The 55,488-nt window shown below is 62.6% G+C and carries 54 protein-coding genes, 1 tRNA gene and 1 pseudogene; 36 read left to right on the top strand and 20 right to left on the bottom strand.

Features of this window, described 5'->3' with window-relative positions:
• The first annotated feature begins 123 nt into the window (after positions 1 to 123).
• Entirely contained in the window at positions 124 to 1,302 is a 1,179-nt protein-coding gene (locus LB566_RS05775) for an MFS transporter (RefSeq protein WP_224623691.1), read from the top strand.
• Between the two features lie 41 nt (positions 1,303 to 1,343).
• Here LB566_RS05775 and LB566_RS05770 read toward each other — a convergent pair whose 3' ends face one another.
• Positions 1,344 to 1,808, bottom strand: coding sequence for a MarR family winged helix-turn-helix transcriptional regulator (locus LB566_RS05770; protein ID WP_224623690.1), 465 nt, complete (start codon positions 1,806 to 1,808; stop codon positions 1,344 to 1,346).
• A gap of 193 nt (positions 1,809 to 2,001) precedes the next feature.
• On the opposite strand from LB566_RS05770, the gene LB566_RS05765 reads away from it, so the two are divergent.
• Positions 2,002 to 2,796 carry an SDR family NAD(P)-dependent oxidoreductase gene (locus LB566_RS05765; RefSeq protein ID WP_224623689.1) on the top strand — a complete coding sequence of 265 codons (795 nt, stop codon included), beginning with the start codon at positions 2,002 to 2,004 and terminating at the stop codon, positions 2,794 to 2,796.
• A gap of 72 nt (positions 2,797 to 2,868) precedes the next feature.
• Here LB566_RS05765 and LB566_RS05760 read toward each other — a convergent pair whose 3' ends face one another.
• Positions 2,869 to 3,468, bottom strand: a complete 600-nt coding sequence (locus tag LB566_RS05760; RefSeq protein WP_224623688.1) for a LysE family translocator — start codon at positions 3,466 to 3,468, stop codon at positions 2,869 to 2,871.
• 96 nt (positions 3,469 to 3,564) lie between these two features.
• Between LB566_RS05760 and LB566_RS05755 the strand changes: the two genes are divergently transcribed.
• Positions 3,565 to 4,434: a LysR substrate-binding domain-containing protein gene (locus LB566_RS05755; protein WP_224624103.1), complete on the top strand. Its 870-nt coding sequence runs from the start codon at positions 3,565 to 3,567 to the stop codon at positions 4,432 to 4,434.
• A 59-nt stretch (positions 4,435 to 4,493) separates the two neighbouring features.
• Here LB566_RS05755 and LB566_RS05750 read toward each other — a convergent pair whose 3' ends face one another.
• The 3 genes from LB566_RS05750 to LB566_RS05740 form a co-directional block, all read right to left on the bottom strand.
• A complete protein-coding gene (locus LB566_RS05750) occupies positions 4,494 to 5,144 on the bottom strand; it encodes a dihydrofolate reductase family protein (protein ID WP_224623687.1) in 651 nt (216 codons plus the stop codon).
• 103 nt (positions 5,145 to 5,247) lie between these two features.
• The gene (locus LB566_RS05745) at positions 5,248 to 6,090 is read right to left on the bottom strand and encodes a protein-L-isoaspartate O-methyltransferase family protein (protein ID WP_224623686.1); all 843 of its coding nucleotides are present in this window, start codon (positions 6,088 to 6,090) and stop codon (positions 5,248 to 5,250) included.
• Between the two features lie 46 nt (positions 6,091 to 6,136).
• Entirely contained in the window at positions 6,137 to 7,501 is a 1,365-nt protein-coding gene (locus LB566_RS05740; protein ID WP_224623685.1) for an Nramp family divalent metal transporter, read from the bottom strand.
• A 227-nt stretch (positions 7,502 to 7,728) separates the two neighbouring features.
• Here LB566_RS05740 and mntR point away from each other — a divergent pair, with 227 nt between their 5' ends.
• From mntR to LB566_RS05725, 3 genes are all read left to right on the top strand, one after another.
• Positions 7,729 to 8,178 carry a manganese-binding transcriptional regulator MntR gene (gene mntR, locus LB566_RS05735; RefSeq protein WP_181165236.1) on the top strand — a complete coding sequence of 150 codons (450 nt, stop codon included), beginning with the start codon at positions 7,729 to 7,731 and terminating at the stop codon, positions 8,176 to 8,178.
• A 203-nt stretch (positions 8,179 to 8,381) separates the two neighbouring features.
• Entirely contained in the window at positions 8,382 to 9,314 is a 933-nt protein-coding gene (locus tag LB566_RS05730; protein ID WP_224623684.1) for a neutral zinc metallopeptidase, read from the top strand.
• Positions 9,315 to 9,473: 159 nt separating this feature from the next.
• Positions 9,474 to 10,739, top strand: coding sequence for a TCR/Tet family MFS transporter (locus tag LB566_RS05725; RefSeq protein WP_224623683.1), 1,266 nt, complete (start codon positions 9,474 to 9,476; stop codon positions 10,737 to 10,739).
• A gap of 13 nt (positions 10,740 to 10,752) precedes the next feature.
• Here LB566_RS05725 and carA read toward each other — a convergent pair whose 3' ends face one another.
• Positions 10,753 to 11,964: a glutamine-hydrolyzing carbamoyl-phosphate synthase small subunit gene (carA, locus tag LB566_RS05720; RefSeq protein ID WP_224623682.1), complete on the bottom strand. Its 1,212-nt coding sequence runs from the start codon at positions 11,962 to 11,964 to the stop codon at positions 10,753 to 10,755.
• A 278-nt stretch (positions 11,965 to 12,242) separates the two neighbouring features.
• On the opposite strand from carA, the gene LB566_RS05715 reads away from it, so the two are divergent.
• Entirely contained in the window at positions 12,243 to 12,692 is a 450-nt protein-coding gene (locus tag LB566_RS05715; RefSeq protein ID WP_224623681.1) for a GatB/YqeY domain-containing protein, read from the top strand.
• Between the two features lie 53 nt (positions 12,693 to 12,745).
• On the opposite strand, the gene LB566_RS05710 is transcribed toward LB566_RS05715, so the two are convergent.
• Positions 12,746 to 13,735: a murein L,D-transpeptidase catalytic domain family protein gene (locus LB566_RS05710; RefSeq protein ID WP_224624102.1), complete on the bottom strand. Its 990-nt coding sequence runs from the start codon at positions 13,733 to 13,735 to the stop codon at positions 12,746 to 12,748.
• A gap of 232 nt (positions 13,736 to 13,967) precedes the next feature.
• Between LB566_RS05710 and LB566_RS05705 the strand changes: the two are divergent.
• A pseudogene (locus LB566_RS05705) lies at positions 13,968 to 14,171 on the top strand (DNA helicase); the annotation flags it as partial.
• Positions 14,172 to 14,223: 52 nt separating this feature from the next.
• Complete coding sequence (locus LB566_RS05700; RefSeq protein WP_224623680.1) at positions 14,224 to 14,781, top strand: GNAT family N-acetyltransferase; 558 nt, start codon at positions 14,224 to 14,226, stop codon at positions 14,779 to 14,781.
• Between the two features lie 109 nt (positions 14,782 to 14,890).
• On the opposite strand, the gene LB566_RS05695 is transcribed toward LB566_RS05700, so the two are convergent.
• From LB566_RS05695 to LB566_RS05685, 3 genes are all read right to left on the bottom strand, one after another.
• A complete protein-coding gene (locus LB566_RS05695; RefSeq protein ID WP_224623679.1) occupies positions 14,891 to 16,075 on the bottom strand; it encodes an MFS transporter in 1,185 nt (394 codons plus the stop codon).
• A 102-nt stretch (positions 16,076 to 16,177) separates the two neighbouring features.
• Positions 16,178 to 16,387, bottom strand: a complete 210-nt coding sequence (locus LB566_RS05690; RefSeq protein ID WP_224623678.1) for a DUF2061 domain-containing protein — start codon at positions 16,385 to 16,387, stop codon at positions 16,178 to 16,180.
• 208 nt (positions 16,388 to 16,595) lie between these two features.
• Positions 16,596 to 18,257, bottom strand: a complete 1,662-nt coding sequence (locus LB566_RS05685; protein WP_224623677.1) for a Na/Pi cotransporter family protein — start codon at positions 18,255 to 18,257, stop codon at positions 16,596 to 16,598.
• Between the two features lie 390 nt (positions 18,258 to 18,647).
• Between LB566_RS05685 and LB566_RS05680 the strand changes: the two genes are divergently transcribed.
• The 7 genes from LB566_RS05680 (at position 18,648) to LB566_RS05650 (ending at position 25,944) form a co-directional block, all read left to right on the top strand.
• A complete protein-coding gene (locus LB566_RS05680) occupies positions 18,648 to 19,043 on the top strand; it encodes an RcnB family protein (protein WP_224623676.1) in 396 nt (131 codons plus the stop codon).
• Positions 19,044 to 19,183: 140 nt separating this feature from the next.
• A complete protein-coding gene (gene dnaG / locus LB566_RS05675) occupies positions 19,184 to 21,118 on the top strand; it encodes a DNA primase (RefSeq protein ID WP_224623675.1) in 1,935 nt (644 codons plus the stop codon).
• Positions 21,119 to 21,638: 520 nt separating this feature from the next.
• Positions 21,639 to 23,663: an RNA polymerase sigma factor RpoD gene (gene rpoD / locus LB566_RS05670; RefSeq protein ID WP_224623674.1), complete on the top strand. Its 2,025-nt coding sequence runs from the start codon at positions 21,639 to 21,641 to the stop codon at positions 23,661 to 23,663.
• 206 nt (positions 23,664 to 23,869) lie between these two features.
• Positions 23,870 to 24,163 carry a GYD domain-containing protein gene (locus LB566_RS05665; RefSeq protein WP_224623673.1) on the top strand — a complete coding sequence of 98 codons (294 nt, stop codon included), beginning with the start codon at positions 23,870 to 23,872 and terminating at the stop codon, positions 24,161 to 24,163.
• 160 nt (positions 24,164 to 24,323) lie between these two features.
• On the top strand, positions 24,324 to 24,692 hold the full coding sequence (locus tag LB566_RS05660; RefSeq protein WP_224623672.1) for a thiol-disulfide oxidoreductase DCC family protein: 369 nt from the start codon (positions 24,324 to 24,326) through the stop codon (positions 24,690 to 24,692).
• Between the two features lie 170 nt (positions 24,693 to 24,862).
• Positions 24,863 to 25,534, top strand: coding sequence for a PadR family transcriptional regulator (locus LB566_RS05655; protein WP_224623671.1), 672 nt, complete (start codon positions 24,863 to 24,865; stop codon positions 25,532 to 25,534).
• 113 nt (positions 25,535 to 25,647) lie between these two features.
• Positions 25,648 to 25,944: an HlyU family transcriptional regulator gene (locus LB566_RS05650; protein ID WP_140549970.1), complete on the top strand. Its 297-nt coding sequence runs from the start codon at positions 25,648 to 25,650 to the stop codon at positions 25,942 to 25,944.
• Positions 25,945 to 26,022: 78 nt separating this feature from the next.
• Here LB566_RS05650 and LB566_RS05645 read toward each other — a convergent pair whose 3' ends face one another.
• Entirely contained in the window at positions 26,023 to 27,225 is a 1,203-nt protein-coding gene (locus LB566_RS05645) for an MFS transporter (protein WP_140549971.1), read from the bottom strand.
• A 146-nt stretch (positions 27,226 to 27,371) separates the two neighbouring features.
• Positions 27,372 to 27,830 (bottom strand): Lrp/AsnC family transcriptional regulator, encoded by a 459-nt coding sequence (locus LB566_RS05640; RefSeq protein ID WP_224623670.1) that lies wholly within the window; start codon positions 27,828 to 27,830, stop codon positions 27,372 to 27,374.
• A gap of 166 nt (positions 27,831 to 27,996) precedes the next feature.
• Here LB566_RS05640 and LB566_RS05635 point away from each other — a divergent pair, with 166 nt between their 5' ends.
• Both LB566_RS05635 and LB566_RS05630 read left to right on the top strand, forming a co-directional pair.
• Positions 27,997 to 28,731, top strand: a complete 735-nt coding sequence (locus LB566_RS05635) for an AzlC family ABC transporter permease (protein ID WP_224623669.1) — start codon at positions 27,997 to 27,999, stop codon at positions 28,729 to 28,731.
• Positions 28,728 to 29,027, top strand: coding sequence for an AzlD family protein (locus tag LB566_RS05630; RefSeq protein ID WP_140549974.1), 300 nt, complete (start codon positions 28,728 to 28,730; stop codon positions 29,025 to 29,027). Before LB566_RS05635 ends, LB566_RS05630 begins: the two co-directional genes overlap by 4 nt.
• A gap of 53 nt (positions 29,028 to 29,080) precedes the next feature.
• Here LB566_RS05630 and LB566_RS05625 read toward each other — a convergent pair whose 3' ends face one another.
• Entirely contained in the window at positions 29,081 to 29,716 is a 636-nt protein-coding gene (locus tag LB566_RS05625; RefSeq protein WP_224623668.1) for an FMN-dependent NADH-azoreductase, read from the bottom strand.
• A gap of 108 nt (positions 29,717 to 29,824) precedes the next feature.
• Between LB566_RS05625 and LB566_RS05620 the strand changes: the two genes are divergently transcribed.
• Positions 29,825 to 30,778, top strand: a complete 954-nt coding sequence (locus tag LB566_RS05620; RefSeq protein ID WP_224624101.1) for a LysR family transcriptional regulator — start codon at positions 29,825 to 29,827, stop codon at positions 30,776 to 30,778.
• 43 nt (positions 30,779 to 30,821) lie between these two features.
• Here the strand turns inward: LB566_RS05620 and LB566_RS05615 are convergent, their stop codons facing one another.
• On the bottom strand, positions 30,822 to 31,415 hold the full coding sequence (locus LB566_RS05615; RefSeq protein ID WP_224623667.1) for a TetR/AcrR family transcriptional regulator: 594 nt from the start codon (positions 31,413 to 31,415) through the stop codon (positions 30,822 to 30,824).
• Between the two features lie 66 nt (positions 31,416 to 31,481).
• Here LB566_RS05615 and LB566_RS05610 point away from each other — a divergent pair, with 66 nt between their 5' ends.
• Positions 31,482 to 31,907, top strand: coding sequence for a VOC family protein (locus LB566_RS05610; protein WP_224623666.1), 426 nt, complete (start codon positions 31,482 to 31,484; stop codon positions 31,905 to 31,907).
• Between the two features lie 10 nt (positions 31,908 to 31,917).
• On the opposite strand, the gene LB566_RS05605 is transcribed toward LB566_RS05610, so the two are convergent.
• Positions 31,918 to 32,868: a S1C family serine protease gene (locus tag LB566_RS05605; RefSeq protein ID WP_224623665.1), complete on the bottom strand. Its 951-nt coding sequence runs from the start codon at positions 32,866 to 32,868 to the stop codon at positions 31,918 to 31,920.
• A gap of 168 nt (positions 32,869 to 33,036) precedes the next feature.
• Between LB566_RS05605 and LB566_RS05600 the strand changes: the two genes are divergently transcribed.
• From LB566_RS05600 to LB566_RS05590, 3 genes are all read left to right on the top strand, one after another.
• Positions 33,037 to 33,909: a S1C family serine protease gene (locus tag LB566_RS05600; protein WP_224623664.1), complete on the top strand. Its 873-nt coding sequence runs from the start codon at positions 33,037 to 33,039 to the stop codon at positions 33,907 to 33,909.
• Between the two features lie 8 nt (positions 33,910 to 33,917).
• On the top strand, positions 33,918 to 34,598 hold the full coding sequence (locus tag LB566_RS05595; protein WP_224623663.1) for a helix-turn-helix transcriptional regulator: 681 nt from the start codon (positions 33,918 to 33,920) through the stop codon (positions 34,596 to 34,598).
• Positions 34,599 to 34,832: 234 nt separating this feature from the next.
• Entirely contained in the window at positions 34,833 to 35,699 is an 867-nt protein-coding gene (locus tag LB566_RS05590; RefSeq protein ID WP_224623662.1) for an SDR family oxidoreductase, read from the top strand.
• Positions 35,700 to 36,065: 366 nt separating this feature from the next.
• Here LB566_RS05590 and LB566_RS30475 read toward each other — a convergent pair whose 3' ends face one another.
• Complete coding sequence (locus LB566_RS30475; protein WP_411910459.1) at positions 36,066 to 38,210, bottom strand: OmpA family protein; 2,145 nt, start codon at positions 38,208 to 38,210, stop codon at positions 36,066 to 36,068.
• Between the two features lie 198 nt (positions 38,211 to 38,408).
• Between LB566_RS30475 and LB566_RS05575 the strand changes: the two genes are divergently transcribed.
• Together LB566_RS05575 and LB566_RS05570 are read left to right on the top strand one after the other, a co-directional pair.
• A complete protein-coding gene (locus LB566_RS05575; RefSeq protein WP_140550023.1) occupies positions 38,409 to 38,855 on the top strand; it encodes a YcgN family cysteine cluster protein in 447 nt (148 codons plus the stop codon).
• Between the two features lie 230 nt (positions 38,856 to 39,085).
• Entirely contained in the window at positions 39,086 to 39,439 is a 354-nt protein-coding gene (locus tag LB566_RS05570; protein WP_224623659.1) for a hypothetical protein, read from the top strand.
• Positions 39,440 to 39,661: 222 nt separating this feature from the next.
• Here LB566_RS05570 and LB566_RS05565 read toward each other — a convergent pair whose 3' ends face one another.
• The gene (locus LB566_RS05565) at positions 39,662 to 40,372 is read right to left on the bottom strand and encodes an SIMPL domain-containing protein (RefSeq protein WP_140549984.1); all 711 of its coding nucleotides are present in this window, start codon (positions 40,370 to 40,372) and stop codon (positions 39,662 to 39,664) included.
• A gap of 147 nt (positions 40,373 to 40,519) precedes the next feature.
• Here LB566_RS05565 and LB566_RS05560 point away from each other — a divergent pair.
• The 10 genes from LB566_RS05560 (at position 40,520) to LB566_RS05515 (ending at position 50,955) form a co-directional block, all read left to right on the top strand.
• Positions 40,520 to 40,595, top strand: a tRNA-Ile gene (locus LB566_RS05560).
• A 677-nt stretch (positions 40,596 to 41,272) separates the two neighbouring features.
• Positions 41,273 to 42,418, top strand: a complete 1,146-nt coding sequence (locus LB566_RS05555) for a glycosyltransferase family 2 protein (protein ID WP_224623658.1) — start codon at positions 41,273 to 41,275, stop codon at positions 42,416 to 42,418.
• A complete protein-coding gene (locus LB566_RS05550) occupies positions 42,415 to 43,431 on the top strand; it encodes a glycosyltransferase family 2 protein (protein ID WP_224623657.1) in 1,017 nt (338 codons plus the stop codon). Before LB566_RS05555 ends, LB566_RS05550 begins: the two co-directional genes overlap by 4 nt.
• Positions 43,428 to 44,420 carry a glycosyltransferase family 2 protein gene (locus LB566_RS05545; RefSeq protein WP_224623656.1) on the top strand — a complete coding sequence of 331 codons (993 nt, stop codon included), beginning with the start codon at positions 43,428 to 43,430 and terminating at the stop codon, positions 44,418 to 44,420. The genes LB566_RS05550 and LB566_RS05545 overlap by 4 nt, the downstream gene beginning before the upstream one ends.
• Complete coding sequence (locus LB566_RS05540) at positions 44,404 to 45,507, top strand: Gfo/Idh/MocA family protein (protein ID WP_224623655.1); 1,104 nt, start codon at positions 44,404 to 44,406, stop codon at positions 45,505 to 45,507. Before LB566_RS05545 ends, LB566_RS05540 begins: the two co-directional genes overlap by 17 nt.
• Positions 45,504 to 46,595, top strand: a complete 1,092-nt coding sequence (locus LB566_RS05535) for an NAD-dependent epimerase/dehydratase family protein (protein WP_224623654.1) — start codon at positions 45,504 to 45,506, stop codon at positions 46,593 to 46,595. The genes LB566_RS05540 and LB566_RS05535 overlap by 4 nt, the downstream gene beginning before the upstream one ends.
• On the top strand, positions 46,592 to 48,154 hold the full coding sequence (locus LB566_RS05530; protein ID WP_224623653.1) for a glycosyltransferase: 1,563 nt from the start codon (positions 46,592 to 46,594) through the stop codon (positions 48,152 to 48,154). Before LB566_RS05535 ends, LB566_RS05530 begins: the two co-directional genes overlap by 4 nt.
• Entirely contained in the window at positions 48,151 to 49,149 is a 999-nt protein-coding gene (locus LB566_RS05525; protein ID WP_224623652.1) for a polysaccharide deacetylase family protein, read from the top strand. The genes LB566_RS05530 and LB566_RS05525 overlap by 4 nt, the downstream gene beginning before the upstream one ends.
• Positions 49,142 to 50,020: a glycosyltransferase family 2 protein gene (locus LB566_RS05520; protein ID WP_224623651.1), complete on the top strand. Its 879-nt coding sequence runs from the start codon at positions 49,142 to 49,144 to the stop codon at positions 50,018 to 50,020. The genes LB566_RS05525 and LB566_RS05520 overlap by 8 nt, the downstream gene beginning before the upstream one ends.
• Complete coding sequence (locus LB566_RS05515) at positions 50,017 to 50,955, top strand: glycosyltransferase (protein ID WP_224623650.1); 939 nt, start codon at positions 50,017 to 50,019, stop codon at positions 50,953 to 50,955. The genes LB566_RS05520 and LB566_RS05515 overlap by 4 nt, the downstream gene beginning before the upstream one ends.
• 9 nt (positions 50,956 to 50,964) lie before the next feature.
• Here the strand turns inward: LB566_RS05515 and LB566_RS05510 are convergent, their stop codons facing one another.
• Together LB566_RS05510 and LB566_RS05505 are read right to left on the bottom strand one after the other, a co-directional pair.
• The gene (locus tag LB566_RS05510) at positions 50,965 to 52,194 is read right to left on the bottom strand and encodes an ABC transporter ATP-binding protein (protein ID WP_224623649.1); all 1,230 of its coding nucleotides are present in this window, start codon (positions 52,192 to 52,194) and stop codon (positions 50,965 to 50,967) included.
• 3 nt (positions 52,195 to 52,197) lie between these two features.
• Positions 52,198 to 53,073: an ABC transporter permease gene (locus LB566_RS05505; RefSeq protein WP_140517471.1), complete on the bottom strand. Its 876-nt coding sequence runs from the start codon at positions 53,071 to 53,073 to the stop codon at positions 52,198 to 52,200.
• A gap of 565 nt (positions 53,074 to 53,638) precedes the next feature.
• Between LB566_RS05505 and LB566_RS05500 the strand changes: the two genes are divergently transcribed.
• Entirely contained in the window at positions 53,639 to 54,628 is a 990-nt protein-coding gene (locus tag LB566_RS05500) for an NAD-dependent epimerase/dehydratase family protein (RefSeq protein ID WP_224623648.1), read from the top strand.
• A gap of 559 nt (positions 54,629 to 55,187) precedes the next feature.
• Here the strand turns inward: LB566_RS05500 and LB566_RS05495 are convergent.
• On the bottom strand, positions 55,188 to 55,488 hold a 301-nt coding region (locus LB566_RS05495), incomplete at its 5' end, for a c-type cytochrome (protein ID WP_224623647.1).

Genomic DNA, 55,488 nt, shown 5'->3' with positions numbered 1-55,488 from the left:
CTTTTCACGACCGTGCTGACACAGGGCTGTCAGGATGGTCGTGCTATTTTTCCCTGGCTTCATTGACATCCTGCCGGGTTATGTCCAATTGTTCAATAACTTTTGAACTAAGGACACATCGCCATGGACAAGCGGATCTTCTGGCTTGCGCTCGGATCGTTTGCGATCTCGACCGAAGGCTTCGTCATCTCCAGCCTTCTGCCCGACATCGCCAGGGATGCCGGCATCTCCGTTCCGCTCGCGGGCACGCTGATCACCGCCTTCGCGCTCGCCTATGCGGTCGGCGCGCCCATCCTGGCGACGCTGACCGGCGAATGGGACCGGCGCCGCGTCATCCTGTGGACGCTGGTGTTCTTCGTCATCGGCAACGTTGTCGCGGCGATGAGCTCCTCCTTCGAAGTGCTGCTCGCCGCGCGCATCATCATGGCGCTGTCGTCGGGCCTGTTCGCGGCGACCGCGCAAGGCACGGCGGTGGCGCTGGTCGATGACCATCACCGGGCCCGCGCCATTGCCGTCGTCGTCGGCGGCACCACGGTGGCGGTGGCGGTGGGCGCCCCGCTCGGCGCGCTGGTCGCGGCGATCGCCGGCTGGCGCGGCACGTTCTATGCCATCGCAGGCCTCGGCGCGCTCGCCGGCGCCATCCTCTGGTATAGGCTACCGCGCGACATCATCGGCACCAAGCTGCCGCTGAAGCGCCGGCTGGCGGCGGCAATGCGTCCCGGCGTGATGCCGATCCTGGTCACGACCACGCTTGCTCTCATCGGCGCCTTCACCGTCTTCAGCTTCATCGCGCCGCTGGCCATCGAAGCCAGCGGGCTCTCCCCGATAGCGCTGCCCGGCATGCTGCTCGCCTTCGGCGTCGGCGCCGTCATCGGCAATATCGCCGGCGGCCAGGCTGCGGATCGGTTCGGCGCCACGCGTACCGTCGGCTGGTCGCTGGCGCTGAGCGCTGCCACGCTCGTCACCTTCTCGCTGATCCCGGCCTTTCTGCCGCATCATCTCGCCGGGCCGGCGCTGATGGGCATGATGGTGCCATGGGGCATTGTCGGCTGGGCTTTCCCGCCGGCGCAGGCGAGCCGCATCATCAAGCTCGCCCCCGACGCTGCCCCGATCGTGCTGTCGCTCAACGCCTCGGCGCTCTATCTCGGCGTGGCGCTCGGCGCGGTGGTTGGCGGCGCCGTGCTGCGCTATGGCGGGCCGGCCGATCTCGGCCTCATCGCGGCCGTCTTCCCGATCGTCGGGCTCGGCATCGTGCTGGCCGGCCGGATGCTGGCGCGGCCGGTCGCCATGCCGGCGGAGTAGAGGGCGCCGAGCTTTTCGGCACTGGTTCTTTCGCGGCCGCTTCAACTGGAGGGAGCGGCCGCCGGCATTTCGAGGGCCAGAGAGGCCACATCATCCAGCGTCGCACGCAGCTTCGCGGCTTGCTCCGCGCCGATCATCTCCTCGAAGCGCTGCTGGGCGACACTCCACAGCTTGATCGCCTCTTCGAGCTTGGCCCGGCCGTGCGGCGTCAGCCGGACGCGCTTGACGCGGCGGTCGTCCTTGTCGGGAAAGGTTTCGACATAGCCGTCGCGGACCAGCGGCTTCAGCGTGTGGCCGAGCGCGGAGAGATCCATGATCAGCGATTCGGCAACGGTGCCCATCGCCGGTTCGCTGCTGGTGCTGATTTGAAAGAGCAGGCCAAATTGCGTGCCTTTCAACCCGGAAGGCGCAAGTGCGTCGTCGTAGAAGCGGCCGAGCCTGCGCGCGGTGCGTCGCAAGGTGGCATTGTTGCACCGGCTGAATCCCAGCTGCTGAAGGTCGGTCATGTCAACTCCTCGCCGGCAAAGACTGTACCAGCCTGCCGCAGAAATAGTTTTCGCGGCCGCGGTTGACAAGATAGTGGCATATACCTATTTCGCCAAAAGTGGCATATGCCACCAATTGATCCAGAAACCCGGCAGCCGGCGCGTCCGCCGAAGCCGAACCAGAGCGAAGAGCGCGAAAAAGGAACAGGAGACAATGAGCAAGAATGAGAACAAGGGCACGGCCGTCATTACCGGCGCCTCCTCCGGCATCGGTGCTGTCTATGCCGACCGGCTGGCGGGGCAGGGCTATGACCTGGTGCTGGTGGCGCGCCGCGCCGACCGGCTCGAGGAACTGGCTGAAAAGCTGCGCTATGCCTATAGAAGCAAGGTCAGCGTGATCAGTGCCGATCTGGCCGACGACGAGGATGTGCGGCGGGTGGAGCGGGCGGTATCGACGGATGACAGCGTCACTCTGTTGGTCAATAATGCCGGGCTTGGTGGTGCGCAGGTGGTTGCGACGGCGGACGCCGATGCGGCTGAACGCATGATCAAGGTCAATGTCGTCGCTTTGACGCGCCTGACCCGCGCGGTGCTGCCGGGACTTCTGGCGCGCAACCGGGGCGCCATCGTCAACATCGCCTCGGTGCTGGCCTTCGACACCTCGTTCGGCGGCATCTACAGCGGCACCAAGGCCTATGTCGTCAACTTCACCGAAGCCCTGCAGCGCGAGGTCGCCGGCACCCATGTCCAGGTGCAGGTGGTGCTGCCGGGGGCGACCCGGACCGATTTCTGGGAAAGTGCCGGAAGCGATATCAACGCCGTTCCGCAGGAGATCGTCATGGCGGCCGACGATCTGGTCGATGCCGCGCTTGTCGGGCTGGCGAGGGGCGAGGCGGTCACCGTGCCGGGACTTGCCGACCCCGCCAAGCTGGACACTTTCCTCGGCGCGCGGCAAGCCTTTTTTGGCAGCTTGCACGCCGACAAGCCGGCGGCACGCTACGCGGCTTGAGCTAGCAGGACTGGGAGTTCCTCGCCCCCGCTCTGGCGGGGGCGAGGAACCCAAATCTTGCAAGGCTGCGCTCTACGCCTGCCGCCACATCGGAATGATGGATGCCGCCAGCACCAGGCCGAGCAGGATATTGAGCGCGCGCCATTGCCGCTCGGTCTTCAGCAGCCGGGCAAGCAGCATGCCGGCCACACACCATAGCGACAGCGAGAAGGCGGCGGTGAGGCCGAAGGCGGAGCCGAGCAGCAGCGCCAGACGCGCCGGTCCGTCGGCGAGTGCGGCGAAGGATGCCGCGGCCCCAAGCCCCATCGCCCAGCCCTTGGGGTTCATCCACTGAATGCCGGCGCCGCCAAGAAAACTGTTCGGTTTGACCATCGTCACGTCGAGCTTGGGTGCTCCCGCACGGCCGATCTTGAGCGCCAGCCAGACAAGGTAGAGTGAGCCGGCGATCTTCATGGCAAGTTGCAAGGACGGCATGGCGAGAAGCAGGCCGGCCAGCCCGGCGGCCGCCGCCCCGGTGACGGTGGCCAAGCCGGCCGCGCTGCCGACCACCAGCGGGATCGAGCGGCGAAAGCCGAACTGCGCGCCCGACGCCGTCGACAAGGTGGTGGCGATGCCGGGCGTGCTGGTCGCCACCAGGGCGAACAGGATCAAGGGGATGACGGGTTGGAGCATGCGGCGTCCTCAGTCGGAGGCGCCCATGGTAGATGCAGTCGAATATCAGTAAATGCAATATTTGCGATGACGAGCATTAGCATCTATAATGCAGGCATGATCCGGAATCTCGATACCGCTTTGGTGCGCACCTTCGTCACCGTCGCGGACAAGGCCAGCATGACGGCGGCGGCCAATGCGCTGCATCTGACCCAAGGCGCCGTCAGCCAGCAGGTCCGGCGACTTGAAGAGGCGCTCGGCCGCAACCTGTTCGAGCGCGACCGGCGCGGCTTGCGGCTGACCTCTTCCGGCGAGCGGCTGTTCGGCAAGGCAAAGCGGCTGCTCAGCCTCAATGACGAGATCTGGGCCGAAATGGCTGCCAATGTCGTGGCCGGCCAGGTGCGGTTCGGCGTGCCTTACGACCTTGTCGGCACGACGCTGGCGCCGGTGCTGAAGACCTATGCGCAAACCTATCCGCAGGTCGAGATATCGCTGGTCTGCGCCTCCTCGCCGGAACTGGCCGCAGCGCTCGCGGCGGGCACGATCGACCTGGCAGTCATCGAGGAACGGGTAGGGCCATCGGATGGCGAATGCCTCGCCATCGATCGGCTGGTGTGGGTCGGCGCCAAGGGCGGTGTCGCGCGCGCCAAGCGCCCCCTGCCGGTCTCGATGGTTGCCGACAGCTGCGCCTTCCGGCCGGTGGTGCTTTCGGCACTCAACGAGCATGGGCTGGAATGGCGCACCGTGTTCGAGAACGGCAATATCGACGCGACGACGGCGACCGTGCGCTCCGACCTGGCCGTCACCACCTGGCTGGCCTCCACGGTGCCGGCCGATCTCGACATATTGCCATCCGAGTCCGGCCTGCCGCCGCTGCCGAATTTCTCGATCAACCTGCATCTGCCGAGGCACGGTGTTGGCCCGGCGGCGCAAGCGTTCGCTCGGCATATACGCGACGGTCTGGTCCGCCGGCCGCAGGCGGCATGAGGAAATTTTCAGAACCTGGTTCCTCTCCTCTACGTTCGTGGAGGAGAGGAAAGAAGCGTTTACTTCCAGGTCCTGCGCCGCTCGAGCTCGGCGTCGGATGGCTCCCCCGTGACAAAGGAACCGGTCTTGATTTCGCCGGCGCGCTCGTAGGTCGCCATGATGACGCCGGTGCTGGAAGTCTGCGAGCGGGTCAGCTTGAAGGCGGCCGGCATCGCGTCATCGCCGAACAGCCGCTTGCCCTTGCCCAGCAACAGCGGGAAGATCATCAACCGAATTTCGTCGATCAGCCCATTGGCGAGCAGGGTCTGGATCAGATTGCCCGATCCCTGGATGAGCAGATCAGGTCCCTCTTCCTGTTTGAGGCGGCGCAACGCCGGGACGATATCAGGCCCAAGCGATCGCGTGTTCTGCCAGGTGAGCGAATCCGGATGATGCGTCGCCACGTATTTGGTCGCAGGGTTGAAGGCATCCGCGATCGGATCTTTCTGATACGGCCAGTACGCGGCGAAGATGTCGTAGGTTCTGCGGCCGAGCAAGAGGGCGAAGGGCTTGGAGAATAGCTCATCCATCGCCGCGCCCGCTACTTCGTCAAAATAATGGAACGTCCAGCCGCCGAACTTGAAGCCGCCGACGGGATCCTCCTCCGGGCCGCCAGGCGCCTGCATGACACCGTCGAGGCTGACGAATGTCGCCGCTTTGATCTTTCTCATAGGATGCTCCTCCTGTTTTCGATCCATGCCGTCAGGGCCGGACTTCAGCCCAAGGACGGATGACTGGCTGGCCGTCCGACAGGGCGTGCCGAATTTCGGTGCGTCAGCCCCGAGGCCGGATATCGAGGCTGCGTGACGAAAACCAGACATGCTCAAAGACCGCGGTGGCGGTGCGGTCCGGCAACTTGTCCGCCGTCAGCCAGATCGAGCGGCTGCGCGCGGCCTGGTCGCGCGTCGGGATTTTTGCCGCGAGACTTGCAACCGACGCGCCGGAGCAAGGGATGAACCAGGAGCGCATGAAAGGGTCGCAGGCAAAACCTTTTTCGGTGCGGGTCACCAGAACGGCCAGGGGAACGCGCTCGGCCGGGCGCCACGGGAAGATCATGCGGCCGTCCGGCTTCAGCGCCTTGAGCCAGCCGGGTGGAGGTGCCGCGACGCCGGCATTGACATAAATGACGTCCGATGGCGGCAAATCCGATGTGACGGCATCGCCAGGAATGACAGTGACGTTCTCGTAGGCCGCAAGATTTGCCTTTGCCCGCAAGGCAAGATCGGCGTCCAGTTCGAAGGCGGCAACGGTGCCGCCAGGTGAAACCAACCTGGCCAGCAAAGCCGTGTAGTAGCCGGTGCCGGCGCCAATGTGCGTGACAGCCTGGCCGGGCCTGGGCGCGAGTTTCCCGATCCACATGGCGTGCAGGAACGGCTCGCCATTGTTGATGCCCTTATCGGCATCGAGCACCACCAGCACGTTCTGGTAGATGAAACGCGGATCGGCGCTCGGCGTCTCGATCGCGCCTTGGCCGGCGACGATCGTCCATGGGCCGGGACCGAGAAACGCCTCGCGCGGCACAGCCGCGAACACCTCTTCGAGACGAGGATCGGCGGAACGTGCCTGGGCGGCCATCAGCTTGGCGTAGAAGCTTCGGGATTGGGCTATCGTGGTCATGACCGACCGAAAAATAGCGCGGGCCGCGTCTTTGTCGCGGCCGATCTCAGCCGATCCCGAACAGCGTGTCGTAGAGCAGCTTGAAATTGAGCACCAGGATGATGGCGGCGACCACCCAGGCCAGCGCTGCAACGCCTCGCGGAATGGCGAGAGCGCCCATCCTCTTCCTGTCGGAGACGAAATGCACCAGCGGGACCACCGCGAAGGGCAGTTGCATCGACAGGATCACCTGGCTGAACACCAGCAACTGGCCGGTGCCCTTTTCGCCGTAGAGCGCGGTGACGACCACCACGGGAATGATGGCGAGGCCGCGCGTCAGCAGGCGCCGCGCCCATTGCGGGATGCGCAGGCGCAGGAAGCCTTCCATGACGATCTGGCCGGCAAGCGTGGCGGTCACCGTCGAGTTCAGGCCGGAGGCGAGCAGCGCCACGGCAAACAGGATCGAGGCAATGCTCAGGCCGAGCAGCGGCGACAACAGCTCGAACGCCTGGCCTATCTCGGCCACGTCCTGGTGGCCTGTGCCGTGGAAGGCAACCGCCGACACGATCAGGATCGAGGCGTTGACGAACAGGGCCAGCATCAGGGCGATGGTCGAGTCCGTCGTTGCCCATTTGATGGCGTCGCGCTTGCCCTTGTCGGTGCGCTCATAGGCGCGGGTCTGCACGATCGAGGAGTGCAGATAGAGATTATGCGGCATGACGGTTGCGCCGATGATGCCGATGGCGATGTAGAGCATCGCCGGATTGGTGACGATCTCGGATGACGGCACGAACATGGCGTGCAGGATCGTCCCGGCCGGCGGCGCGGCGACAAAGATCTGGATGGCGAAGCAGCTGAAGATGATGATCAGAAGCGCGATGACGAAGGCTTCGAGATAGCGGAAGCCCTTGTTCATCAACAAAAGCACCAGGAAGGCGTCGAGCGCGGTGAGCACGGCGCCGCCAATCAGCGGAATGCCGAACAGGAGCTGCAGCGCGATCGCGGTGCCGATCACTTCGGCGAGGTCGCAGGCAATGATGGCGAGCTCGCAGGCGATCCACAGCACGAAGTTGACCGGACGCGGATAGTAGGCGCGGCAGGCCTGGGCGAGGTCGCGCCCGGTGGCGATGCCGAGACGCGCGGCCAACGCCTGCAGCAGGATCGCCATCAGGTTGGACAGCATGATGATGAACAGCAGGGTGTAGCCGAACTGCGCGCCGCCGGCGAGGTCGGTCGCCCAGTTGCCGGGATCCATATAGCCGACTGAGACCATGTAGCCCGGCCCCATGAAAGCAAACAGGCGACGGAACCAGACGCCCGAGTTCGGTACGGCGATCGACGAATTGACCTCGCGCAGGCTCGGCTGCTCGTCGCCTGGCCTGTCGAACCGCCACGCGGGTCTGGCTATGGCGGTGGCGTCGGTCTCGGACATGGGGAATTCCGCTTGATGGATGATGCCCCTTATCTATGCCACGGCTCAACATTATGCAATATGCTATATTTCATTGATCATGCTTTTGTGATGTGATCGATCTTGCGCTGACGGGGCGGCGATGCGGTTGCGCCTGGGTCCGAATGCAAATAAACGCCAGGATTGTCGGGTCCCGTGCTATGAATGCGGGCCGATTCAATCTTCGGGCAGCCAAGGAGGAGCGCATATTGGCGCTGAAGAACAGACCGGTCCCGCGTGAGCCGCTGCCCGATGCCGATGTCCATTCGGAAGGGTTCCGGCAGACGCGCGAAGCGCGCCGCAGCGCGCTGGTCGAGGATTATGTCGAGTTGATCGCCGACCTGATCGAGGATGGCAACGAGGCCCGGCAGGTCGACATCGCTGCCAGGCTGGGGGTCGCCCAACCGACAGTTGCCAAGATGCTGACCAGGCTGTGTGCCGACGGGCTGGTGTCCAGAAAGCCTTATCGCGGCGTGTTCCTCACCGAAGCCGGCCGCAAGGTCGCGGAAGAGAGCCGCATTCGCCACCAGACGGTGGAGGCTTTTTTGCGTTCGCTCGGCGTCAGCGCCGAGACGGCGCGCATCGATGCCGAGGGCATAGAGCACCATGTCAGCGCCGAGACGCTGGAAGCGTTCCGCAAGGCGATGACGGCGGGCTAGGGACTTTGCCAAGCCGTTGGGCTCGTTTCGCCGGCGAAGCCATGGACATACCACAGTCGCGGCCAGAGCTGCGGAGCCAACATGCCAGCACGACCACGGCCGCGAAAAATGCTGTGACTTGGCGCAACCATTGAGATAATTGTTTAGGAGGTGGAGCCGGCCTCGCGCCGGATCGACCAGTAAATTCGCAGCGGGGAGTTGCCATGCTCTGGAGAGGCCGTCGTCAGAGTGACAATGTCGAGGACCAGCGCAGCAGCGGCGACGGCGGATTTGGTGGCGGCGGACCCGGCCAGTTCCGCATTCCGATCGGCGGCAGCAGCGGCGGCGGCATGTCGATCTCGACCATCATCATCCTCGTCGTGCTCTATTTCGGCCTGAAAGCCTTCGGCATCGATCCGATCCAGGTGTTGAGTGGCGGCGGTGGAGGCCTGCTGCCTGGCGGCGGCGAGATAACGGACAACAGCGGCAGCCAGGACGGCGGCACCGGTGCGCCGGCTTCCGACGAGATGAAGCAGTTCGTGGCAACCGTGCTGGCCGAGACCGAGGACACATGGACCGGTATCTTCAAGGCCAACGGACTGACCTATGAGGACCCCAAGCTGGTGCTGTTCAGCGGGCAGATCCGCTCGGCCTGCGGCTTCGCCTCGTCGGCGGCCGGACCGTTCTATTGCCCCGGCGACCACAAGGTCTATCTCGACATGACATTCTTCCAGCAGCTGGACCAGCAGTTCGGCGCCTCGGGCGAGTTCGCGCGGGCCTATGTGATCGCGCATGAGGTCGGCCACCACGTGCAGAATCTGACCGGCATCATGTCCAAATTCAACCAGATGCGGCAAAGCATGGACGAGGCCGAAGCCAACCAGATGTCGGTGCGCGTCGAGCTTCAGGCCGACTGCTTCGCCGGCGTCTGGGCGCATTACACGGCGCAGAAGGGCATATTGGAGCAAGGCGATATGGAAAGCGCTCTGAATGCCGCCAAGCAGATCGGCGACGATACGCTGCAGAAGAAAATGCAGGGCTATGTGGTGCCGGAAAGCTTCAACCACGGCACGTCGGCGCAGCGGCAGACCTGGCTGGCGCGCGGCTACAAGAGCGGCAAGCTTTCCGACTGCGATACGTTCAACAACCCGATCTGAGCATCCCGGTTCTTTCACGGGTGACCTGACGGCAGGGATGCCGTCAGGAGATGTCAGGATGCGAACGTCCTGCTTGTTCCCTCATTGTTCCTGACGGCGGGCTCACCTATAAGTGCCTCCGCCTGCGCGCCAGGCGCCGGGGAAGGAGCAAACGAACCCATGATCGATCCCAAAACCGCCAAGCGGGGTCTTGCGCTCGTCTTCACGACGCTGCTCCTCGACATCATCGGCTTCGGCATCATCATGCCGGTGCTGCCGGCCTACCTGCAAGAGTTGACCGGCGTCGGCGTCTCGGAGGCGGCGATCGAAGGCGGCTGGCTATTCTTCGTCTATGCGGCCATGCAGTTCTTCTTCGCGCCCATCATGGGCGGGCTGAGCGACCGGTTCGGCCGGCGGCCGATCCTTCTCGCCTCCGTGCTGACGTTTTCCATCGACAATCTGATCTGCGCCATAGCCTGGTCCTACCCGATGCTGTTCATCGGGCGCGTGCTGGCCGGCATTTCGGGCGCCAGCTATTCGACCACATCAGCCTTCATCGCCGACATCTCGAACGATGAGAACCGGGCCAAGAATTTCGGCCTGCTCGGCATCGCCTTCGGCGTCGGCTTCGTCATCGGGCCGGTCCTTGGCGGCCTGCTCGGCACCTTCGGGCCGCGCGTGCCGTTCTTTTTCGCCGCGGGGCTTGCTTTTGTGAACTTCCTGATCGCGCTGTTCCTGCTGCCCGAAACGCTGGACGAAAAGCACCGCCGCCGCTTCGAGTGGAAGCGCGCCAACCCGGTCGGCACGCTTCTGCAGATGCGCCAATATCAAGGCATTGGCTGGATCGGACTGGTCTTCTTCCTGATGACGCTCGGCCACATGATGTATCCGGCGGTCTGGTCGTTCGTCTCCAACTATCGCTATGGCTGGAACGAGCAGCAGATCGGTTTTTCGCTCGGCGCTTTCGGCCTGTGCGGTGCCATCGTCATGGCAACGGTGCTGCCACGCATCATTCCCAGGCTTGGCGAGTGGAGGACGGCGGTGATCGGTCTGGCGTTCACGGCGCTCAGCGCTTTCGGCTACGCCTTCGCGACGCAGGGTTGGATGATTTATGCGGTGATCGTCTTCGGCTGCCTGGAAGCTCTGGCCGACCCGCCGCTCAGGAGCCTCGCCGCCGCCAAGGTGCCGCCTTCGGCGCAGGGTGAATTACAAGGCGCGATGACGTCGATCTTCTCGATCACATCGATCATCACGCCGCTGCTCTATACCGCGATCTTTTCCTGGTTCACCGGGCCAGGCGCGCCAGTGACCTTCGGCGGTGCGCCTTACCTGGTTGGCGCGGTTTTCCTAGTGCTGGCGCTCGTTGTCTTCGTTACGAAAGTGGCGAGGCCCGCGGCACTCGGAACGGTCACCAAAGGCGTCGCGGAAGATGGGGCACGAGTATGAGGATCTGTCGGAACTAAGCCCGTTCGGCCAGCAGTTCCTCGCCGCGCTTTTCGCGGATCAGGTTGACGAAGCGGCGGAACAGATAATGCGAATCCTGCGGGCCGGGAGAGGCCTCCGGGTGGTGCTGGACCGAGAATACCGGCCGGCCTGTCAGCGCGATGCCGCAATTCGAGCCGTCGAACAGCGAGACATGGGTTTCCTCGACGCCCGACGGCAGCGAGTCGGCGTCGACGGCAAAGCCGTGGTTCATCGAGACGATCTCGACCTTGCCCGTGGTGTGGTCCTTGACCGGGTGATTGGCGCCGTGATGGCCCTGATGCATCTTGGCGGTCCTGCCGCCCAGCGCCAGCGCCAGCATCTGGTGGCCGAGGCAGATGCCAAACACCGGAATATCGGTCTTCAACAGGTCCTGGATGACGGGCACGGCGTAGTCGCCGGTCGCCTCCGGATCCCCCGGGCCGTTGGACAGAAAGATGCCGTCCGGCTGCATGGCGAGGATCTCCTCGGCGCCGGTCTTGGCCGGAACCACGGTCACCTTGGCACCAAGCCCCGCAAGCAGGCGCAGGATGTTGCGCTTGACGCCATAGTCGATGGCGACGACATGCATGGAGGGCTCGTCCTGTTCGCCAAAGCCCTCGTCCCACACCCAAGGCGTCTCGCGCCACACCGAGGATTGGCCCGACGTGACCTCCTTGGCGAGGTCGAGGCCGATCAGGCCGGACCACGCGGCGGCGCGGCGTTTCAGGTCGTCGAGATCGAAGACGCCGTCGGGCGCATGCGCGATAACGGCGTTGGGCATGCCCTTTTCGCGGATAAGCGCGGTCAGCGCGCGGGTGTCGATGCCCGAGAGTGCGACGATGCCGCGCTTCGTCAGCCATTGATCGAGGTGGCCGGCAGCGCGGTAGTTGGAGGGATTGGTGACGTCGGCCTTGAACACGGCGCCGACGGCGCCGGCGCGGGCGGCAGGATTGAGGTCCTCGATATCTTCGCCGTTGGTGCCGATATTGCCGACATGCGGGAAGGTGAAGGTGACGATCTGGCCGGCATAGGACGGATCGGTCAGGATCTCCTGGTAGCCGGTAAGCGCGGTGTTGAAGCAGACCTCGGCGACGGCCGAACCCGTTGCGCCCAGGCCGCGACCCTCGATGACGGTGCCGTCGGCCAGCACCAGCAATGCGGTCGGTTTCTCGGTTGCCCAAGCGGGGGTGGACGCGGTGTCGGCCATGGCGGCACTCCTATCAGGCCGCGCGCTTCAAACCGGCCCAGCGGCCCATTTGCGCGGCAAACGGCGCGGAGCGGCGAATTCGCGGCCTCCACGCACTCAAGCTTCAGTTCATGCAAGGCCCAGTACATAGGGGAAGGGGGCAGGTCGGTCAATGATGATGGGAAATGCCGCCGCGATTTATTTCATTGAGCAATATCATAGGCTTGCCTCGACATATCAGGGTTTGCGTTGGTCCGCACCGGGCGCTATTGTCCGCGCCGACCGAAGGAGAGAGCACGATGCGCGCAAAAATCGCCGAATCCCTGAAGAGCGCGATGAAGGCGCAGGACAAGCACCGGCTGCCGACATTGCGGCTGATCCAGGCCGCCATCCACGATCGCGACATCGCCAATCGCGGTGCCGGCAAAGAGCCGGCCAGCGATGAGGAGATCCTGCAGATCCTGGCCAAGATGGTGAAGCAGCGCGAAGAATCGGCCAAGGCCTTCGAAGACGGCAAGCGTCCGGAACTGGCCGCGCAGGAGCGCGGCGAGATGGCGATCATCCGCGATTTCCTGCCGACGCAGCTCGACGATGCCGCCATCACCGCCGCGGCGCGCGAGGCGATCGCAGCGACCGGTGCAGCCAGCCAGAAGGACATGGGCAAGGTGATCGCGGCGCTGAAGCAGAAATATGCCGGCCAGATGGATTTCGGCAAGGCAAGCGGCATCGTCAAGGGACTGCTGCAGTAGGGTGCTGTTTCTCTTGGCTTGCAAAGTCCGCAATTCGGCACTGTGGGCGAACCTCACGGCTCCTTGCAGATCGGCACCGGCTGCGGCGGCGGTGGCGGGTGGTCGTTCCTGTATTGGGCAATGATCGGCTCGAGCGTCTTTCGCGGCCAGAATTTCGGAGAGCCGATTTCCTTCAGGCAGGATGCGTTCCAATAGGGCCCAGCGCCCGACAGCGAACGACCCGCCGCCACGATTTGCGCAACGGCGGCGATGTCGCGCGATTCAGGGTAGATGTAGAGCGTCGTCGGATTGTCCTTCACCATCGGGATGATCTGCCGCGCATCCGCCGCCGACCAACTGGTGCAGCCATTGCTGCGGCCGCCGGCATAATCCACCAGCTTGCCGAACGGCACGTAGCCGTCATGGTCGGCATGCGAGCTGGCCGGGTCTTTGCGAAGACACATTCCCTTCAACACTTCCGCCGGATGCCCGCCGATCACGCGCTGCCTGGCGTTCGCGGCCTCGCCCTCGCCATCGAACTGCACGAAGGTACGCATGAAAGCCACGTCCTGCTTCGCCGCGGTGCGATAATAGCCCTTGAACGAGGTTTTGGCCTCGCCGGTCATATAGGCGCCGCCGGCGGTCAGTGACGAATCCAGCGCGTTGCCGAAGTTTTTCGCGCAGCGCTTGCCATTGGCGAAATCGGCGACGCCCTTCAGATTCCGGCCGCTGCCGTGGCCCGCCGAAACCGCGCGAAACGCCTGGCTGGCCTCGCAGATGATGTAATAACGGTGACCCAGTTTGTTGTTGCGCAGATCGCTAGGGCGCGTCGCATCCATGGCGAAGTAGCAGGGATTGTTAACAACTCCTGCGCCGACTTTCTTCAGATAAAGCGCACGGGCCCGCTCCAGGACCACAGCTGAGATCTGGCCATCACCTTCGCCGACATGAGCCTGCAGCCAGGCCGGAATGGCCGAGGGCGCGGCAAAGGACCGTGCCGTCAAGGCAACGATAACGAGGAGGAGGCTGGCGACGACACCCAGCGGGACAGATATCAACCGCACCGGACTCATTCTCCTGTCGAAGCGTTTGTGTTTTGGCGGTGAATCACCCCCGACACGATCATAAATCGGCTTACGCCGGCCGGCGAAACACATCTTGTTCAGCGCTTCCCGCACACATGCGCGTTTTCGTCCCGCCAGCATTGCGGTATCATCTGATTCCGGCGCGCCCACGCCTCCTCCCTCGGTCGGGAAAGCATTGTTCATGCGGGGCAATCCGATCACCGGACCAACTGTGCAGGTGCGCACATTGAAGGTTTTTGCGCGCGACAGGGGCGTGATCCTGGTGTTCATCTCGCAGATCGACAGGTCATACGATCCATCGACGAAGCCGTTTCCCGATATCAGCGACGTCCGGTTGCCGAACCCGCTGGATCTGTCGCTGTTCAGCAAGACGTGTTTCCTCAACAGCGGCGAGATCCGCTTCCAGCCCGCTTGAGCGTTCCGGTGGCCATCGCTATGCCTGCTTGGCCTGCGAGGGAGCATGGATCATGATCGAAATTGTCAAGCCCGGGCTCGAGCATCTGGCGTCCTACAAGGCTGCGCTCGAGCGCGGCTGGTCGCCCGACAATGTACGGCTCATGGAGGCAACGCGCGAGCAGCTTGCGGCAATCGAGAAGGATCCAGCGGCGTTCCTGGCCAGCCTCGATGATCCCGAGGCCAAGGGGCCGCCGATCACCTTGCCCGACGGCAGACAGGTCCCGCGCCTGCCGGGCTTCAGGCGCTGGATGTGGGACGGCGAGGCATCAGGCTCGATCGGGCTGCGCTGGCAGAAGGGCACGTCGGCGCTGCCGCCGCACGTGCTTGGCCATATCGGCTATGCCGTGGTGCCGTGGAAACAGCGACGCGGCTACGCGACGGAAGCGCTGCGGCTGATGCTGGATGAGGCGAGGGCGGTGGGCCTGGCTCATGTCGACATCACCGCAAAACCTGGCAATCCGGCCTCGCACAAGGTGATCCTGGCCAACGGCGGCAGATTGGTCGAACGTTTCTTCGAAGATGCCGCCTATGGCGGAGCGGAGAGCCTGCGGTTCCGCATCGATCTGTAATGCGTTGGAGCTGCGCAGCCGCCGGAGACATGACTGTTCATCGCGTCGTGCTTGCGCCGGTGGACGCCCGGATCAGGCATGATCGGTAGTATGTCGTGGCGCGGATAATCTACTCCGCCGCTGCCGTCAGCGGTGGCGTGGCGTTGCTGCGCCACTCCCAGATGTGCGAGGCGAGCGCCACCGCGACGGCGACCAGCATCGCCAAAGCGCCAAGCAGCGGCAGGCTGCGATAACCGTAACCGCCATTGAGCATGGCGGCACCGAGCGATGCCGCGAGCGCTATACCGACATTGAAGCCGGATGGGATCAGCGAGGAGGCCAGGTTCGAGGCATCCGCAGTCCAGGACAGGATGCGGGTCTGAATCGGCGTACCGATGGCGAAGTTGAGGCCGCCCCAGATGACGATCGCCACGACCATCGGCACGGGATAGGGGCTGACGGCATAGATCACCGCAAGCGTCACCGCCTGCAGGGCCAGCATGGTGATCAGCGAGGGCATCAGCTTCCAGTCGGCTAGCCTGCCGCCGAGGAAGACGCCAAGCGTGGCGCCGACGCCGTTGAGCAAGAGCACCCAGGGCACCAGGTTCTCGTCGAGGCCGGTGACCTCGAGCAATGTCGGGGTGATGTAGGTGAACAGGCCGAACTGGCCGATCATCAGCATCAGCATCAGGATCAGCGAGGTCCAGACCTGCTGGCGGGCAAGCACACGGACCTCGCGGGCGAGGCCGGCGGGTTTGGCCTGAAAGCCTGTGGTGCGCGGCAAAAGGGCTGCCATGGCAAGCGTGGCCGCCACGCCCAATGCGCACATAACCCAGAAGGTCGCGCGCCAGCCCCAAATGTTGCCGATGGCAGTGCCCGCTGGCACGCCGATCACGTTGGAGACGGTGAGGCCCGACAGGATGACGGCCACCGCCATGCCGCGCTGGTCCTCGCGCACCAGCCCGACCGCCACCACCATGGCGACGCCGAAATAAGCGCCATGCGCGACTGCGACGGCAATGCGCAGAAGCAGCATCGAGGTGAAGTCGGGCGCCAGAGCGCAGGCCGCCTGACCGATGGTGAAGGCGACGGCGAGGCCGAGCAGCAAGGTCTTGCGCGGCAAGGACTTGGTGGCAAGCGCCAGAAGCGGACCGCCGATGGCGATGCCGCAGGCATAGCCGGATACGAGATAGCCCGATGTCGGAACCGAAACGCCAAGCCCTTGCGCCACCTGCGGCAGCACGCCGGCGATGACGAATTCGGTGGTGCCGAAAGCGAAGGCAGCGATGAACAGGGCGATGAGCGGAAGCGACATGGCGGGAATTAAATCCTCGAATGCAGGCCTCAAATCACGGATGCGCGCTGCCGGCAATCCATAAATTTTTGTCGCCGCTTTAGCTTTTCTTGATCCCCGGGTTCAGAACGGGGTCTTGCGTCCATAAGGAACCTTCAGCCATGCCCGCTCGTGAAAATAATAGAGAAGCGACTTGGTGAAGATCTCGGTCACGCCGATGGCGGCCGCCAGCTTGACGCTTCCGGTCACCACCAGCGAGATGATCATCGTATCGATGGTGCCGGTCACGCGCCACGAAAGCGCCTTGGCGAAACTGCGCGAATGGGTATCCATCGATCTCCTCCGAAAGCTTTGGCTGATATGCCTAGCCCGAGCGATGGAAACGCGGCAATGGCAATTTGCCGCGGAAAGGCAGACGCATGCAATTTTGTGCATACAGTTTTGCCGGGAGTGCGGCGCTCTCCCTGCTGCTCTTGTTTGTTGGGGGGTGGCGTCGCAAAGCCAGGTCGTATGAGGTTTCCCAAGGGAGAGATGTCGTTGATCAGCTCGCCTTCAACCTGGATCCGCCGAGGAGGCCGCGTTCTTCCAGCACGGGATAGGCCATCGATGCCAGCAGCGAGTTGATCTGTTTGAGATCGCGGATCGTGTCGAGGTGGATCGAACTGGTCTCGACGCTTTTGGCAGTGCCTTCGCGCAGCCGCAGGAAATGGCTGGCGCTGGTCTCTTTTTCGGCGTCGCGCAGCCGTTCCTTCTCCAGCACCAATTGGCGAGCTGTCTCGGCATCGCGCGACACCAGCACGTTGAAGGCAAGCCGCGCATTGGCGAGCACCGAGGCGTGGAAGGCGCACAGCTCGCTCCAGCCCTCGTCGGTGAATTCCAGCCCACGGTCGAACTTCTTCTTCACGTGCACCAGCATGTTGCGCACGATGATGTCGCCGACCTGTTCCAGCTTGACGCAGGCGCCGATCAGTTCCTGGCAGCGCAACGCCTCGTCCTCGGTGAGCGGGTTCTTGGTGACCTTGGCGAGGTAGAGCTTGATCGCCGCGTGCTTGCGGTCGACGCGGTCGTCAAGCGCGGCCAGCGCCTTGATCTTGTCGGCATCGGCGCTCTCGTAGAGCTCGATGATGCGCTTGAGCATGATCTCGACCGTCTCGCAGACCCGCACCACCTCGCGGGTGGCATTGGCCAGCGCCTGGCTCGGCATGTCGAGCGCGCTTTCGTTGAGCGCCGAGAGTTCGACCACGTCAAGCGTGGCGGCTGGCGCCTTGGTGCCGAGCGCCACGATCTTCTCAGAGGCGTGGTAGACGAGACCCGCCAGCGGCAGGCCGGCGAGCAGGATCAGCACATTGAACAGGATGTGGGCATTGACGATCTGGTCCGCTGCCGTCGCGCCAAGGAACGCGAAATGCGGCCTGAAGATCATGACCAGGATCAGCATGACCAGCGAGCCAAGCCCGCGCATCAAGAGGTTGCCGATCGGCACTACGCGCACTTCGGGGCCGGAGGAACGGGTCAGCATGGGCGCGATGATCGACGAACCGAGATTGACGCCCAGGATGAGGACGACGCCGAGTTCCGGCGTGATCAGGCCGCGGCCCGCCAGCGTCGCCATCAACAGGACCGCGGCGATGCTCGACTGGAACAGCCACGTGATCAGCGCCGCCAGCAGATAGGCGGTGATGGAATCGCCGGAGAAGTAATTGATGATGACCGGCATCAACTGGCTGTTGCGCAGCGGCTCGGATGCCTGACCGATCATTTCCAGCGACAGGATCAAAAGGCCGATGCCGACTAGGATGCGACCGGTCTGGCGCCAGTCGCGCCGCTCGGTGGCCATGAACATGACCGTGCCGGTGATCAGGCAAAGCGGCACCAGCAGCGTGAGATCGAAGGTGAGCAGCTTGACCACCAGAGCCGAACCGATCTCGGCGCCGCGCACGGCCAGTTGCCCGGCCGCGCCCGAGACGATGCCGGAGCCGGCGAAAGAGCCGACCAGCAGCGTGACGGCGGTGGAGCTCTGCAGCGCTATAGCGAGGCCGGTGCCGGCCAGCACCGCCATGACAGGATTGCGCATGGTGGCGCGCAGCTTGTGGCGCAGCACGTCGCCATAGGCGCGCTCGACGCCGGTTTTCACCATGCGCGTGGCAAACAGCATCAACGCCACGGCGCCGGCCAGATGCAGAAGAACCACGGAGCCGCTCATTGCGGCGCACCGATACGGGCAAAGCCGGCGACACAGGCAGCGCGGCGGCCGGGGGAAAGACGAGGGGTACGAATCATGATCATGGCGTTGGGCGATAATAGCTCGAATATTTTAGCCGGATAATAAAAATTTGTCGATTTCAAGGGCTCCCCGCGCGCGACGGGACGTGTCGGAGAATGGACGGATGCCGAAATGGTTGCATGAGCCTCGCCGCCTTGACGCAGCGGATCGGCCGGTGTTGCCGCCCGCGCTTCGCCCGAAATTTGCGAGGATGTTCAACCAATCGGCCTAAAGCTTCGAATTTATTACGGAATTGTAATGCGCGTGTTCAGTTTCGGTTCATTCTTCGATGGCTATTTCTGCGGCATCGACAACCAAGGAGATTCCTTCATGAAACGCATTGTTCTTTCCGGTCTTGCATTCTCGATGCTCGCCGCTACGTCCCTGACGGGCCAGGCCGCGCCGCTCAATGCGCCGGTCGCGCCGCAGTCGAATTACACCAACGTCGACTGGCAGAAGCCCACCAACCGGGATGTCAGGAAACGCGTCATCCAGAAGCGCGTTATCCAGAAGCGCATCATTCAAAAGAAGGTCGTCGTGAAGCGGAACAACTGGCGCAATGGCCAGAAATATTCCGGCTGGCGGCAGCACCAGCCGGTCCGCGATTATGGTCGCTACGGCCTGCGTCGTCCCGGCCGTGGCCAGGAATGGATCCGCGTCGGCAACGACTATGTGCTGGTCGGCGCCCTCTCCGGCATTATCTTTGGCGCCATTGCCGCGCAGTAAAGTCCCGATAGTGCCAGACTGGAGGAAGGGCGGCCCGCAACGGCCGCCTTTCCTTTGCCCTGTGGAAACCGGGCATCGTCAGCATTAGGGGTCGCCGGACTTCGCGGGCATGATTATATGGGGGATAAACGAGTTCCCCGATGCGCTTTCCGCCCGCCTTCCTCGACGAGATACGCGACCGCGTGCCGATTTCGCAGGTCATCGGCCAGCGCGTCGCCTGGGATCGCAAGAAGACCAATGCGTCGCGCGGCGATTATTGGGCCTGCTGCCCGTTTCATGGCGAGAAGAGCCCGTCCTTCCATTGCGAGGACAAGAAGGGCCGCTATCATTGTTTCGGCTGCTCGGTCTCGGGCGATCACTTCAAGTTCCTGACCGAACTTGACGGATTGAGCTTTCCCGAGGCGGTCGAGAAGATCGCGGACATGGCCGGCGTGCCGATGCCGGTTCGCGACGTGCAGGAGGAGCGGCGCGAGAAGGAACGCGCCAGCCTCACCGACGTCATGGAAATGGCGACTGCCTTTTTCCAGGAGCGGCTACAGGGCGCGGAGGGCGCCAAAGCCCGTGCGTATCTGCGCGACCGCGGACTGACGCCCGCGACGCAGCATGCGTTCCGGCTGGGCTATGCGCCCGACAGCCGCAATGCGCTGAAGGAGCATCTGGCCGCAAAGGGCGTGCCGAAGGCCGATATCGAGGCCTGTGGGCTGGTGCGCCATGGCGACGACATTCCGGTCTCCTATGACTGGTTCCGCGACCGCATCATGTTCCCGATTCCGGATTCGCGTGGCAAGATCATCGCTTTCGGCGGGCGAGCGCTGGCGCCGGATGCGCTCGCCAAATACATGAACTCGCCCGATACCGAGCTCTTCCACAAGGGTAATGTGCTGTACAATTTCGCCCGCGCGCGAAAAGCGCTGGCCAAGGGCGGCACGGTCATCGCCGTCGAAGGCTATATGGATGTCATCGCATTGGCGCAGGCCGGCTTCGAAAATGTCGTGGCGCCACTCGGCACGGCGCTTACCGAAAACCAACTCGAACTGTTGTGGCGTATGGCCGCCGAGCCGGTGCTGTGCTTCGACGGCGACAAGGCCGGGCTGAAGGCGGCATGGCGGGCCGCCGACATGGTGCTGCCCGTAGTCCAGGCCGGGCGCACGGCGCGTTTCGCGCTGCTGCCGGAAGGCAAGGATCCCGACGACCTAGTCAAGGCGGAGGGGCCGGACGCCTTCCGCGCCGTGCTGGCGGAAGCGCGTCCTCTTGCCGATCTGTTATGGATGCGCGAGACGGCGGGCGGCGTCTTCGACACGCCGGAGCGGCGGGCCGAACTGGAGAAGCGGCTGCGCGAACTGACCAGCCGCATCCGTGATGAAAGCCTGCGATATCACTACCAGCAGGAGATGCGTGAGCGCGTGCTGAGCTTCTTCGGTTCTCAGCGCGGAACGCGGCAAGGTCGTCCGGACTGGAAACCGGGGCAGGGCAAGGCGCCCGCTCCCGGCGGACAATTCGCTAAGGCCGGCGGTGGTCGCATCGCCATCACGGAAAGCCTCGGCCAGTCGGCACTGGTCAAGCGCGGCAACGAAGGAATGCCGGTGCGCGAAGCGACGATCATCGTGGCACTGGTCAACCACCCGGCGCTGATCGACGAGAATTTCGCCCATGTCGAGTTCCTCGATCTCGCCAACTCCGAGCTGAGGCGGCTGCACGGCGCCATCCTCGACGCGATGGCGCATGACATGGCCAATGACCGCCAGGCCGTGGTGGCGACGATCGAGCGCGCCGGCTGCGCCGAGATCTGGGAGCGTGCCGTCGGCCTGATCAGGCGGGCGCGGCAGTGGCCGGCGCTGGAGACGGCAGCGCTCGAGGATGCCCGCGACGCCCTGAACCAGGCGCTGCACTTGCAGCGCAGCGCGCGCACCTTACATAAGGAGCTGAAACAGGCGGAAGCGGCGATGGATGCGGATCCTTCGGACGAGAATTTCCGCCATCTGATCGAAATTCAAGCGCAATTTCGGGATGTACAAGCGACGGAAGCGCTGATCGAAGGCTTCGGTGTTTCGTCGGGCAGGCCTGGTCGGGCCTGAAGCATGGTTCCGAAAGCGGGACCTGGTTTTCGGGAACGATCATGCTCCAGCAGAAGAAAGGCGGAGCTCATTTCGGCCCGAGGGTTGGGACGGGCTCGTGCCAGCAAGTGCAGGAATGACGGCGTGGTCATGGATATTCTAGAGCCGGACCGCGCTAAGTCGGGTAATTGATTCGCTTTTTTCATGCGAATCATGCGAGAGGCGCTTGACCTTCCGGCAGAATGGCGGAATCAGGACGATTCGAAACGTTAACCCGCACCCGCGTCGACGGGAAAAGCAGCGATGTGAGGTCTTGGTCACTGGACAGGCAGCCAGCCTGCCACAGATATCAGGGTTAATCTGGACTTAATGCATGTCGCCCAAAAATGGAAACCGGTTTTGGGCGACGACAGGGCACCAACAAAGAGATGATGTAGTTATTGGCCCGGTGAAGCGCGTTGCAAAAGCGAGCCCAGCCGATTTGACCGGTCCGACAGCTTGCGCGGCCTCGATGTCGGGCCGCTAGGAGAAGATAAAGACTATGGCGACAAAGGAAAAGGAAGAGGTCGAGACCGAACGCGAAGGCGCCACCGATGGCCCTCTGCTCGACCTTTCCGATGATGCTGTCAAGAAGATGATCAAGGCCGCCAAGAAGCGCGGCTATGTCACCATGGACGAGCTGAGTTCGGTGCTGCCCTCCGAGGAAGTGACCTCCGAGCAGATCGAGGACACGATGGCGATGTTGTCCGACATGGGCATCAACGTCGTCGAGGACGACGAGCAGGGCGAAGAGGCCGAGGCCGGCGACACCGCGGCGGATGCCGAGGAAGACGCCAACGAGCTGGCCGAGCAGACCGGCACCGCCGTCGCCGCCACAACCACGAAGAAAGAGCCGACCGACCGCACCGACGATCCGGTCCGCATGTACCTGCGCGAAATGGGTTCGGTCGAGCTGTTGTCGCGCGAGGGCGAAATCGCCATCGCCAAGCGCATCGAGGCCGGCCGCGAGACGATGATCGCGGGCCTGTGCGAAAGCCCGCTGACCTTCCAGGCCATCATCATCTGGCGCGACGAGCTCAACGAATCCAAGATCCTGCTGCGCGAGATCATCGACCTCGAAGCCACCTATGCCGGCCCCGAGGCCAAGCAGGCGCCGGTGGTGGAGCGCGTCGAGGAAGCGCCCAAGGTCGAGGAAAAGCCGCGCCGCGGACGCGACGATGAAGACGACATCACCAATGTCGGCGCCGACACGCGCGGCATCGGGGATGATGACGAGGAGGACGAGGACGAGGCTAGCCTGTCGCTGGCGGCAATGGAAGCCGAGCTGCGCCCGCAGGTCATGGAAACGCTCGACGTCATCGCCGACACCTACAAGAAGCTGCGCAAGCTGCAGGATCAGCAGGTCGAGAACCGGCTGGCCGCGGCCGGCACGCTGTCGCCCAGCCAGGACCGCCGCTTGAAGGAGCTGAAGGACCAGCTCATCAAGGCCGTGAAGTCGCTGTCGCTCAACACGGCGCGCATCGAAGCGCTGGTCGAGCAGCTCTACGACATCAACAAGCGCCTGGTGCAGAACGAGGGCAAGCTTTTGCGTCTCGCCGAAAGCTATGGCGTGCGCCGCGAGGAGTTCCTGAAGGAATATCAGGGCTCCGAACTCGACCCGAACTGGACGCGCTCGATCGCCAATCTGACCTCGCGCGGCTGGAAGGAGTTCACCAAGAACGAGAAGGACGCGATCAGGGATCTGCGCGCCGAGATCCAGAATCTGGCCACGGAAACGGCCATCTCGATCCTGGAATTCCGCAAGATCGTCAACCAGGTGCAGAAGGGCGAGCGCGAAGCGGCGATCGCCAAGAAGGAAATGGTCGAGGCCAATCTGCGCCTCGTCATCTCCATCGCCAAGAAATACACCAATCGTGGCCTGCAGTTCCTCGACCTGATCCAGGAAGGCAATATCGGCCTGATGAAGGCCGTCGACAAATTCGAGTATCGCCGCGGCTACAAGTTCTCGACCTACGCGACATGGTGGATCCGGCAGGCGATCACGCGTTCGATCGCCGACCAGGCGCGCACCATCCGCATTCCGGTGCACATGATCGAGACGATCAACAAGATCGTGCGCACCTCGCGCCAGATGCTGCACGAGATCGGCCGCGAGCCGACGCCGGAGGAATTGGCCGAGAAGCTCGCAATGCCGCTCGAAAAAGTGCGCAAGGTGCTGAAGATTGCCAAGGAGCCGATCTCGCTCGAAACGCCGGTCGGCGACGAGGAGGATTCGCATCTGGGCGACTTCATCGAGGACAAGATGGCGATCCTGCCGATCGATGCGGCGATCCAGGCCAATCTGCGCGAGACCACCACGCGCGTGCTCGCCTCGCTGACGCCGCGCGAGGAGCGTGTGTTGCGCATGCGCTTCGGCATCGGCATGAACACCGACCATACGCTCGAGGAAGTCGGCCAGCAGTTCTCGGTCACCCGCGAGCGTATCCGCCAGATCGAAGCCAAGGCATTGCGCAAGCTCAAGCACCCGAGCCGCTCGCGCAAGCTGCGCAGCTTCCTCGACAGCTGAGACTTGCCAATCGGTATTGGAGAAAAAGGGCGCCCATCGTGGCGCCCTTTTTCTTTGGGCGGCTTGCGGCATTTGCCCTTGGGGAGGATAATTTCGTGTCGGATGCATTTTCTGGGCGACAACCCGGGAAGCCTGCCCCGGTTGAGGCCGTGTCGACGTCTCCATGGCCTGAGTACCGTGCTCCGTGGCCCCGGAGGAGGTGTGCCATGACGACTTACATCATACTTATCAACTGGACCGAGCAGGGCGCCAAAAATGTGCGCGACTCGCCAAAGCGCCTCGATGCCGCCAGGACGCAGTTGGCAGAGATGGGAGGATCATTCAAGTCGTTCTACCTGACCATGGGCGAATACGACATGGTGGCAGTTGTCGAAGCGCCCGATGATGCGGTGCTGGCGCGTTTCGCGCTGATGCTGGCCACGGGCGGCAACGTCAAGACAAGGACATTGAAGGCTTTTCCGGAACTTGCTTACCGCGAGATCATCTCCTCGCTCGGATAGCCGCCACGCAGGCCGACGGGCAGGGCGCCGTCTTGACGACGCCCGCTTGGCGGCGAGCTTCCTGACCGTCTTCGACGGACAGCCGTCAAGCCGGCATATTGCGGGGCGGCGGCATTTCCCGGATAGTTCAGGTTATACTTCTGTTTCGAGGTCCGGGCCTTTGCTGACCGTCTGGTACAACACGCGTTGCCCGGTCTGCAATGCCGGCATCGGCAGGCAGAAGCGGCGGCTGATCGAGGCGGTCAAGGCCGGGCGGATCGAATTTCGCGACATCAATCATGAGCCCGAAGCACTGGCCGGATTCGGCGCTTCGCTGGAAGACATCCGTCGCCGGCTGCACGCAACGGATGCTCAGGGCAGGCTGCTGGTCGGCGCCGATGTTGCGATAGCGGTCTGGCGGATAACGCCGGGCGAGGGCTGGCTGGCAAAGCTGCTCGGCAACGCCGCCACGCTGCCGCTCGCTCGCTTCGGCTACGACCGCTTTGCCGACCTGCTCTATGCATGGAACCGGCGCAGTGGCCGCTGGTAGCGCCGGCTGCTCCAATCATGACGAAGGCATAGTTCGAGCGCTGCCCGCCTGGTTGAGGCCGACAGATGCTGCTCGATTTCCAGTTAGATACATCGTAAGATATATCTTGACTCCTCGATTGGGCACCCCTAATTAAGATATATCGTAAGATAGAACTCAAGGAGCAGTCAATGCACAGACACAATCATTTTGGCGATCGCGCCGAACGCGTTTTCATGCACATGGCCGGAAAATTTGGCGGCAGAGGGGGCGGCGGCTTTGGCCCGTTCGGCCACGGCAGGGGCGGCGGACGCGGCGGCCCGGGCGACATGTTCCGCGCCGGGCGCATGCTGGCCGACGGCGACCTCAAGCTGATCACGCTGTCGCTGCTGGCCGAGGCGCCGCGCCATGGCTATGACATCATCAAGGCCTTGGAGGAGCGCACCAGCGGCATCTACAGCCCGAGCCCGGGCGTGGTCTACCCGACGCTGACCTTCCTGGAAGAGGCCGGCTATGCCGTGTCCTCGAGCGAGGGCAACAAGAAGGTGTTTTCGATCACCGAGGCCGGGCAGGCGCATCTTGCCGACAACCGCGAGATGATCGACGGCGTGCTCGACCATCTCGAGCGGTTCGGCCGCAAGATGGCTAAGGCGCGCGACTGGTTCGGCTGGAACGACGATAGCGAGGATCGGCGCGGCGGCCGAGGCGGTCGTTCGGAAAAGCGCGATGAATTCCGTGCGCTGCGCCACCGGCTGCGCGCCGCGCTGAGCGACATCGTCGATGCGCCGGCGGAAAAGCAGGCCGAGGCGATGAGCATCCTCGAAGACGCCGCCGCGGCTTTGGAAGCGCTGTCGCGCAAGTAGCTGGTCTCCGGTCTAGCCGGACACATCTCTTGCCCGTTCAGGCAAGGACCGATAGTGAAAATCATCCCGCGCTGCATAATGTGGTGCGGGATGAATGGTGTGGAGGAAGCCCGATGTCTTTTCTGAAGCGTCTTTTCGGCGGTGGTGGCGGCGATGAAGCGGCCGAGCCCAAGAGCGCCGCACCGGCCAAGCAGGTGGAGCACAAGGGTTTCACGATCAGCGCCACGCCCTACAAGGCCGATGGCCAGTACCAGACCTGCGGCGTCGTCTCCAAGGACGTCGACGGCGTCCTGAAGGAACACAGATTCATCCGCGCCGACCGCTTTGCCGGGCTGGACGACGCCGTCGACATCTCGATCAAGAAGGGCATCCAGCTCGTCGACGAGCAGGGCGAGCGGATGTTCGGGTAGGCCGCCGACGAACGGCTCAAGAATTCCAGAGAGCCGAGGGCCGGTCCAGATATGGGCCGGCCCTTTCGTTTGTTCCCGCTATGCCGGCTGCAACGTTCTGCGCGGCAGTGGCGGGAAGGCGATCGCGATGCCCGCCGCACCCAGCCCGATGAGGGCCGAACCGATGAACAGCCAATGGTAGTTGGCGTAGGCGTCGAACACCATGCCGCCGGCGAGCGGGCCGAGCGCCATGCCGAGGCTGGACAGCATGGTGGCGGCGCCGAACACGGTGCCCAGGATGCGCTGGCCGAAATATTCGCGCGCCAGCACCGCGTAGAGCGGCATGACGCCGCCATAGGTGGCGCCGAAGATGACGGCCAGCATGTAGAACTGGTCGAGCTGGCTGATCGAGAGATAGGCGGCGATCACCACGGCCTGGATCACCAATCCGGCGATCAGCACCGGCTTGACGCCCAGCCTGTCGGCGAGCACGCCATAGAGCAGACGCCCGCCAAGCCCGGCAAGGCCCTCGACGCTGTAGATCGAGACGGCGGCCATGGGCGCCACGCCGCATAGCATGGCGTAGCTGACCATGTGGAAAATCGGCCCCGAATGCGCCGCGCAGCAGGCGAAGAAGGTCAGCCCCAGCACGATGAATTGCGGCGAGCGCAGCGCCTGGCCGACGCTCATGCCGGCGCCCTCGGCAACCGGTGCGGCGGCCGCACCGGTTGCGGCCGGCTTTGGCGGCTGGCGCACCAGAAGCACCGCCGGCAGGAGCAGCACCCAGGCCATGATGCCGATGTCGAACATGGCGGTGCGCCATTCATAGGCTGAGATCAGCCAGCGGGCGAAGGGCGAGATCGTCATCGGCGCGACGCCCATGCCGGCCGAGACCAGCGACACGGCAAGGCCGCGGTTGGTGTCGAACCAGGCGGTCGTCAATGCGATCATCGGCGCGAAGAAGGCGCTGGCCGCGAGCCCAACGAGCACGCCAAAGGTTATCTGGAAGGTGACAAGCGAGCCGGCGCGGCTGGCCAGCACCAGCGCCAGGCCGAGCAGCACCGCGCCGATCGTGACGACGATGCGGGCGCCGAAGCGGTCCGACAGCGCGCCCCAGGCGAAGCCGCCAAGGCCCATGACCAGGAAATTGAGCGTCATGGCGCTCGATATGCCGGCACGCGACCAGCCGGTGTCCAGCGCCATCGGCTCGAGAAAGATCGCCAGCGAAAACATCGTGCCGATGGCGACACAGGACATCAGCGCGCCGGCCGCGACGATGACCCAACGATAGGAAAGGTTCATGGTTTTCTCCCATGCCGAAAGGCATTTGTTGTGCGGCACGGCCTGGCTTGGCCTGCCGCTTGCGTCCGAAGGACGCCGGCGCCGGCTCCGATCCTACAATCCGGTTGCATTTTTTATCCAGTCCGGATGAGGCCATTTCCCGGCGCCTAGACCGGCAGTTCCGATGTGTATTTGATGGTCTGGCTGGGAACATCGGTCTTGACGTTCTGCACGCCCCTGATGCGGCTGAGATGTTCCGACTGGAAGCGGCGGTAGTCGTCGATGCCGGCCGCCACCACGCGCACCATGGCGTCGCAGTCGCCGAGCATCAGATAACATTCCATCACCTGCGGCAGCTTGGCCACTTCGGTGGCGAAATGCTCGATCGTGTCTTCGTCCTGCGCTTTCAGCCAGATGCGGGTGAAGAAGGTCAGGCCCTTGCCGATGCTGGCCGGGTTGAGCACGGCGACATAGCGGTCGATGACGCCGGCCTCCTCCAGGAGCTTGACGCGGCGCAGGCAGGGCGACGGCGACAGTCCGACTTCGATGGCCAGCTCATTGTTGGCCATACGCCCGTCCCGCTGCAGCGCCCGTAGGATCCGCCTGTCGATCTCATCCAGCTTCATGGCTCTCAATTCCATTTCTTCGCTTATTTCTGACATCAGATGCCAAAACATGATGAAACACAACAATCTTCGCAACCAAATTGCCGGACCAAATGACTATGGTTGGCGCAGACATCACCGACATCGGAACCGGCAGAGGCGGCCGCGAGGCGCCCAGGAAAGAACCATGAGCATTGCAGAGGCGACATCGGCGGCTGACGGGGGTTCGAGATCGGAGTTCCGGCGCGGCGTGGCTTCCTGCGCGCCGGTGCTGCTCGGCACCATCCCCTATGCGCTGGTGCTCGGCGCGCAGGCCACGCAGAAGGGACTGAGCACCGTCGAACTGTCGCTGCTGACTGGCCTGAACTTCGCCGGCGGTTCGGAATTCGCGGCGATCCAGCTATGGACGTCGCCGCCGCACATCCTGCTCATCGTCGCCATCACGTTCCTGGTCAACAGCCGCCATCTCTTGATGGGGGCGGCACTGGCGCCTTTCCTGCGCGACCTGCCGCGGCGCAGGGTGTTTCCGGCGCTGTTCTTCATGTGCGATGAAAGTTGGGCGCTGTGCCTGGCCGACGCCAAACGGCGCGCCGCCGACGGCGTCACGCCGGCCTTCAGTCCGCGCTACTACATGGGCGCGGCACTGGCGATGTACTTGACCTGGGTGGCGTTCACCACGACTGGCGCTTTGCTCGGCCCGGTGCTTGGCGACGCCGGGACCTACGGCTTCGACATGGCCTTCGCGGCCGTCTTCCTGGTGCTGCTGCGCGGCATGTGGAAAAGCATTGCCGCGGCACGACCGTGGCTGGTCAGCCTCGTCATCGCGGCACTGACCTACCTTTTCGCTCCCGGCGCCTGGTATGTCGCGGCGGGCGCGCTGTCGGGGCTGCTTGCTGCCTGGCTGACGGCAGGTGATGCATGATCGACATGACAACCCTTCTCGCCGTAGTGCTGATGGCGGGCGTCACCTATCTCACCCGCATCGGCGGCTATGTCGTGCTGCGCAACCGCGTGCTCAGCGCGCGGGCAACGGCCGTGATGGAGGCGGCGCCCGGTTGCGTACTGATCTCGGTCATCGCGCCGGCCTTCGTGTCGAAAAACCCGGCTGATCTGCTGGCTTTGGCTGTCACCTTCGTCGCCGCGACGCGGCTTTCCATGCTGCCCACCGTGTTGATCGGCGTGGGCGCTGCGGGCCTGCTCAGACATCTTGTCGGCTAGACGAAAAAGGCAGGCGCGGACGCCTGCCTTTGATAGCGACGAGGATGGGTACTTCAGGCCGCAGCCGCGACGTCCCGGCTCGCAGCCACCACGGCATCGACCTTGGCGGTCGCCTTGGCGAGCGCTTCGGTGACCGCCTCAGGACCTTTGGCGACGCCCTCGATGCGGATGACATCGATATCGGTCATCCCGATGAAGCCGAGCACGCTGCGCAGGTAAGGAATCGCGTGATCGAACTGGACGGCAGCGCCTTCCGAATAGATGCCGCCGGAAGCGAGCACAATATAGACCTTCTTGCCGGTGACGAGGCCTTTCGGGCCGCTCTCGCCGTAAGCAAAGGTTTTGCCGGAACGGGCGACATGGTCGACCCAGGACTTCAGCGTCGAGGAGATGTTGAAGTTGATGAAGCCGGTGGCCAGGATCACCGTGTCGGCGGCGAACAGTTCGTCCAGCACTGCGTCGGAGACGCCGACCACTTCGGCCTGGCGCGGCGTGCGGGATTCGGCCGGCGTGTAGATGCCGGTCGCATAATCGTTGTCGATATGCGGCAGCGGGTTGGCGACGAGGTCGCGCACGACAAGCGTGTTCGTCGGATCGGCGGCGAGCAGCTTCTGAGCGAGTTCGGTGGCGATACGGGTCGAGTGCGAGGCAGCGCCGCGCGGGCTCGACGTGACGAGAAGAATGGACATGGCGGGTCTCTCCAGTGGAATTGCGTTGTCCCGCTGCATATGGGCTTTCGACCCATCAGATAAACTGGTATATTTTCTATACGATCCATCCATGAATTAGATACAATGATGCAGCCTAACCCGACACTCGACCAGCTTCAGATCCTCGTGGCTGTTGCCGATACCGGAAGTTTTTCCGCCGCCGGCCGCAAGCTCAACCGGGCGCAATCCGTCATCAGCTACGGCATCGCCAATCTCGAGGCGCAACTCGGGCTGAAGCTGTTCGAGCGCGAGGGCACGCGGGAGCCACAACTGACCGAGATCGGCCGCGCGATGCTGGAAGATGCGCGGCGGATGGTCGGCGTGCTGCAGCGTATCCGCTCGCGCGTCGACGGCCATCATCACGGGCTGGAGGCCGAAGTGGCACTGTCGGTCGATGCGGCGTTGCCTTCACCTGTGCTGGTGCGGGTGCTCAAGGCGTTCGAAGCGCAGTTTCCGACCGTGATGCTGCGTCTGCATATCGGCACGCTCGGCCTTATCCCCGATCATGTTGTCGGTGGCCAGGCCGATCTCGGCATCGGCGGCCTGCTGGGCGATGTCGACGTCCACCTGGTGCGCATAGGCTTCATGTCGATAGTGTTGGCTGCCGCGCCCAGCCACCCGCTGGCGCTGCTACCCAAACCGGTGGCGATCGAGGATGCGCGCGAACATACGCAGCTTGTCGTCACCGACCAGTCCGAGCGCACCAAGGGGCGCGACTATGGTGTCTTCGCGTATCGCACATGGCGGCTGACGGATGTGCGCACCAAGCACACGCTGATGCGCGACGGGCTAGGCTGGGGCGGGCTGCCGCGCTGGCTGATCGCCGATGATCTGGCCAGCGGCCGGCTGGTGGAACTCGACCTGGAACCGTTCAGCGAGGTGCGCTCGCCGCTCTATGCCATGCATCGCGCCGACCGCAGCCCGAAGCCGGCGGCGGCCTGGCTGATCGAGCAGTTCAAGCGTCAGCTCGGCTGCTTCAACGAGTTCGAGCCGGGCGAAGTGCCGGATGAAGAGCCGGAAATTTCCAACGCGCAGTTTTGATTCAAACTTTTGCCCGGCGTTACATCAGGCGAGGAGCCTCGGGTCAGGCGCGGGACAACCCATCGATCAGCGCCATGAGCACGGCACGGTAGTCTTCTGCCGAACCACCCGCCTCGATGGCAAGCGCCGCGCGGTCGAAGGCGGCGGCGAGCAGGGCGGTCGTGGCTTCGGCCGGAAGCTTCTTCACCGTCCGCGCCCGCATCGCCGCGACCAGCCCTTCGCGCAGAGAACGGTTGCCATGGCGGTTGTCGATGGCGTCCATTTCGGCGCGGCCGAGCACGGCCGGGCCGTCGAGCAGCAGAAGCCGCGTGCGGCCGGGGGCGCGCATGGCGGCAAGATAGGCGTCGGAGCCGGCAATGAGCGCGTCGCGGGCATTGAGCGAAGGCGGCGCGGCGCCTTCGATCTCCCGCGCCACCGCCTCTGCCTCCTGCTCGACGACGGCGCCAAACAGCGCCTGCTTGTCGGAGAAGTGGTGGTAGAGCGCCCCCCGCGTCACGCCGGCTGCGGCGACGATCTCCGGCGTGCCGGTCTCGGCGTAGGATCTTTCGATGAACAGTTTTCGCGCTGCGGCGATCAGATCGGCTCGTGTCGCCTCGGTGCGGTCACGGTTGGAACGGCGCGCTGATCTCTGTTGCATACATGCAGCCTGTATGTTAATTCAATTTACATGCAGACTGTATGTTGCTTGACGGGAGAAGGAAAGATGAAGACGACCAGCTATTATCCGGTGCTGATGACCGGGGACGTTGCCGGCACAGCGGCGTTCTATGTCGAGCATTTCGGCTTCCGGCCGCTGTTTACGAGCGACTGGTACGTGCATCTGCAATCGGTGGAGAGCAAGCGCGTCAATCTCGGCATCGTGCAAGGCGACCATGAGACGATCCCGGAAGAGGGAAGGGGTCGGAGCTCGGGCCTGCTGATCAACTTCGAAGTCCGTGATCCCGATGCGGTCTACGAGCGGATCACAGCCGCCGGCCTGCCCATCCTTAGGTCCCTGCGCGACGAGCCTTTCGGCCAGCGCCATTTCATCACCAGGGACCCCAGCGGCGTCCTGATCGATGTCATCAAGCCGATCCCGCCGAGCGAGGAATTCCTGGCGCAGTATGCGCAAGGTGCAGCGAGCGCCTGAGTAGCAATCCTCAACCAGCCCTTGCCACTGGAATCACCGTCACCTGGCTGACACCGGTGCGGCGCACGACCGTGCACCGCGTCTCGCGGCCGATCCGCTCGGCGTCGAGCAAACGCACCAGGTCGTCGACGCCGGTGACCGGTCGGCCGTCTATCGCGGCGACGATATCGCCTTCCCGGAGGCCGGCCCTGGCCGCAGGGCCTTCCTTCTCGACGCTGCGCAGCCGAACCGCCGTCTTGCTCGATACTTGTGACAGAAGGGCCGCGCGACGGGGTAGGTTGACGGTGTCGGCCGACACCCCGATGAAGGCGCGGCGGACGCGGCCGAAACGGATGATCTCCGAAATGACGAAATTGGCGGTGTTGGAGGCGACGGCAAAGGCAATGCCTTGCGCGCCATGGATCATGGCGGTGTTGACGCCGATCACCTCGCCCGCCGAGGACACCAGCGGTCCGCCGGAATTGCCGGGGTTGAGCGCGGCGTCGGTCTGGATGACATCGTCGATCAGCCGCCCGGTGGAAGCGCGCATCGAGCGGCCGAGCGCCGAGACGACGCCCGAGGTGACGGTCCATTCGAAGCCGAGCGGGTTGCCGATAGCAATGGCGATCTGACCGCGCCGCAGGCGCTTGGAATCGCCCAGCGGCGCGACATCGGCAAAGCTGCCGTCGGCACGCACCAGCGCGATGTCGGTATCGGGATCGCGGCCGAGCACGCGGCCTTCGCTGGAGGCGCCGTCAGGCATCGACACGCGCACCGTTCTGGCATCGCCGACGACGTGGAAGTTGGTGACGACGAGCCCGTCATGCGCAATGACGAAGCCCGAACCATGCCCGCCCTGACCACCGATACGCTCGATGCGGCAGACGGCCGGGCCGATGCGGTCGACAGCGTCGGCTACCGTCGTCGAATAGGCGTCGAGCAGCGCGTCGTCGGATTGGAATTTGGCGGCAGCGACGGCCATTGGCGGGCTCCATGTTTTCAGGCGCAACGATGACTATATGTGCGGAGCGGTTTCATCCGCCGCGACCTGACCAGATGGCCAGTCACCCGGCCGACTAGCCGTCAGGCGAGTATCTCCAAGCGCGCTGCCGCGCGATATCTGGGGCATGGATGAACCCAGGAGACCGTTATGAGCGAATTCAATCTAAGTGCCTTTTCGGAAGCCATCGCCGATCTGGCGGCAAAGGCTGCACCGGCGACCGCGAGCTTCACCACGCACCATCATCGCACAGCGAGCGCTTTCCATTGGCGAGACGGTTACTTCGTTGCCGCCGAGGAAGCCGTCGAGGCCGGCGAGGAGATCGAGCTGACGCTGGCTTCGGGCGAGACGGTGAAGGCCGATCTTGTCGGCCGCGATCCCTCGACTGGCGTCGCCCTGCTCAAGCCGGCCGGTGCCGTCAATGCCGCGCCGTTGGCCAAGGCGGATGCGGTGCGGCCCGGCAATATTGCCGTCGCCATCGGCAACAGCCGGGGTTCGGCGCTGGCGGTTTCAGGCTCGGTCGGCGAAGTCGGCCCGGCCTGGCGCTCGATGCGCGGCGGCACCATCGACCGGCGCATCAACCTGGCGGTGGGCGCCGGCAGCCGTTTCGAGGGCGGCCCGGTGCTCGATGCCAAGGGCGCGCTGATCGGCATGTTGTTGTTCGGGCCGCGCGGCCGCGCGCTGGTCATGCCTTACGAGACCATCGAGCGGGCGGTCGCCACGCTGCGAGAGAAAGGCCATGTCGCCCGCGGCTATCTCGGCGCCGGTCTGCATCCGATCCGCGACGGTGAGGCTCGCGGCGCCATCGTCATGAGCCTTGACGACAACGGCCCGGCCAAGGCCGCCGGCCTTTCCCTCGGCGACATCATCGTCGCGTGGAACGGCGAGGCGGTGAGCGGCCCGCGCGAGCTGATCCGCAGGCTCGGGCCCGACAGCGCCGGCGCTTCGGTTACGCTCGGCGTCGTGCGCGGCGGAGAACCGCGAGACGTGGCGCTGACGATCGGCGAAAAGCCGCTCAGCTGAGAGGATTAATGGACGCGATCGCGACAGGCGAGATGACGGGAAGTGGCACCGGCGAGCGGCAGCTGGTCGTGCTGATCGCGCTCGGTGACGCCGCGCGCGCCGAGCGCCTGTCCGCGTCGCTTGCCGCGACCGACGATCTGCTGCCGGTGACGCCGGGCAGCAGCGAAGCGGTCGATGTCGCCATCGTCGACGACACCGCCGGCCCCACGGGTGCGGGAACAGGGAAGGGCGACGCCGTTCCCGCCGCGACCGCGCGGGTGCTGTTGTCTTCGCAGGCCGGCCCGGCACGGCCGCAGGGGCAGGTGTTCGCCGTGCTGCCGACGGCGGCGGATGCAATGCTGATTGCGGCCGCCGCCAGGCTGGCGGCGGCCGGCTACCGCGTCTTTGGCGACAGCGGATCCGTTCCTGGCCGCCGCGACGATTTCCACGGCGGCGATATTGGCGGCGACGGCCTTTTCGACGAGGAGCATCCCGACGAGCATGCCGCCCGCCCGGCGCTGTCGCCGCGAGAAGCGGAAGTGCTGGCGCTTCTGGCCGAAGGCGCGCCCAACAAGGTGATCGCGCGCCGGCTCGACATTTCCGTTCACACGGCGAAGTTCCATGTCGCCGCGATCCTGATCAAGCTCGGCGCCGCTAACCGGACGGACGCCATCGCCATTGCGATGCGGCAGGGGCTGGTGCTGGTCTGATATCGATCACACCGCCGCTCGACGTCGGTCAGTCGGAAATTATCACCTCTGAACAGGAACGGCATGGCTTTCAGGGACGCCGTGCGAGTTCGCGCGCCAGTCTGCCAATCCAACAGTTTTCCGATCAGCTCGCACTATCGTCCGCAGCGTCACCATCGTCCGCTGCCGCAAGCTCTTGTATCCGGGACCGCCACAGGCAAGGATCGCGCTCCGAGACAAGCAAGCGGAGGAAAAATGTCGCTCAAGGGAAAGACGCTGTTCATCTCCGGCGGGTCGCGCGGCATCGGGCTGGCGATCGCTTTGCGCGCCGCGCGCGACGGAGCCAATGTGACGATCGCGGCCAAGACCGCCGAACCGCATCCGAAGCTGCCGGGCACGATCTACACCGCCGCTGAAGAGATCGAGCAAGCCGGCGGCAAGGCGCTGCCGGTCCTGTGCGACATTCGCGAGGAGGCGCAAGTGGCCGAAGCGGTGTCCAAGACGGTCGAAAAATTCGGCGGCATCGATATCTGCGTCAACAATGCCAGCGCCATCCAGCTCACTGGCACGCTGGAAACCGACATGAAGCGTTACGACCTGATGCACCAGATCAACACGCGCGGCACGTTTCTCGTTTCCAAAATGTGCATTCCGCACCTGAAGTTGGCCGGGAATCCTCATATCCTGAATCTGGCGCCGCCGCTCGACATGAAGGCCAAGTGGTTCAAGAACCATGTCGCCTACACAATGGCCAAGTTCGGCATGTCCATGTGCACGCTGGGCATGAGCGCGGAGTTCGCCAAAGACGGCATCGCGGTCAATTCGCTGTGGCCGATCTCGACCATCGATACCGCGGCCGTGCGCAATCTGCTGGGCGGCGCGACGGTGGCCGCGATGAGCCGTTCCCCGGACATCATGGCCGATGCCGCGCATGCCATCTTCATGCGGCCATCGCGCGACGCGACCGGCAATTTCTACATCGACGAGGAAGTGCTGCGCGCCGAGGGGATCAGCGATTTTTCGGTCTATGCGCCGGGTGCGGCCGGGCCGCTGGCCGGCGATTTTTTTGTCCCGGACGAGGTGTTTGCCAATTCCGGCACGAAGATCAGGACGGCTTTCTAAAAGATGTCTCGAGGCGCAATTCCGGATGGAACTCGGTTCCAGACTTTCCTGGAGCTGCTCTGAGCAAAAAGCCCCGCCGGAGAGGGCCGGCGGGGCTCAGTGCGTCCCGCTGGAGTCGGGACGGGGCAGGGAACGCCCGATCCTGAATCTGGGGTAGGCTACCCCGCGATTCAATGACCGGGATCTGACGCCAGGACAATTCTTGTTGAACTTGGGCCGTTGCCCACGATCTCGCCCATCCCGGTTTCGCCGGGATGGGCCTTTTACCGATCTGATTCCAGAAGCCCGCTCAAGCGTCTGGAAATGCAGACATTTGATGGATCATGATCTTTTCCGAAAGCCGGTTTCCAGCTTTCCCGACCATGGTCAGTTGTTGCTCGCCACCGGCGCCACCAGCGAGGTGATGCGGCGGATGGCGACCCGCCGGTTCTCGCGGTTGGGGCCTGAGGTGTCGACCTTCAGATATTCCTCGCCATAGCCCTGCGTGGTCAGGTTTTCAGGCGGTATGCCGAAGGCGTTGGTCAGCGCTTCGGCCACCGCTTCGGCGCGGCGGTCCGACAGAGCGAGGTTCGCCTCCGGTGTGCCGACAGCGTCGGTGTGGCCTTCGATCAGGAAGGTCTCGGCCGGGTTCTTCTTCAACAGCTTCTCCATGGCCGTGGCGACACCCTCGAGCTTCTGCACCTCGGTGTCGGAGATGGAGGAGGAGCCGAATTCGAAGTTCAGCGTGTCAAGATCGATGCGTCGGGCGATGTCGCGCACCCGTGCGGAACGCTTGACCTCGTTGATCGAATAGAGGCGCTGCACCTTCTCCACCGGCGGCTGCTCGAGGAAGGTGTAGTAGTCGTCAGGGCTTTCGACCTCTTCGGAATCGAGGATGTAGTCCCGGCGCGGAATGGTCAGCCGCATCGGTGGCAGGTCGTCGCCCGGATCGCGCCAATCATTATCGTCGTCGTAGCTTCGTTCGTCGACATAGCTCAACACATACTCATGGCCGTCGGGCATGATGCGCGACCGCTGGATGATGTCGCCGTAGCGGTTGCGGATGGTGACGATCTGCACGCCGTTGTCGCGCTCGACCGTCTCGCGCGTGCGGCCTTGCGACAGATCCTCATAGTAGACATCTCTGGCGCCGCGGGTCAGGCGCGGCCGGTCACTGCTCTGAACGTATGTCTGATCGTTGAGCTGGATGATGACCCGATCGCCGATCTCCTTGAGCACGTCGACACCCTTGGGGCGGCGGCGGTCGCGGATGTTCTCGTCCGGCGCGCGCTCGAGGCGTTTGCCCTTCTCCTCCGTGACCGGAACGATTTTTTCCGGTTTGATCTCCTGCTGGGCAGCTCTATCGTCGGTCGGAGGCGGGCCCTGGTCGACAGGAGCGACCGCGGGCTGGCGGCCCTGAGCACCGCCCTGCTGGGCGTTTTGCCCGCCATTCTGCTGCTCGTCATTCTGCTGCTCGCCATTCTGGTTGGCGGGGTTCCTGCTGGCCTGGCCGTTCTCGCCGCGGCCGCGGCGCCGGGCATCCTTCTGGCTGTCGAGAATGGGGGCAGCGTTCTTGTCGGCGGGCGTCTCGGCCTGCTCGGGGTTTTGCCCCTGGACAGGCGCGGCCTTGCCGGTAGCGGGCTGTTCACCCGTGGCCGGCTGCTCGCCAGCCGGTTGCCTGCCGTTCTTTTTCCTCTTGTCCTGGGGTTGTTCGCCCTGGGCTGCCGGCCGCTCGCCTGACGGTGTCGGTTCGGTCTTGGGTGCCTCGGCGGCAGGTGCTTCCTTCGGTGTCGGCACGGCGCTGGGCTCGGCCTGCTGGTCCTGTTTGCGCTTCTTACGCTGGTTGTCGTTGGCAGGTTCCGTTTGGGCCGCCGGCGCCTGTTCGGCCGGTGCCTGTTCGGTCTGCTGTTGCTGGTCGCGCTTCTTCCTGCGCGGTTGCTGTTCCTCGGTGGCGGGTGCTGCCTCACCGGCTGGCGCCTGCTCGGTCTGCTGTTGCTGGTCGCGCTTTTTCCTGCGCGGCTGCTGTTCCTCGACGGCGGGCGCGGCTTCACCGGCTGGCGCCTGCTCGACCTGCTGCTGGTCGCGCTTCTTCCTACGTGGCTGTTGTTCCTCGGCGGCTGGCGCGGGCTGCTGTGCGGGTGCCTGTTCGGTCTGTTGGTGCTGATCGCGCTTCTTCCTGCGCGGCTGCTGTTCCTCGACGGCGGGCGCGGCTTCACCGGCGGGCGCCTGCTCGACCTGCTGCTGGTCGCGCTTCTTCCTACGTGGCTGTTGTTCCTCGGCGGCTGGCGCGGCCTGCTGTGCGGGTGCCTGTTCGGTCTGCTGTTGTTGCTGATCGCGCTTCTTCTTGCGTGGCAGTTCCTGGTCGCTCTGCTGTGCGTCAGTCTGGGTGTCCTGGGCCAGGACCAGCGGCATTGCGCTGTCTCGCATGGGGCCGAACGCGGCACTTCCCTGAAGCGGGGATGCGCCCAACGGCGCGGATGCCATCAGCAGGCCGAGTGCCGTGCCTGCCAGAATCCGTGGTTGGCGTTTCATCGAAATTTCTCCTTGTGGGGTCCCATCCTTGCCGAAACCGATTTTAACGAAATTGGTTCCGGCAGCTCATGGTTAGGGACCGTACGGGGCGATTGGCCGGCCTTTTGAAGGCAACTTCATGTCTTTCGACGGGGTTGCCGCCCCATTCCAGCCCTTGCCCTGCTTGACCTTCGCAGCGGCTGGGGCCACATGCCGGGGATGGAAACGCCGTTCTGGAAAACAAAGACGCTGGAAGCAATGAGCCCGGCCGAGTGGGAATCGCTCTGCGACGGCTGCGGCAAATGCTGCCTCTCGAAGCTCGAGGACGAGGATACTGGCGACATCTACTGGACCAGTGTCGGCTGCCGCCTGTTCGACGCGCAGACGTGCCGCTGTTCGGACTATCACAACCGGCTGGCGCGCGTTCCCGATTGCGTCGGGCTGACGCCGCAAAATGTACGCACCATCAGCTGGCTGCCCAGCACCTGCGCCTATCGGCTGGTCGCGGAGGGGCGCGATCTCTACTGGTGGCACCGGCTGGTGTCGGGCAGTGCCGAGACGGTGCATGAGGCCGGCATGTCGATGCGCGGTCGGGTCAAGGCCAGCGAGACGGACCTGGCCGAGCCGGACGATTATTTCGACTATATGCTCGATGACGAGCCATAAGCTCGCATCGGGATGACGAGCCATAAGGCCGGTGTCCGCAAGGGCGCGCAGGACCAGGAACCTGCGAGACGTTTGGGGCACATCGTTGGAAAACCGGCAGAAGCTTCCTTTTTCCGCCACATGAACCGCCGATGAACGGCGGGTTCGTAAATAGTTCAGACAGGCGGGTGCATTCTCCCATCATAGATTTCAAGAGGACGGGCGATAGCCCGCAACAAGGAGAGAAGACCATGTTCAACACGGTGAAAACGGCAGCCCTTTCGGCACTCGTCGGCCTCGGCCCGCTGGCGGCCATTCCCGCCCATGCCGACAGCCTTTACCTGGGCTTCGGCAACAACAACGATCCGCGCTTCGGCGTCTATGCCGGCGATGACGGCTATCGCCACCGCCGCGATGAACGCCGCGACTGGCGCCGCGGCTGTTCGCCCGACTGGGCCCTGAATAAGGCCGAACGCATGGGGCTGCACCGTGCCCGCATCGTCGATGTCAGCCGCCGCACGGTCAAGGTGATGGGCCGCCAGTATGGCGACCGCGTGGTCATCGTGTTCGCCAATGAGCGTGGTTGCCCGATCATCAACCGTTGAGCCTCTAAGGCGCAACCTTCTGCGAGGGTTGGTAGCGGCATGATCCTCTGCGGGGTCAGTCGGCAGACACGACCTTCTGCGAAGGTCGGTCTGGAGTAGTGGAGCCGTTTTCCTTCGGGAAGAATGCGGCTCCAAAACCCCGCGGGAGCGATCCCGCGGGGTTTTTCATGCACCACGGCGGACGGTTCAGGGCCGGGCTCGGCCATGGACCCTCGAAGGCGCTTATTTCAGTTCGAAGGTAACGGTGACCTGGACATTGTAGACGTTCTCGCCGGCCTGCACCGGAGCCGCACCGACGGCCGCGTCGAAGGCCTTGGCGTTGATCGGCATCGGTGGCGGCGCGATATTCTGGTCAGTGATTTCGATCACCCGGCCTATGCTGACGCCGGCGGCTTCCGCCAGCGTCTTGGCCTTGGCCATGGCGTCGGCCACCGCCTTTTTGCGCGCTTCGGTGACGGTGGCAGCCGGATTGTCGTTGGTGAAGACGATGCCGCCGCCCTGGTTGACGCCCAGCGACACCGCCTTGTCGAGGATCTCACCGGTCTTGTCGACGTCGCGCACGCGCACCGACAGCGTGTTGGTTACCTGGTAGGCAATCAATTCGGCCTCCTGGCCGCCGTCGGGCTTGTTTGTGTAGTTATAGCGCGGATTGATCTGGATGCCCGCGGTCTGGAGGTCGCGGTCCTTGATGCCGGCCGACTTCATCGCGGCGATCACGGCGGCCATGGCGTCGTTGTTGGCATCCAGTGCGGCGCGCGCCGTCTTGGCTTCGCGCATGACGCTGAGCGTCAGGACCGCCAGGTCGGGCGCTACAGTCGCCGCCCCTTCGCCCGACACCACGATACGGGGCGGTGTCGGCGACTCAGCGGCCGCTGCCAGCGCCGGAAAGGCGATGGCGGCGGCGAGTGCGAGGGGCAAAAGAGGTCTGGTCATGAAAATCTCCTCGGGTAAGCATATCCGCGCCCAGCCGGGCGCACGCGGCTCCTTATGGCGCGATTATGGGCTGATTTGGACGATCGTGACCAGCGGTCCCGGAAAGCCTTGTGTCGCGATGCGAAAAACATTAATCCAGCCCGCGTGGGGCCTGTAGCTCAATGGTTAGAGCCGGCGGCTCATAACCGCTTGGTTGGGGGTTCGAGTCCCTCCGGGCCCACCAACTACACAACTACGTCACTGATTTTTCATCTATTATTTCTTTGCCCAGGCAGTGGGCTCGAAGCCGCGATAAAGTTAGATCGGATGGCGTCGAGAGCGGTTTTCGTGGGTCATCAGAAATCTTCCCGACGGGCGCACTCCCAGATGGAAGGCGAATTTCCACAGTTTTGGGTGCGATTCAGTCAGTTCGTGACATTCGTGTACGCGCTCAGCAATGAGACCGTTTTATTCTCGCGGGTACCCCGAAACGGTCGCGAATTTTCCTTATCGGATACCGCTTTTGACGATCTATCTACTCGCCATCCAGGGGCATAGATTGCAGGAACGGCAGATATTCTCGGATCCGCCACTCTGCGTGGGCGGCTCTACGCATGGGTGCGATCATTTTGGGGTCACTTAGCCAGCGGGCGGGGCGGGCTATTGCGTGAGTTTCAACCCCAAGCCGCCAGGGGCGAAAGGAAAATACGCTATGGGCTGTCGCACAAAGAGAATGGATCGGCCACCTAAGAAGGCTGGGCGAGGGGCCGTCCAGTGTGCGTGGCCCAAAATGTTAATGAGCCGGACAGCGACCGTTTAGCAGTACATGCAGAGCTCAGAGGCCCGGTGACAGTGAAGGGAAGTGGCCGCACTAGGGAGAGCTGTTCTACGAGCAACTCACAATGTCCTACTCACGCATTTGTGGCCGTTATTATCCCCGCCTACAACGCAGAACAATTCATCGAACGCACCTTGGCGTCGGTGACAAACCAGACCTACAGAAACATCGAGATAATAGTCGTTGACGACGGTTCGATTGATGAAACTGCATCAATCGTCCGCCGACTATCTAATGACGATCCGCGTATCAAGTTGCTCCAACAGAAGAACAGCGGCGTCGCGTCGGCGCGGAATACGGGGATACGTGCAAGCAAGGGCATCTACATAGCGCCTATAGACGCCGACGATCTCTGGCACCCAACCAAACTCGAAAAGCAGCTGCGTGTTTTCGCTGCAGCAGGCAATGATGTCGGGCTTGTCTATACGCTTTACCGGACGATTGATGCCGATGATAGGGCGATCATTACGCCTAAGCGCACGCACCCGCACGGATGGGTATTCATGCAGCATCTCGGACAGAACTTTATCGGTCACGGAAGTTCGGCAATGTTCCGGCGCGATGTCTTGCTCGAAATGGGCGGCTATTCCTCGCGACTGCGCGAAAACGGTGCGGAGGGTTGTGAGGACTTCTTCCTCCAATTGAGTATCGCCTCGAAATACCGGTTCGATGTCGTCATGGAGCACTTGGTCGGATACCGCCGAACGCCAGGGGCTATGTCGCAAGATTTCGTCCGAATGCTCATCTCGCGTCGGATGGTGCTCGAGAGCCTCTTTGCTCGCTGCACCGAGGTGGTGAGCCCGATCCTATCGGATGTGATGTTCCGTAACGATGTCGAGATCGCCAGGCTCGGGCTTAAAAGGCGCCGCTTTGCTGCCGTCGCCATGAACTTCGCCAGGGTGCTCTGGCGATCGCCCTCGCAGTTCGCGAAAGTCGCCGGTGCGACGCTTGCCATTTTCCGGCGCAAGGCGAAGCAAGGAACCAAGCTGGAACGCGAAGGCCGCAGCTCGGGGATCGGGAAATCGTTCTGGGACTACGCTGTCGATGAGTTTTTTGATCGGGGCGAGAATACCGATTACCGCGCCTTGCTCAACAATCTGGCTGTAATGGACAGCAAACTTGGACCCTGCGGAGGCTATTTGGCGCAGCATCCCGAACGAGGAACCTTTGCAGCGCCCCAGGAGGGCGGCGACTCAGACAGCCTGTTTCTGCTTCGAGGCTTGGAATGAAGAAGCTGCTGCTGTCGAAAGAGCAGTCGTCATCGGGTCGCAACTTGGCCCAGGGGGCAGAATGCGTTTTGGAGCGGACGGTGAATGAACCGACGGTCAGTGTGACCGTCCTCATTGTCACCTACAATCACGCACGCTACGTAGCGGCAGCGATCGACAGCGTTCTCATGCAAGACACGGAATTCGGTGTTGAGATCCTGATCAGCGAAGATTTTTCGACGGACGGTACCCGGGAGATCGTCGAGCGGTATGTATCCGATTATCGCGAAAGACTATCGGCGATCTATTCTGGCAGCAATTTGAGATCCAACGAGGTCGTTGCGAGAGGACTCCGGGTTGCGCGCGGGCGCTATGTCTCGATCCTTGATGGCGACGACCTGTGGACATCCAAGACCAAGCTGCGAGATCAGGTGGCCCATCTTGACGCGCATCCTGAGCTCTCGGCCATATTTTACAATGCGCTCGTGGCGCACGGCGACGAGATCACGTCGTGGCGGTGGACGCCACGTGATCAGAAGCCCTTAATCACACAAAGGGAGATCTGGGAAGGCAATCCCTTCGCCACTTGCGGCGGTATGATGCGAACGGCGTGCGTTCGGGATGTACCATCGTGGTATGCAGATTTCTTTCCGATTACTGACTGGCCGCTGTATGTCCATTGCGCAAAGACAGCAGACCTCGCTTTTGTCGACGAGGTGGCAGGTATCTATCGTCTGCACCCGGGTGGGCTTGTATCGGCGCTGCCAGGCCCGCTCAGGCTTGATGCGATCGAGGGATTCTACCGGCGAATGGCGAATGTCATGGATGCCCGTGGGGCACAGTTTGCCCGTGGCGGCTGTTCCCGCTACTTTTACGAATGGTCGAAGCAGTATCTGAACGAAGGTGACTTGCCGTCGGCCAGATCGTGCTTCCTGCGATTGCTGCGAAGCGGCAGTGGCGGAAACAACGTGCCGAAACGCGATATCGCGCGGTTGGCACTGCTCCTGCTGAAATCCTCGGTGCTCGGGAGATGACGGCTTTCCGCAACTTCGAGAATCGGGATCCGGTCCCGTCCTTGCCACAGGCGGCTGTTCGTCCGAAGTGGTCGGTGATGATCCCCGTCTATAATAGCGCTCGCTTTCTTGCCTCAACGCTGCAAAGCGTGCTCGCGCAAGCCCCTGACCCGGCTCATATGCAGATCGAAGTGGTTGACGATTGTTCGTCCGACGATCCGCAAAAAGTCGTGAACGAAATCGGGGGAAGGCGTGTCGGCTTTTTCCGCCAGCCCCAAAACCTCGGCCATATCGGCAACTTCCACACCTGCCTGAACCGAGCCCAGGGGGAACTTGTCCATCTTCTGCACGGCGACGATGCCGTCCGACCAGGATTCTACGAATTGCTCGGTCGGGGTTTCGATGCGGACCCGAGAGTAGGAGCGGCGTTCTGCCGGACGGTCTTCATGGACGCCCATGGACAGGAGTTGTCGATCGAACCTGCAATGCAGTCAATCTCCGGACGGCTTGAGAATGCGGTGGTGCGACTGGCGCTCGAACAGCGCATCATGACGCCGTCCATCGCGGTCCGACGCGCGGTCTACGAAGAACTCGGCGGCTTCGACCGGCGGCTGAAATGCAGCGAAGACTGGGAGATGTGGATACGCATCGCTTCTCGTTTTCCCGTCTGGTACGAACCGCGAGCCCTTGCCCTTTATCGGATGCACCCGCAATCGAACACAGGACGCCATATCCGGAGTGCCGGGGACATGGCTTACACGCGAATGGCGATTGATATTTTCAAGAGCTATCTTCCAAGCGACCTCGCGGACGATGTCGCCGCATCGGCTCGGCGGACCTATTCGCAAAGCGCTCTCGAAACCGGGCGGCGGCTGCTTGGCTCCGGTGATTGGGCTGGATGCCTCGCGCAAATGAGTGAAGCCTTCCAACTCGATCCGTCGCTCAAGACAATTGGACGTATGCTGCGACTCGTTGCGAAGCAGGGAGGCGAGATTGTCCGCCCAAATTGAAACTGTGCAACGGCAGCCAGCACGGCTGCGGCAAGGTGAGCCTGTCCGTCTCGTTTTGGCCGGATGTGGCGCCGTCACGAAGCTCTACTATGCGGAAGCGCTGTCGCGCCTTCAAGGCAGAGGCCAGATCGCAGTCGCAGGGATCTTTGATCCCGAAGCGAAATCCGCCGCGGTCGTACAGGCGCGGCTGCCCGGAGCGAAGGTTGCAGCCAGTTTCGACGGCCTTTTGGCTGTGGGCGCCGATGTGGCGATCATCGCTTCCCCGCCTCGATACCATCTTGATCAGTCGATGCAGGCGTTGCGGGCCGGCATGCATGTTCTATGCGAGAAGCCGATGGCCACGAGCAGCTCCGACGCGGATCTTATCCTCGCGGCAGCGGCAGCCAACAACCTACATGTGGCGACAGGCCTCGTCAGAAGGCAGTTCCCTGCCATCCGATCGATAAAGGCCATGGTCGAGGGCGGATTGATCGGAAAAATCCAAAGTGTTTGTTGTTTTGAGGGTGGCCCTTTCCAGTGGCCTGTCGCTTCGACGAGCTATTTCAGCCGCGCGGAATCCGGCGGTGGCGTGCTTCAGGACATAGGTACGCACTGCCTCGACCTCCTGACCTGGTGGTTCGGAGAGCCCCATGAAATCCACTACGCCGATGACGCAATGGGCGGCGTCGAGGCGAACTGCCTTGTCCGGTTAGGTTTTGGCGGCTTCGAGGCAACGGTCCGGTTGAGCCGTGATTGGGCTCGTCCGAACCTTTACCGTCTTGAGGGCGAACGTGGCTCGATTTCCTGGGCAGTCAATGAGACTGAGCTTGTAGAGATCGCCTTGAAAGGATGCCGCACGACAGCCACCGCCTCCTTCACCAACACCGACGGCGGATCGCGCGATTTCGTCGACGCGTTCTGCGATCAGATTTCGGACTTGGTCGACACGGTCCGAAATGGAATCCCCCTTTCCGGGTCAGCCACAGCGGGGCGCAACGTGCTCAAGCGAATCGAGGAATGCTATGCCAGACGGAAACGGCTGGACATGCCTTGGCTCGGAGCAGAAGACTTTCGCCACGTCATTGCTTCCGCCGAGACCAGACAATGACCGGCACTGTTGCCGTGCTTGGCGCCAACGGCTTCATAGGTTGCCGGACCGTGGAGTTGCTGCATCTTTCCGGCTGGGCAGAGGTGAGGCCGATCGTTCGCAGGCCGAGTGCTTTCGCCAGCCTGTCTCGCTTTGCGATCGATGGAAGAGTGGCGGACGCGCATGACGTTCCTGCTCTTACCGCGGCCCTTCTTGGCTGTCAGTCCGTTGTTCATGCAGTTGCTGGTGATACTCGCACGATCGTCGATGCCGTGGAGCCTGTCTATCGTGCCGCCGCCGCTGCGGGCGTCGTTCGCCTGGTCTACCTCAGTAGCGCATCCGTTCACGGCCAATCGCCGCCGCCCGGGACGGACGAAACGAGCGCGCTGCACGACTGCCAGACGGTCGAATACAACAATGCCAAGGTTCGTGCTGAACGTCGTCTCGGAGAATTGTCACGGGACGGTGCAATCCAGGTGGTGGTGCTGCGGCCCGGAATTGTCTTTGGCCCGCGCTCCAGCTGGACGGGGGGCTTTGCCAACGATCTCCTCGACGGCTCTGCCTATCTGGTGGATGGCGGCCATGGCATCTGCAACAGCGCTTATGTCGACAATGTCGTTCATGCGATCAAGCTTGCGATCGAAGTGCCCGAGGCGGCTGGGCGAACCTATCTGGTCGGGGACCGCGAAAGGATAAGTTGGGCAGATCTTTGCCGCCCGATCGCCGAGGCATTGGGCGTCGACCTGGCTGCGATTTCGGTTTCCGCGCCATTGTCATTCACACCGAACTGGACACAATGGCTGAGAGATGGCGACCTATACCAGCGGCTTGTCCGAAGCCTCCCGAAACCCGTTCGCAGTGGACTAAAGGTAGGCTATGCCGAGTGGCGGAAGTCAGGGCTCGATCAGCCGCCTACGGCTCCAAAGATCAGGATATCTGAAGAACGTGCGCTGTTGCACCGGTGTCGGGTGAAACTCCCGTCGGCCAAGGCCGAGCGCGAGCTCGGATACCAACCGGTGGTCGGCTTCGAGGAGGCATGTCGGCGATCAGTCGCATGGCTAACCTTTGCCGGCTATCCGACTGCGCGGAGCCAAGTGGGCGAGAGATGACCGCCAGACCCGCCGCAGCCTGTGTCTCGGTTGTCATTACGACCTATAACCATGCTCGATTTCTCGCGGAAGCGATCGACAGTGTCCGGAACCAGAGCGTGCGGCCCGATGAGATCATCGTTGTGGACGATGGTTCGTTGGACAATCCCGAGAATGTCGTTCGCCGGTATGTCGACGTCCACTACATCCGCCAAAAAAACCAGGGTTTAGCCGCTGCCCGCAACACGGGAATGAAGGCAGCACGTGGCGAATTCATCGCGTTCCTCGATGCCGACGACAGGCTGCGCCCGACGGCGCTCGCCACCAATCTTGCTTTGTTCCATGACAGTCCGGATTGCGCCTTCGTCTATGGAGCCTATTGCTACATTGATGAGGCCGGCGCAGTCAGGAATTCAGTTCCGCTGAGGCCGGTGGGAGAGGACCCGTATGCCGGATTCTTGACCGGCAACCTGATTGGAATGCATGCGACGGTGCTCTATCGCCGTAGCACATTGGAGGCCGCTGGCGGATTCGACCGATCCCTGCGGGCTTGCGAGGATTACGACGTCTACCTTCGCCTGTCCCGGGCAAACAAGGCCGCATGCAGCCCGGCGTGTCTCGCAGATTACCGCAGGCACGCAACGAATATGTCCAACAGCAATCCGATGATGTTGCGCGCGGCGCTAAAAGTCCTTGGCCGGCAGAGGAGTCTTGTGCAGGCCAATCCAGACTGGACGGCCGCCTACCATCAGGGCGTCGAAAATTGGAAACGCTACTATGCGCACATGCAACTGGGACAGCTTAGTACAGCGGTTCGATCCCGTTCTTCGCTCGGCGGTCAGCTCCTGAACACCATTGCCGTTTCGCTCGCAGCGCCCTTGCAGACCACCATGATGCTGCAGCAGCGGTTCAAGGGTTGGTCAAGTCGGCGCCGCTCGGGCGTCCGGTTCGGTGACCTCAGCCGCCCGCTGCCCTTCAGTACAAATTTCGGTTTTGATCGCGGCAAGCCGGTGGACCGCCGCTATGTCGAGACTTTCCTCGCATCATGTTCGCTGAACATATCCGGCAGGGTTCTGGAGATCGGCGACAGCGCCTATACGACCCGCTTCGGAGGCAATCGGGTTGCCAGGAGCGACGTTCTAAACCGATATGAAGGTCACCCGTTGACGACCTTGGTGGGCGATCTGGCCAACGGCGACGATCTGCCGTCCGAAACATTTGACTGCATCGTGCTCACCCAGACCCTTCATCTCCTTTTCAATATGCCTGCCGCGGTTGCAACCCTATGGCGGATGCTGAAACCGGGAGGCGTGCTCCTGGTCACGGTGCCTTGGGTAAGCCCGATTGACCGAGGAGAATGGGGCGAGAGCTGGTTCTGGTCGATAACCCCGGCGGCCCTGGGACGGCTTCTCTCAGACAGGTTCGGGGCGCAGAATGTCGAAGTCCGTCACTATGGAAACGTCTATTCGGCTACCGGGTTTCTCTATGGCTTGGCAGAACATGAGCTGAATTCGGCAATGCTCGATGTGCATGACCCATGTTGCCCCGTGATTGTCGCCGCGCGCGCTTTCAGGCGATGAGCGGCGTGACAGTGCGTCAAACTCTCAGCAAGCTCTTGCGACGGGGCCGATTGCTTGCCGGTTACAATCGGCCGCTCGTGCTGATGTATCACCGGGTCGGAGAACCGCTGGTCGATCCTTGGGAACTTTCGGTCTCGCCACAAAATTTCGCACGCCAAATCGAAACCCTGGCAGAGGCACGCGATATTGTTCCCCTGCAATGGCTGGCACAACGGCTTCGGGACGGAAAGCCACCGAGAAATGCTGCGGCAGTCACCTTTGACGACGGTTATGCGGATGTCGTCCAAAATGCCGTGCCGATCATGCTACGCATGAACGCTCCTGTGACCGTCTTCGTCACCACCCATGCGCTCACCGATCCCTCAGTGTTCTGGTGGGATATTCTGTCGCGCATCACTTTGGAGACGCCTGCTCTCCCGGAGAGGCTGGCGATCCAGATCGCAGGCCGAAACTATGATTGGCTCGTGACGGAGGACGCCACGCGCGCGAAATCGAATCTCGCCATCAGTCGCACGGCGCTCCATTTCGGCTTACATGCACTGCTGAAGCCGTTGAGAGTACACGAACGGAGGAGGGTGCTGCAGCAGCTGGCAAGATGGGCAGGAACCGACGCCAGCCCCCGAAGGCGTGACCGCGCCATGACTCATTCGGAGCTGCGGCATCTCGCCGACACCGATGGCGTTTCGATCGGTGCCCACACCTGCACGCATCCGTCCCTGCCGTTGCTGAAACGGGACAATCTTGAACGCGAGATCTCCGCTAGCCGCCAACGATGCGAAGAGATCACAGGGCGGAGGGTGTCGGGATTCGCATACCCCTTCGGAGACTTCGACGACAGCACCGCCAAAGCGGTAAGATCTGCTGGCATGGACTATGCAGTAACCACCCTGCCGCGTGAAGCTGGGCCCAGGGTCGATCCCTTCCGACTGCCGCGGGTCACGGTCGCTGATTGGGGTGAGATAGAGTTCCGACGTACGGTGCTATGCCATGGCTGACCATGCATGCGGAAAACCGCGCGTCACGGCAATCATCGTCGTGTTCAACGGCGAGAGATATCTCCGGGAAGCTATTGACAGCGTTGTAGGTCAAAGCTTCACCGACTGGGAACTCCTCGTCGTCGACGATGGCTCGACGGACCGGTCATCTGTCATCGTGCGTGACTATGCGCAGCGCTCGCCAGGCAAGGTGCGACTACTCTCTCATCCCGACAATGGCAATCATGGTATTAGCGCGTCGCGCAACCGCGGGCTGGCCGAGGCGAGGGGCGACTATGTCGCGTTTCTCGATGCAGACGATACATGGCTGCCCGAAAAGCTGTCCGAACAAGTCTCCATCATGGAAAGCGATTCGGCGCTCGGCCTAATCTACGGCCGGACGCTGATCTGGCACAGCTGGGAAGAGGCTGCTGGCCGTGCGGACTACTATTACCCGCTCGGAGTCGAACCAAACGCCCGATACGATCCGCCCGTGCTGCTGGAGCTGCTGCTGCAGAACCAGGCTCAGACGCCGACTACTTGCAATGCCCTCATGCGTTCGAGCTTGTTCGCAACCCTCGGGGGATTCGAAAACAGTTTTCGCCTGATGTTCGAAGACCAGACATTCTTTGCGAAGGCGCTCGCATTCGCGCCCGTCTACGTGTCCGGCCGAACCTGGGCGAGATACCGCCAGCACGTCGAAAGCTGCTCTGCTGCTTCTGCCAGGGCAGGCACTGACGAAGCCGTGCGTATCACGTTTCTCAAATGGCTGAATGGGGTGATGGCGGATCAGGGCGCCTCCTTCCGCATTCGTTCCGCAATCTGGAGAGTGCTCGCGCGCGAAACCTGGAAGGCGAGCAAGCGAAGCATTGCGAGACGGCTCCAGCGATGACTTCCGTGCCGCGGGTGACGATCATAACCCCCTTCCTCAATGCGGCGTCAAATCTGGGCGAAGCGATCGCCAGCGTCCGAGCCCAGACGGTTGCGGATTGGGAGCTCTTGCTGGTCGACGACAATTCGACGGACGACAGTGTCAGGATCGCCAATGATGCCGCGGCAACCGATCCCCGAATTAAAGTGCTGCGCAGGCCTCCCGGATCCAAGCGTGGCGCCGCGGCAGCGAGAAACGCCGGAATAGCGGCCGGCTGCGGCGATTTTCTCGCCTTCCTGGATGCAGATGATTTGTACGAGCCGCATATGCTGGAGACGGTCCTGGCGGCAGCTGATGCAAACCCGGATGCCGCAATGATTTTCGGGCCGACCAAATGGTGGTACCCGGATGGAGCGCGCTCCGACTGGATCGAGCCGACGGACGGACTTGCCGCACGCTTGCATCAGCCCCCCAGGCTTCTGGGGCGGCTTCTGCTGATGCAGGACGGCCACGTTCCGTGCACCTGTTCCGTGCTCTTGCGGAGAAGCGCGATTAGCACGGTTGGTGGCTTTGAGGAGCAGTTTGATCTCTATGAAGACCAAGCTCTGTGGGCAAAGCTATTCCTGCGATTCCCAGCCTTTATCACTCCTGTAACTCTCGCACGTTACCGGCAGCATTCCGGTTCGGCCTCGGCGATTGCCACTGAGCGAGGGCTCTACGATCGGATGGGGAAACACCCCGCCCGCGTCGCTTTTCTTGACTGGATCGCGGAGCATGTGATGGAAAGTGGAACGCGGGATTTCCGCCTTCAATTGGCGCTGCGGCTGGCACGCGCGCCCTATGTCACGCCTGCAACGATCGGAAGCAAATCCGAACGGCTTGCCCTGAAGATCATGATGTGGATAGCAAAGCAGCGGCGCAGGGTTCGGCGACAGCTTGCGCACGTGGCCAGGTGAAAACAGGCGTCACTTCCTGACCACCCATCGATGCGGGAAGCTGACATTGCCAAAGCCAGGCTGGGCGCTGACCGGTCGATCGTCGAGCAAACCGGGCATGACATCGAACACAGCGGCCGTCTCGACATGGTCTTCGACCACCCTGTCGTCCGCCACCAGCGCCACGTCAATCCTGTAGCGCCCTGGTCTCAGCATAAGGCTGTCCACATGTACCATGTAGACTTCGCCCTGACGGTCATGCAGGGAATGCTCCCGGCTATCAAATGAGGTGACAGGATCCCCGAGATCATCAATTATAGTCACAAGGCACTGCAATGTTTCGCGCGGCCCATCCACCTGAAGCCGAAAAGTTGCCGGTTGCCCGGATGCGACGGCGCCCATCTCATTGAAGACTTCGATGCCGACCACACGGAGGCGGCCGCGCCCGGTGCGCGTGGATCGCACACTCAGATCGGTTCCTGCACGGGCCTCAAGCGTCTGGAGATAATCCCGGACCACGTCCTGAGTCGGGCCGTCCGCCTGGATCATCCCACCGTCGATAAGGATTGCGCGGGTGCAAAGTCGTTGCAGAACCGGCATCTGGTGACTGACGATCAGCACGGTGCGGCCTGTCCCGGCGATGCTCGCTGCCTTGGCAATGCATTTCTTCTGGAACGTGGCATCGCCGACAGCCAAAACCTCATCGACCACCAAAATGTCGGGATTGACGTGGGCGGCAATCGCGAAGGCCAGACGCAAGTACATGCCGCTTGAGTATCGTTTCACAGGCGTATCGAGAAACGGCTCGACCCCGGAGAAATCCACGATCTCGTCAAGCTTGGAATTGATCTCGACGCGCCGCATGCCGAGTATGGCCCCGTTGAGATAAATGTTCTCACGGCCGGTCAGTTCGGCATGGAACCCCGTGCCGACCTCCAGCAAAGCTCCCAGCCGTCCGCGTATCGTCGCGCGGCCGGAAGTCGGCTCCACGATCTTCGCCAGTATCTTGAGAATGGTGCTCTTTCCTGCACCGTTGGGACCGATCACGGCAAGGACTTCGCCTGCGTGCACCTCGAAGGAGACGTTTTTCAATGCCCAGAACGGCTCGTCCGCACCTTTGCGGTGGCTTGTATCGGCCTCCCCGCGGAGGCCCCGCCTTTTGCTGGCGAGCGCGTCTCGCAGCGTGGGGAAGCTGTTGTTCGCCACACCAAGTCTATACGCCTTGGAGAGATTGGCAGCCTGAATCACGATGTCGGTCATCACTCAGATCAGGTCCGGAAACGCGCGTTCGGATTTTGAGAAGATAGTCAGTCCGGCAACGAGAAGAGCTAACGAGGAGAGCGTTGATATCGAGATCATGAGCCAGTCCGCAGGCGTGCCCAGTACGCTCCAGCGGATGGCTTCGACTGTCCCAACCATTGGGTTTAGACTATAGAGCGGCCGCCACAATTGAGGGACGAGATTGGCTGGATAGACGATCGGCGTCATGAACAGAAGTATCTGAAGGCTGAACGGCAACAGATAGCCCACATCGCGAAAGCGAACGTTGATCGCCGACAATGCCACGCCCACTCCAGTCGCTGACGCAGCCATTACGAGCACGAACAGCGGCAAGAAGACTGCTTGTGGTGCCGGCCAGCTTCCGAATGCCAGCATGGCGGCGAACAAAAGAGCGAAGCCGACGAGCATATCGGTCAGGCATGAGGCCATCGTGGAGATGGGAATGATCAGACGCGGGAAATAGACGCGTTTCACCAGTTCCTGGTTTCTGACGAGGCTGCCCGTCATGCTGGCGACGGCTCGCGAAAAAAAACTCCATGGCACAAGCCCACACAGAACAAATAGCGGGTATGGCGCGCCGTTGGACGAAATGCCTGCGAGCTTGCCGAAGAAGATGCTGAAGACCGACATAGCAACGAGCGGCTGCAGCATTGCCCAAAGGATGCCCAGATAAGTCTGCCGGTATTTGACCTTGAAATCACGCCAGGCCAGGAAGAACACAACTTCCCGATATCGCCAAAGCTCGGAAGGTTCGAACAGTCCTCGCTTGCGGGACGGATCGATGATTGTCACGACAGCTGATTGTGCGCCTGTCCGGTCCGACACGATGATGGCGTCCGCCTCCCTTGACAGCCCCATTGAGGCCTACATTTCCGCGCAGTGCAATCAGCACTTTTGATGGTGCCTGTCGTTCCACGACCCTCACCATTCGAGAGCGCATAGCAGCCGCCCATAATGCTCGACCAGATCCTTCGGAGGCGCGAGATCGCGCCGCATATTCCCCGTTGCTCGATAAGTCCAACCGGACGGAGGGACTTTATGTTCGATCCGGATGCGAACGAACACCTGCCCGGGCCGTCTGAGTTCTACCGCTATTCTCCCACCTGTGCTGGGTTTGTCGAGGATATATTTCCCTATTGAACCTGTGGTGATGTTATGCCCATCGAAGATCGAAGATAGTCAGGCTACAGAAATCTGTCGTTTTTACAGTGTAGTGTATGCACTGCACCGCTGGTGACAGGGTCCTTAAGATGTGCCATTGTCCAATGGGGTGGTACTATTTGCGCGGATTTGGGTTGTTCGGGCGATGCGCGTTGCGCGAACCATCATTGCGTGGAAGGAGTGACATCTCATTGGCAATTCAGACGGCTTGACGAGTCAGCGTTCATAGCTCCTGAGCAAGCTGCAAAGCTTTGGGTCGGAAATGAAAAGTGTTCTTGTCGCGGGAGCAGCCGGGTTCATCGGATCCCATCTGGTTGATAGACTGTTGTTAAGGCAAGAAATAAATCGAATTGTTGCTGTTGACAATTTCTGGACTGGTACGCGTGCCAATTTAGATCATATCGCCGACCCTCGCTTGGTCGTGGTAGATGTGGCTGTTGAAGATTTTCAGCAGGGGAGCCTTTTTGACGAGATCTATCATCTCGCCTCACCTGCTTCGCCTCCTTGGTACATGCAAGATCCGGTAAGAACCATCTCGGCCAACGTAATAGGAACTATGCGGCTTCTGGCCCTTCTTCGCGCCGGGGGCCGCTTCTGTTTCACGTCCACGTCTGAGGTTTACGGCGATCCGCTGGTGACGCCGCAACCGGAAACCTACAGGGGCTCCGTTGATTGCACGGGGCCGCGCTCATCGTATGACGAAAGCAAGCGTTGCGCCGAGGCCCTGCTTTTTGAGAGTAACCGATTGAGCGGGCTCGACATTCGAGTTGCAAGATTGTTCAACGTCTACGGACCGAGGACACGACCTGACGATGGACGTGCAGTATCAAATTTCATCACGAATGCGCTGTTCGGCAAACCTATAATCGTTTTTGGCGACGGCTTGCAGTCGAGGAGTTGGGGATACGTCAGCGATATCGTGGACGGCCTAGAGCAATTCTTCTGGGGGGAGGAGCATGGTTATATTGGTCCCCTGAACATCGGGAACGATCGTGAGATTTCCGTTGTCGATGTTGCCCGTTACGTCGCGGGCTTGGTGCCAGGCACCAAAATCGTGCATGTTGATCCGATCCCCCAGGATCCGACGAACCGCTGTCCGGACTTAACTCTAGCGCGCAGGATCATCCCCGGCTGGGCCTGTCAAATACCTCTTGAAGAGGGTGTGCGCCTCACCCTGGATTGGTTTCGCCGCCAGCAACAGAAGGACTTGTCCAGTGTGTCCTCGGACTCGATGGCTGCCGCATCGGTGTGAGTGGGATCCGCCCCGACAAAATGTGACCGGAAAGCTCCGCCCGCGGCAATGCATGCTTCCCCAGCAATTCCTCCAACGCGTGGTCGGCAACCTTATGGGTGTTCGAGCGGCGCGGATGGCCTCGGCGACGATCCCAGTTCGTGATGGTCACACCTTGCGCTGGCAAGTAATAAGGCCCGTACGACCGGAAGGCTGGGCGATCAGAGGCAGTGGCATGTCTTGATCAGGAAGATTACTCCCACAACGTAAGGCAGGGCTAAAAGCCCCAAGGCGATCCAGAAGCCTGGTTCGGCCATTGCGGCGAGATCTGACAGAAGTTGCTTCATGTCGCCTCGGTCCACGCCCCTAATCGCTCCGCATCCGATCCACAAGGAAAGAGCCCGCTCTTGAGGGAGGGGGAAGCGGGCTCTTGGCTGGGGCTTATGACCCAGCAGCACGGCGGACCTGAATTTGTACTGCGCCGGCTGCTGTCCAAACCGTAATCGGGCAGCTTTGTTCCCCGTCGTCGGCTATGGTCCTGGGCGCAGCCCGTGGTTCCGCCGAGGCGGCGAAGACTGGTCTATCTCAAAGCATAGAGATAGGCGGCGATGTCACGCGCTTGCTGTTCGGTGATGCCGGTGGAAGGCATGGCGGTGTGCGGATTGATGTCCCTTGCTGACCGTATCCAGCGGATCATGTTCTCCGGATTGTTGGCCAGTACGCCGCCAATATAGATCCTGTCAGATAGACTGGCGTCCAGGCGCGGGCCGACGTGGCCTACCGCACCGGGTACACCGGTGATGGTGTGGCAGCCGGCGCAGCCATTCGCCAGCATGATCGGTACCGCACGTGCACCGACGCCGCCGGTAGCGGCGTCCGCC

This window comes from Mesorhizobium sp. CA13, from assembly GCF_020165235.1.
Taxonomy (GTDB): Bacteria; Pseudomonadota; Alphaproteobacteria; order Rhizobiales; family Rhizobiaceae; genus Mesorhizobium.
Note: the sequence above shows the minus strand (reverse complement) of the source record. Positions and strands in the feature narration are given on the sequence as shown.

What these genes read in the sequence shown, in the direction of transcription:
- LB566_RS05590 (WP_224623662.1), top strand. Translation starts at nt 34,833, where the DNA reads ATGTCGCTCAAGGGAAAGACGCTGTTCATCTCCGGCGGGTCGCGCGGC.
- LB566_RS05695 (WP_224623679.1), bottom strand. Translation starts at nt 16,075, where the DNA reads ATGTCGCTTCCGCTCATCGCCCTGTTCATCGCTGCCTTCGCTTTCGGC.
- LB566_RS05635 (WP_224623669.1), top strand. Translation starts at nt 27,997, where the DNA reads ATGAGCATTGCAGAGGCGACATCGGCGGCTGACGGGGGTTCGAGATCG.
- LB566_RS05510 (WP_224623649.1), bottom strand. Translation starts at nt 52,194, where the DNA reads ATGACCGACATCGTGATTCAGGCTGCCAATCTCTCCAAGGCGTATAGA.
- LB566_RS05765 (WP_224623689.1), top strand. Translation starts at nt 2,002, where the DNA reads ATGAGCAAGAATGAGAACAAGGGCACGGCCGTCATTACCGGCGCCTCC.
- LB566_RS05685 (WP_224623677.1), bottom strand. Translation starts at nt 18,257, where the DNA reads ATGAGCGGCTCCGTGGTTCTTCTGCATCTGGCCGGCGCCGTGGCGTTG.
- LB566_RS05520 (WP_224623651.1), top strand. Translation starts at nt 49,142, where the DNA reads ATGGCTGACCATGCATGCGGAAAACCGCGCGTCACGGCAATCATCGTC.
- LB566_RS05595 (WP_224623663.1), top strand. Translation starts at nt 33,918, where the DNA reads ATGGACGCGATCGCGACAGGCGAGATGACGGGAAGTGGCACCGGCGAG.
- LB566_RS05565 (WP_140549984.1), bottom strand. Translation starts at nt 40,372, where the DNA reads ATGACCAGACCTCTTTTGCCCCTCGCACTCGCCGCCGCCATCGCCTTT.
- LB566_RS05515 (WP_224623650.1), top strand. Translation starts at nt 50,017, where the DNA reads ATGACTTCCGTGCCGCGGGTGACGATCATAACCCCCTTCCTCAATGCG.
- LB566_RS05525 (WP_224623652.1), top strand. Translation starts at nt 48,151, where the DNA reads ATGAGCGGCGTGACAGTGCGTCAAACTCTCAGCAAGCTCTTGCGACGG.
- LB566_RS05530 (WP_224623653.1), top strand. Translation starts at nt 46,592, where the DNA reads ATGACCGCCAGACCCGCCGCAGCCTGTGTCTCGGTTGTCATTACGACC.
- LB566_RS05755 (WP_224624103.1), top strand. Translation starts at nt 3,565, where the DNA reads ATGATCCGGAATCTCGATACCGCTTTGGTGCGCACCTTCGTCACCGTC.
- LB566_RS05545 (WP_224623656.1), top strand. Translation starts at nt 43,428, where the DNA reads ATGACGGCTTTCCGCAACTTCGAGAATCGGGATCCGGTCCCGTCCTTG.
- rpoD (WP_224623674.1), top strand. Translation starts at nt 21,639, where the DNA reads ATGGCGACAAAGGAAAAGGAAGAGGTCGAGACCGAACGCGAAGGCGCC.
- LB566_RS30475 (WP_411910459.1), bottom strand. Translation starts at nt 38,210, where the DNA reads ATGAAACGCCAACCACGGATTCTGGCAGGCACGGCACTCGGCCTGCTG.
- carA (WP_224623682.1), bottom strand. Translation starts at nt 11,964, where the DNA reads ATGGCCGACACCGCGTCCACCCCCGCTTGGGCAACCGAGAAACCGACC.
- LB566_RS05770 (WP_224623690.1), bottom strand. Translation starts at nt 1,808, where the DNA reads ATGACCGACCTTCAGCAGCTGGGATTCAGCCGGTGCAACAATGCCACC.
- LB566_RS05550 (WP_224623657.1), top strand. Translation starts at nt 42,415, where the DNA reads ATGAAGAAGCTGCTGCTGTCGAAAGAGCAGTCGTCATCGGGTCGCAAC.
- LB566_RS05645 (WP_140549971.1), bottom strand. Translation starts at nt 27,225, where the DNA reads ATGAACCTTTCCTATCGTTGGGTCATCGTCGCGGCCGGCGCGCTGATG.
- dnaG (WP_224623675.1), top strand. Translation starts at nt 19,184, where the DNA reads ATGCGCTTTCCGCCCGCCTTCCTCGACGAGATACGCGACCGCGTGCCG.
- LB566_RS05500 (WP_224623648.1), top strand. Translation starts at nt 53,639, where the DNA reads ATGAAAAGTGTTCTTGTCGCGGGAGCAGCCGGGTTCATCGGATCCCAT.
- LB566_RS05750 (WP_224623687.1), bottom strand. Translation starts at nt 5,144, where the DNA reads ATGAGAAAGATCAAAGCGGCGACATTCGTCAGCCTCGACGGTGTCATG.
- LB566_RS05570 (WP_224623659.1), top strand. Translation starts at nt 39,086, where the DNA reads ATGTTCAACACGGTGAAAACGGCAGCCCTTTCGGCACTCGTCGGCCTC.
- LB566_RS05715 (WP_224623681.1), top strand. Translation starts at nt 12,243, where the DNA reads ATGCGCGCAAAAATCGCCGAATCCCTGAAGAGCGCGATGAAGGCGCAG.
- LB566_RS05615 (WP_224623667.1), bottom strand. Translation starts at nt 31,415, where the DNA reads ATGCAACAGAGATCAGCGCGCCGTTCCAACCGTGACCGCACCGAGGCG.
- LB566_RS05600 (WP_224623664.1), top strand. Translation starts at nt 33,037, where the DNA reads ATGAGCGAATTCAATCTAAGTGCCTTTTCGGAAGCCATCGCCGATCTG.
- LB566_RS05680 (WP_224623676.1), top strand. Translation starts at nt 18,648, where the DNA reads ATGAAACGCATTGTTCTTTCCGGTCTTGCATTCTCGATGCTCGCCGCT.
- LB566_RS05725 (WP_224623683.1), top strand. Translation starts at nt 9,474, where the DNA reads ATGATCGATCCCAAAACCGCCAAGCGGGGTCTTGCGCTCGTCTTCACG.
- LB566_RS05505 (WP_140517471.1), bottom strand. Translation starts at nt 53,073, where the DNA reads ATGGGGCTGTCAAGGGAGGCGGACGCCATCATCGTGTCGGACCGGACA.
- LB566_RS05655 (WP_224623671.1), top strand. Translation starts at nt 24,863, where the DNA reads ATGCACAGACACAATCATTTTGGCGATCGCGCCGAACGCGTTTTCATG.
- LB566_RS05535 (WP_224623654.1), top strand. Translation starts at nt 45,504, where the DNA reads ATGACCGGCACTGTTGCCGTGCTTGGCGCCAACGGCTTCATAGGTTGC.
- LB566_RS05730 (WP_224623684.1), top strand. Translation starts at nt 8,382, where the DNA reads ATGCTCTGGAGAGGCCGTCGTCAGAGTGACAATGTCGAGGACCAGCGC.
- LB566_RS05610 (WP_224623666.1), top strand. Translation starts at nt 31,482, where the DNA reads ATGAAGACGACCAGCTATTATCCGGTGCTGATGACCGGGGACGTTGCC.
- LB566_RS05605 (WP_224623665.1), bottom strand. Translation starts at nt 32,868, where the DNA reads ATGGCCGTCGCTGCCGCCAAATTCCAATCCGACGACGCGCTGCTCGAC.
- LB566_RS05620 (WP_224624101.1), top strand. Translation starts at nt 29,825, where the DNA reads ATGCAGCCTAACCCGACACTCGACCAGCTTCAGATCCTCGTGGCTGTT.
- LB566_RS05640 (WP_224623670.1), bottom strand. Translation starts at nt 27,830, where the DNA reads ATGAAGCTGGATGAGATCGACAGGCGGATCCTACGGGCGCTGCAGCGG.
- LB566_RS05775 (WP_224623691.1), top strand. Translation starts at nt 124, where the DNA reads ATGGACAAGCGGATCTTCTGGCTTGCGCTCGGATCGTTTGCGATCTCG.
- LB566_RS05630 (WP_140549974.1), top strand. Translation starts at nt 28,728, where the DNA reads ATGATCGACATGACAACCCTTCTCGCCGTAGTGCTGATGGCGGGCGTC.
- LB566_RS05625 (WP_224623668.1), bottom strand. Translation starts at nt 29,716, where the DNA reads ATGTCCATTCTTCTCGTCACGTCGAGCCCGCGCGGCGCTGCCTCGCAC.
- LB566_RS05665 (WP_224623673.1), top strand. Translation starts at nt 23,870, where the DNA reads ATGACGACTTACATCATACTTATCAACTGGACCGAGCAGGGCGCCAAA.
- LB566_RS05700 (WP_224623680.1), top strand. Translation starts at nt 14,224, where the DNA reads ATGATCGAAATTGTCAAGCCCGGGCTCGAGCATCTGGCGTCCTACAAG.
- LB566_RS05740 (WP_224623685.1), bottom strand. Translation starts at nt 7,501, where the DNA reads ATGTCCGAGACCGACGCCACCGCCATAGCCAGACCCGCGTGGCGGTTC.
- LB566_RS05760 (WP_224623688.1), bottom strand. Translation starts at nt 3,468, where the DNA reads ATGCTCCAACCCGTCATCCCCTTGATCCTGTTCGCCCTGGTGGCGACC.
- LB566_RS05650 (WP_140549970.1), top strand. Translation starts at nt 25,648, where the DNA reads ATGTCTTTTCTGAAGCGTCTTTTCGGCGGTGGTGGCGGCGATGAAGCG.
- LB566_RS05745 (WP_224623686.1), bottom strand. Translation starts at nt 6,090, where the DNA reads ATGACCACGATAGCCCAATCCCGAAGCTTCTACGCCAAGCTGATGGCC.
- LB566_RS05575 (WP_140550023.1), top strand. Translation starts at nt 38,409, where the DNA reads ATGGAAACGCCGTTCTGGAAAACAAAGACGCTGGAAGCAATGAGCCCG.
- LB566_RS05690 (WP_224623678.1), bottom strand. Translation starts at nt 16,387, where the DNA reads ATGGATACCCATTCGCGCAGTTTCGCCAAGGCGCTTTCGTGGCGCGTG.